Source organism: Kordiimonas aestuarii (assembly GCF_025574465.1).
GTDB lineage: Bacteria > Pseudomonadota > Alphaproteobacteria > Sphingomonadales > Kordiimonadaceae > Kordiimonas > Kordiimonas aestuarii.
Window position 1 is genome coordinate 57,672 of record NZ_JAOBPP010000016.1, and the last position, 57,671, is coordinate 115,342.

The window sequence follows — 57,671 nt, forward strand, 5'->3', positions numbered from 1 at the left end:
GCAACGCATGGGCCCAGCACAAGGCTATGTTACAGGGGTTGCGGGCAATACCCGATGGGGCGGCGGTCTGGAGAATAAGAACCGATCGCACAGCCCACTTGTTAAAGGCCTTTCGGCAATGTCTTGAAGCGGGGCCATCGCCATGCCGTCGGTTAGGCCGTGATGCTCCCGTATTTGAGCGGCGAGTCGTTGCGATGGCGGTGGTGGCTACGTCACCTTTTTATGCGGCGGATTTTGCTTTTTATGGCTTGAAGCAGGATCTCCTCAAGATGACCCATTTTGAAGGGGTATACGATAGCCTGTTCCGTGGCTTTGGTGCGGAAAACCGCTTATGGACGCAGCCCTTCCTGAAGGCTTATCCTCGTCTTGCGGAACTCTTTGAACGCGTCAATGTCATGGGATTTTCTGAGCATGTGGTGGGCGCGGCAAGTGCAGGGCGTGTGATCCCCGACTATATTCTCTATTTCCTGACCTTCTACTGGCTTCAGCTTTACAACAATATCCAATTGATTGAGGAGAGAGACAGCGCCCCGCTGGGGCTGACGGTGCTTGGTGTCCTCGGCGGGGCACCGTGCGGCGCCATCCGTGTTGGCGCCGTTGCGTCAAACTTTACGGTCCATATAGCTCTTTTCAACAGCCAGAGAGCACTGGATGATTTGCTCGAAGGTCAGTTCGAGGACGACAGTGACCTTGGCGGGCGGTACAGGCGTATCCTGGAAGAGGTCAAGGCGCGGGGTGAAGATGCATTACCTGTATGGGGTGATGATGAGGCCGCACAGCTTGCGGAGATGCAAGAGAGGACGCCAGACGTTGAACTTCTGCCACGACCAAGCGTCGTGCACTTTCCCAAAACGGATGACCAGGCATGGGATGGCAAGATCGATGTACTTTCCGGTGCGCATTTCAGGCAAATGTTGGAACGGGAGAGTCAGGCCGACGTTGTGGATGACGAGATGCTCTCCCTTATCCAGGAAAAGCTTGAACTGACAAGAAGCGGTTTCGACACCGGGAAATTATACAATATGATTGCGACTGATATTTTTCGCACGGCCTGCGACGAGCGTCCCAAAAAGATGCTAGGTGGCTTCTTCCTGCTCCGGGCCGCGGAAAGGGGCAATGTTGAAGCTGCGGCGCTATACGGCTGGCTGGTGTATTCGGGCCGTCTGGAGGCTGACACCCGGGAGCATGCGACGCGTTGGACGGGAATTGCTGCGCTCAAGGAGAACCCGCTGGCGCAATATACCTGTTCTTTGATGTGTAAAAATGGCTGGTTTGGTGAAGAACACAGGCATGAGGCTGACGAGTGGCACAGGACGGCACTCGCGAACGGTTTCATCAGTGCCATGTTGAATGCTGGTTAAGGGCCCGCCGCGCATGTCGATTTTTACCGTGATGGAATATGGGGCACTTCCAAGGAGAATGAGAAACTATGTTTGGTGGCCATGATGCACATGTGAAGCGTACATGCGATGCGATCGCCAACGTGGTTGAAACCCCTGCCTTTGAGGGGCCGTCATATGATGACTTGACCAAGCTCCTCATCTGTATGACACCGCGCTCCGGCAGCCAGTATCTGGGGTCCGTTCTGCGTGATAACGGACTGGGGCTTGCGCACGAGCATTTTCGCTACACCGGCGGTTCGATCGAAGATGTTACGCGCCAGTTCGGGTTGAAGACATTTGAGGATTTTGTCAGGAACAGAATAGAGAAGAACATTGCTGCCGGGGGCGTGTTTTCCGCGAAAGCGGACTGGATGCAGTTTCTGCCAGTTTATTATCTTGGTGCCTTCCACCATTATTTCAGGAGCGCCCATTACGTATATCTGACCCGTCGCGATAGGTTGGACCAAGCCATTTCACGCTATATCGCAACTGAATCCCGATATTTCCACACAACCTATCACGCCCATAAAGATGCGGTGGAATTAGTGCCCTTTTCCGCAGCGGGGATAAAGGCGCATCTGGACCATATCATGGCGCTGGAAAACGCGTGGGAGCAGTTCTTCCTGTCTGAAGGGATCGCGCCATTGAGGATATATTACGAAGACCTCGCGTCGGATACGGCGGGCGTGCTGTCGAGCATTTTTGTCTTCCTGGGCAGGGAGCGACCTGCGGACCTGCTGCTTGAGACTGAATTCCAGATCGTTCGTACCGGCAAAAATGAGGCTTTCAAAGAGCTTTTCCGCCGAACAAGACAGGAGGAGCGCGCAACCTTCACCGCTGAGTTCACGGCGGAGAAAACTGGTGAGGGTTCATAACGCCTCGTTGGCACGGCGAGTAGATCAATTTGAAAGTCTGGATGAATGAATTGGCATTGCAATCCTCAGGTAAGTCCTTAAGATTAAGGCCTTTTTGAATGCAATCTTGAATTTTTACTGCACTATGCGGTGTTGGTAATGCCGCAATTGACGTTGAGTTTGGGCCCTGCTGACAATACGCTTTTCGCCCTGTTACCCTGTTCTGAAACAGGGGGCGAAAGCGGCGGGGCTGGGGTGCGGGCGAGAAATTGAAACGAGAAAACAGCCTGTAATCGCGATTGATCAGGCAGGCGATGCCCGGTCATCGGGTATATGGCGAAATGGGGTAAGCGATGACAAGCGCGGTTAAACTGGAAAATGCTTTTTTTGTGACGCAGGAAAGCCTCCTGCTCGTTGGCTGGTGTGTGAATGATGAAGATGACGAACTGGTTCTGCGAATCAATGGTGAGGCTTATGTCACCCTCACACCCAACCACCACCGCCCTGATGTAGACGCCCACTTTGCCCGGGTTTTGGACGACCATGCCGGTATCAGGCGCACGGTGCTGCTACAAGCCGAACATTGTGCGGCGGATAGCCTGGAGGTTGAACTTGCACTTGTCCGCGGTGACGAAGACATTCACACCGATAAAATCCGCATTGACGTAGCGAACGCAAAAAAAGTTCATCGCATAACCGGGGACTTTGATGAAAACACCGAGCGGCTTGATAGCCGATATTGCTGGCCGGATAATCTTGAGCCGGGCCTTACCAGCGTCATTCTGGGTGTATACAACGGTGAAAAATACCTGCCGATGGCGATCGAAAGCATCCTGGATCAGACGGATAAAAACATTCAGTTGATCATTGTGGATGACGCCTCAACGGACGGCACGCGGGATATCCTGCTTGAATTCAAGGAGCGAGACCCGAGGATTGAATTGGTCCTGAAGGACCAGAACGCCGGGCAGGGCCAGGCCTTCAATACCGGTATCCTGAGGGCACGCGGCGACCTGACCTGCATTATGGATGCCGACGATTTCTGGTTCCCACGCAAGGTCGAAGTTGTTCGCAAGGTCTTTGACCAGCATAAGGCCGGGGGCGAGTATGCGCTGTTCCAGCACCGACTGAACGTCTGTTATGGCACTGTGGTCAGCCAGGAACAATTCAGGGCCTCTCTGCTGGAGGGGGATATCCTCAATCATTGCAGGAAGGAAAAAAACAGGATACCGGGCCCCTTTATCCCGACGGCCGGCTTGGCATTCCCTACCGAAATATTGCGGGTCGTTTTTCCTATTCCGCGGGCGTTCCGTATATGTGCAGACGGTTTTCTCACTCGCGCGGCGATCAGCTTCGGGCAAGGCAAGGCTATCACGGAAACGCTGGGTGCCTACCGCATCCATAGCGAAAATAACACCGTCGGCAACGAGGCGTTTGAACAGGAACGCTACATTGCCGATATTCTGATCCCGGAAGTGAACCGTTTCTACGAGAAGAACAATATTTTCCTTCATCTGCCTATCGACTACCGGGCGAAACGCAGCGTCGCGTTAAATCGTGTGGTGCCAAAGCATACAAGCAAGGGCATATATTATGCGAGTGAACGCAAGCGCTATGCACACGGACTCGAGGATTTTCGCAATATCCACAAGGGCAAACGTGCCTTCATCGTAGCCACCGGTCCAAGCCTGAAAATAAGCGATCTGGACTTCCTTAAGGATGAAATCACCTTCGCGTGCAACAAGATCACGCTGGCGTTTGATGAAACCGATTGGCGGCCAACCTATTATTCCATCATCGATTCACTCGTCTATGAAAACTTGGTTGTTGACTGGTCCTCACTGCCGTCTGTGAATTTCTTTCCGGAAGATCTGCGGCGTAAATATGCAGGCTTGTCCAACACCTTTTTTGTCAAGAATCGCACGCCGATTTATAACGGCGAAAACCGCGTGTTCGAGTTTAGTGAAAATGTCAGTGAAGGTGCGGCGGGCGGGTACACCGTGGTTTATTTCATGATGCAACTGGCCTTCCATATGGGGATTGAAGAACTTTACCTGATCGGCTTGGATTTCAGCTTCAACTTCAAGGCCCTTTCCGACGAGAAAACGGTGAAAGGCGAGGCTGTTATTATCAACAGCGATGAAGTGAACCATTTCCATAAAGGCTATCGGCCGGAGGGCGAAAAGTGGACCATGCCACGGCTTGATCTGCAGCAAGCTGCTTTCACAAAAGCAAAACATGCCTTCGAGCGGGCTGGTCGCAAGATATATAACGCGTCCCGCGCGACCAAGCTCGACGTTTTTGAGCGGGTGGATTTTGATGCGCTGATGCAAGAAAAAGCGGATAAGCGGCAAAATGAACATATGGTTGGTGACGTCTACGGTGACATCATGTTGGCCTCCTATAGTTCCACATTTGAAGAAATACGCGTCCAGGGTTGGTGCACCCCCAGGCCAGAACGTATTGATGTCTTTCACGAAGGTACAGTTGTATGCTGCGGCGAACCGGTGCTGGAGAGTTATGAAAACGCATCGCTCGCAAGTGGCGCAGGTATCTATGTCTGGAGCGCGGCGGGTGAAGCCCCGATCAAGACTGGCGACAGCGTACGTGTCGTCATGCGCTTTGCTGATGGCAGTCGCTCGGTCGTGACCTGCCCGGTTGCCACACACACCGCAGACATTGATATGAAGCACGCTTTCAAGGAGCTTCTGTTGCGTAATCGCCAGTTGCAAAAACAGCTTGATGAGGTTTCATCCAGTGAGGCGAATACCTGAGGGGCGAGGTATAAACAGTATGAAATTATTGGTCGACGAGGACGGAATAAGGCGCATGTGCTCTTGGCGCGTGGCGACAAGATTGTTGGAATGCCCTGTTCCGAATACACAGCATCGGCTATCCGGGAGACGTGCCCAGTGACAGGTCGATCAACTAAGGCACCGGCGGGTGAGGCGCAATGACCAGTTGGTATCTTGGTCTGTCGACATCGGGGCATGATCCCGCGCTCGCGCTGGTGAACGAGACCGGGCATGTGGTGTTCGCCGAAGCCAGTGAACGCTTCATGCAGGATAAACGGGCGTGGGGTATCGCGCCGGACCATGTCTCGCATCTTGCCAGCGCGCTTGAACAGGTTGGATTCAGCGCTGCGCACGACCGTTTGCACGTTTCCTCCAGTTGGGCGGGTGTAAAAGCCGATGTGCCGGTGCAGGTCTCCAATGCGCTTCTTGCCGGTGCAGACGGGCGCTGGATGCGCGGGCTTCAGCAAACGGCACAGACTTACGCCGGGTCCACGCTCCTGCGGCTGGGTATTAGCGAGGAAATGCCAGAGGTACGGCGTTTCGACCATCATCTGTGCCATGCAGCGGCGGCTTGTTATAGCGCGCCGTATCAGGATGCTACCTGCCTTGTTATTGATGGGGAAGGAGAGGTGGGTGCGGTCTCGCTTTTCTCCATGAAGGACCGTGTCCTTAAACGGGCATGGCGGTCATGGGGACCGGGTAGCCTGGGTACCCTTTACGCCTGGATTACCCGCCTGTGTGGCTTTGACTGGCGCCTTGGCGAAGAATGGAAGGTCATGGGGCTGGCTGCTTTTGGTAGCCCGGTGCCCGCGCTCGTGGAAACGTTGGTTTCGATGCTGGTAGTGGACCGCGGTCGGCTTCAGTTTGCCGGGGAGGAAACCCTCGATGTTGCCCGTCGTGCGGTAATGCCGTTTACCCGCCTCGCGGGCGAGCCGATCATGAAAGCGGCGGACCTTGCCGCTTCAGGGCAGGCAGCCTACGGCATTCTGGTTGACCGGATATTAGAAGATGTTCTGCCCGACAGTGGCGGGAATCTGGTACTGTCTGGCGGTTGTGCGCTCAACTCTTCATATAATGGCACCATTGCGCGCCGCTTTTCCGTCGATAATGTGTTTGTGCCGTCGGCGCCCGCAGACGACGGTAATGCGCTTGGCGCGGCAATTTTGGGTTGGATGGCCGATCATTCGCATCAGGCGATACCACAAGGTAGTGGGGCGCCATTCCTTGGCAGTCGTCCGAACCGGCGTACGATTGAAAAAGTCGTGACGGAGGCTGGCTTGGGGCAGGTCACATCGGCTGGGGAAGGCGCTGCCGTTCTCGTGGCGGACAGGCTGGCGAAGGGGCATATTATAGGCGTAATGCGTGGTGGTGCTGAATTTGGCCCCCGGGCGCTTGGCCAGCGCTCCATTCTGGCGGACCCCAGACCCAAGGCCATGAAGGATCGGATAAATCGTGCGGTCAAGGGGCGGGAAGCCTATCGGCCCTTTGCGCCCGTTATCCCGGCGGAGCAGGTGGCCGACTGGTTCGATGGCGCGCAGGCGTCACCTTATATGTCGTTCACCCTGCCGTGGCGTGCCGATGTACGCGAGCGCGTACCCGCCGTCGTGCATGAAGACGGCACCGGGCGACTGCAGACGGTGGAAAGTGGGTCGAACCCCTGGATGGCAAGCCTGCTGACGGAGTTTGAGCGGCAGACCGGTCTGCCGGTGGTTCTGAATACCAGCTTCAACATCATGGGCAAGCCGATTGTGCACACGGTGGAGGATGCGTTGGCGGTGTTGATGACAACGGGGCTGGATGCTGTTCTGTTGGAAGACGTCCTTGTGGAAAAAAGGCCAGACAGTGAAAGTGCCCTACATACCTGATGGGTGCGATCTCGGTGCGGCGGTCCGCCCCTCGTGCTAATTGCTTCTGGAATAGCCTGGCACCTGTTCTTCTATGACCAGCCTGCCTGCGCAAACAAACTGCCTTGAAAGCGTTCCTTTCGCGTGGTTTTCGGTATAGTGTGATCTTGTAACCGCCACATTTTGCCGTTAGTGCTGGCAGTCACGCTATGCTGACATTAAGAAATCCGGGGGTTAACTCGGTGCGCGCCAACATCGCCGCCATATTTGCTTCATTCATGCTCACTCTGCCAGCCGCTGCGCAGCCTTCGTGCGGGAAAAGCGGCTTTGCGGTGCATTTTTCGCTGGATGTCCCCGAAAAGGAAAAGTCGTTAAAGGAGCTTTTGCTGTCGGTCTCCCGCCTTGAGGAGAAGGACGGTGATTGCATGGCCTCACTTGCGCGGGTAGACGCCAGCCTTGACGGCGATATCGAAACCTTCCGCCGGGTCCTGAAATCCGAAGGATATTACAACGCTGCGCTCGACAGCCGGGTCGAAAATGTCGGCGATGATGTCACACTTGTTGTATTTGTGCGGCCGGGCCCGCGTTACAGCATCGAGGGGGTGACCACCACATTTGTCGAGGACGGGACGGAGGTCAGCATTGATGATGCAGCGCCGTCGCTGATTGTGGGGCAGACGGCACGCTCGCAGGATATTGTTGCCGCAGAGCAGCAACTGCTGTTTTTTCTCGGTGATAAAGGCTATCCCTTTGCGATGGCCGACGACCGGCAAGTGATTGTCGACCACGCCACCCTTGGCATGACCGTGCATTATCACATTGACACCGGCCCCAAGCTCAAGTTCGGTAACGTTCAGTACGAAGGACTTGACCGCACCGAGGCCTCCTATCTTGACCGTATGATCCCATGGTCGGATGAGGAACTGGTGCAGCAGTCGGAGGTCAACGAGTTTCGCAAGCGGTTGATGTCGTCGGGCTTGTTTCGCTCCACCTCTGTTTCGGTCAGCGAACCTGACAACACCAGCGGTACCGACAAGGCGGACACGGCCCCCATCAAGGTGACGCTGGAGGAAGCACCGCCCCGGCGCATCGAACTTGGGGCAGGCTATTCAACCGGTGAGGGTTTTGATGCCGAGGCGTCATGGTCTAATCGCAATGCCTGGGGGCGGGGCGAAAACCTTAAATTCTCTGCCAAGCTTGGTGAGAGCGAGCAATCCGTGAGCGGTGACCTGCGTAAACCGCATTTCCGCCGCTATGGCCAAACCCTGATCCTGAATTCCCGGCTGGGCCGCGAGAGCACGCCTGCCTACAAGGCGCATCTGTTCGAGAGCTTTGCGGGCCTTGAACGACGCCTGAATGACGAATTTGTCGTCTCGCTTGGCTTGAGCGGCAAGGCAACGCAGGTGCGTGAAGATGGCCAGCATGATGAATATGTGCTGTTTGGTGTGCCAGCGGGCATTGGCTATGACACCACCAATTCACTCCTGGACCCTAAAAACGGCATCCGCTTGCATTTGCGGGCGCAGCCCAATGTATCGCTTATCAATGACAGCTTCCTGTTCCTCACCAATGAGTTGAAGGCGTCCGCCTACTGGACGCCGGACGCCTTGGGTCGTGTCACACTGGCGGCGCGCACCCGCGCGGGCGCCACCTTTGGTGCCGGTGAAAATCAGTTGCCATTGTCTGAGCGGTTCTTCGCTGGCGGCGGCGGCTCGGTGCGTGGTTTTTCCTATCAGGAGTTGGGCCCCAAGGACACTGACGGAGACCCGATTGGCGGTCGGTCGGTGGCAGAGCTGGCATTTGAGGCCCGTGTGCGCATCAGCCAAAGCATCAGCCTCGTTCCTTTCATTGACGGTGGTGCCGTCTACAATAGCACAACACCTGACTTTGGCGGCTTCCGCTGGGGTACGGGCATGGGCATTCGCTATCATACATCGGTGGCCCCTGTGCGGCTTGATGTGGCTTTCCCGCTCAACCGGCGCGAGGGGGAGGACGCCGTCGCCATTTACCTTAGCATCGGACAAGCGTTTTGAGTGCGACGCCAGACATACCGGATAACCCCAATCGGGGCTGGGGCCGCATCATAAAGCGTGCAGCTATCGCGCTTGGCGTGTTGGTGCTGCTGGTTGTTGCCAGCGGGGGCACTTTATTCCTGTGGCTCGGGTCAGAAGCTGGCATGGCGTGGCTTGCAACGCGGCTTAGCAGCGACCTCGACGCTGAAGGCCTCGACATCGAAGTGGCCGGGATTGACGGTGAATTGTTTTCCCGTTTTTCCGTCCACGGTTTGACGGTGGCGGACAAAGAGGGCGTGTGGCTTGAGGCCCCTCAGGTAACCGTGGGCTGGCTGCCGGGCGAGTTGCTGTCGCGAGAGCTACATATCACGGCGCTTGGTGGTGACGTAGTAACAGTTAAACGCTTGCCGAAAGGCGCGGATCAGCAAGAACAGACAGATAGTGGCGGCCTGCCCGTTGCCATCCGGGTGGACAGCGCGTCCTTGCCCGCTGTTTATGACGGCGACCGCTACACGCTTGCGCTTTCAGACGCTGCATATGACGGCACCAGCCTCCACGGCGACGCAAAACTTGTGAATGCGGACCAAACCGACCGCGTCGCCGCCACCTTTGAGTGGGCGGATGGCGCCGATACTTTCCGCGCAAAGGCAGACGTGCGGGCGCGCGCTGGCGGCTTGATCACAGGTCTTCTGGGGCTTGGTGGTGGAGACAGTCTCGCGGCCCAACTTGACGCAGAAGGCACGGCAGGCGAGTGGAGCGGGAACCTGACGGCAAGCGTGCCGGGCAAGCTGGCGCTGGAAGGCGAAGGGCGTGGTAGTCTGGCACGCAGTCAGATTGTTCTCAGGCAGAGCCGGAATGCTTTTGTCCCCGCTGAGTTGCAGGCCCTTCTGGGCGGGGCGGCAAATGTTGAGCTGACCATAGAAGGCGAAGCCGTGGATGAAATGCGTGTTGACCTGACCTTGCAGGCTGATGGGGTTGACCTGCGGCTTGCTGGTGGTGCGGCCCTTGAGGACGGACTGACACTAACAGACAGCCAGGTTGATCTTGAACTGGCGCGGTTCTCGACCGACACGATACTGCTTGAAAAGGTGGTGTTGCGCGGTGTGCTGAACCTTGCTGGCGGTCAGGTAGATCTCAGCTACAATGCGCAGGCGGAGAGGCTTGTTGCCGCGGATATGCCCTTTACGAGGATTGACGCCACAGGGACTGCGGCGTTCTCCGGCGGGCAGTTATCCGGTGATGTGGCGACATTGGCGCTCACCATGACGCCACCGGGGCTGAATGAAACCCGCATTTCGGCGACAGATGGCAGGTGGGCTTATGACATTGATGCGCGGGCGTGGCGGGCGGCGGCGCGCGCGGTGCAAGGGCAGGCGCTTACCGCACGTGCTGTGGTTGCGGAAGGGGATGAGACAGGCCTGAAATCGGCGGCGGGGCAGGCCGATATTCCTGTTGCTTTCCTTGATCGCTGGCATGACGGCCAGTTGACGGGCGGCAAATTGCGGCTGGATGTCACGTCTGCAGGGCGCGCGGACGGCGGCGCGCGGCTGAAGGGGACTGTCACGGGACAGAGTGTGACGTATGAAAGCACTGCCGTTGCGGAACTTCTGGGCCCGAAACCAAAGGTGGAAGCCGGTGTGCTGCTTGCCAGTGGTGGCGTGACCATTGAACGCGCGACCCTGGCGTCTTCCAACCTGAGTTTACAAACACAGGGTACGGTCAGCGGGGCGACGCTGGATCTGGCTTTCAAGGGCAAGGTGGGGGCACTTGAAAAACTTGTGGGCGACGGCGCGGTGCTGGCGGGGGAAACCGTTTTTTCCGGCACTGTTGCCGGTGACAGCGCTGCCCCGACTGTGACGTTCGAGACAGGACTTGCCCAGATCGACGCCTATGGGGTTTTGTTTGCCGACCCTGCCATCAGGCTCGCGCTATCGAAGGCGCCCGGCGGTACAGGCGGGCTTTCGGGCGACGTTACCTTTGAAGCCCGAAGCCCGGTGGGAGCCACAACAATTTCAAGCCCGGTCTTGATCGCGGATGGCACGGTGACGCTGGATGCGATCAGCATGGACGCACCGGGCGCGCAGGCAAATGGTGCGCTTTCATGGAGCAGTGAAGGTGGCCTGAGTGCGAACCTTGACGCCCGGCTTCAGGAACTGAAGGACGACAATCTGGATCTGGGCGGGCAGGGCACCATCTCCCTCGCCATTACAATGATTGGAGATGAGCTTGATGCCGACATAACCCTTGATATGGCTGAGGTACGGTTCGCGCAGCCCGGGCGTTTTCCCTTCACGCTGGAGATGGCGAAAGGCACCGCCGGTTTCAAGAAACAGGCAAAAAACATCAGTTACGAGGCTGACCTTATTGCGAGCAATATAACCTATGGCGCGCAGAAAATTGACAGCCTGCGCCTGAAGGGAACGTCATCCGACAGTTCCCCCTTGACCGCAGAGCTGCAAGGCTATTACGGAAACCGCTTTGAGCTGGCAGCATCTGTACGGCCGAAAAAGGGCGGTGCCGATATCGGTTTCAATGCCGCCTACGGTGGGACGACCGCCGCGACGCGAGACCCCATCATTGTTCGGTGGGGCGGCGAGGAGGACCTGTTGGTCGAGGTGCCGGTGATGGATATGGCGGGCGGCACGCTTGACGCAACATTCTCGGCAACCGGCGAAAACCTGAACATGACTCTCAACGCCAATGGTTTGGCCCTGTCCGCCGTGAATGTGGTGCGTCCGGGGTCGATCGAGACCGGCCGCGTTGACATCGCGGCCCGCTTTGACCGGCAGGACGGCGGCGAAAGCGGAAACGTCACGATTGACTTCCAGAAGCTGACCTTGCCGCGCTGGCGCCTTGCGGCCGCACCGGATGAGTATGCCGGCAGCATGCAGGCGGTGATGAAAAAAGGCTCAATCAAATTTGACGGCACCATCACCGAGGCCGGTAAAGAGTTTGGCCGCCTGACAGGGGACCTGCCGTACGAACGGCTTGAGGGGCAGCAGGGCTATGCTATCCGTGAAGGCGCGCCGCTGGCGATGGAGCTTGTGTGGCAGGGTGACGTATCGCCGATCTGGTTGCTGGCGCGACGGCCGGAGCATCTCCTGACAGGCACTCTGGACGGTAAACTTACCTTGTCCGGCGATCTGGCGGACCCGCTTTTCGAGGGGCAACTGGACCTCAAGGATGGTCATTATGAATATGAGCCGCTGGGCCTTGTGGCCGAAATTGATGTGCTGCGGGTTTCCGGCACGCAGGACCGTATCGACCTGACAGAGCTACGAGCCAATGACGGCGAAGAAGGCAAACTGTCCGGCGAGGGTGAATTTGAACTGTCTTCCAAGCTGGCTTTCCCCGGTCGTCTGACCGCGGAACTGACCGATTTCCGCGTCGCCCGCCTTGACGAGTTGAATGGTACTGCTTCCGCGTCCCTTGTGTATGAGCGCACGGAGGACGCCGCTACCTTGTCGGGCCAGATAAAAACCGGCCCGATGCGGGTGAAAATGCCCAAGGAATTACCGCGCAGCGTGGTGGAGATCGATGTGATCGAGATCAACGGTGCGGAAGAGCTGGAAGCACTGAGCGTACAGACCGAACCGCAGCAGGACCGGCCGACTAATCTTTCGGTGTCCATTGAGGTGCCGGGGCGCTTTTTCTTTGAGGGACGGGGCCTCAAGAGCGAATGGCAGGGTAACCTGCTGCTTGGGGGCACCAGCGACGATCCCGAGCTTACCGGCAGCATGAGCGTGCGGGACGGGTCGTTCAGCTTTGGCAGCAAGAGCTTCGAGATCACCAATGGTCAGTTGACCTTCCGTGGCGGCAATACCATCGACCCAGACATTTCGGTCACTGCCGTGCATACGACCCCGAACCTTGAAGCGCAGTTGCAGATCAGCGGTCCGTCCTCGGCACCCGAATTCACGCTGTCGTCAACGCCTTCCTTGCCAGAAGATGAGATCATGTCACGGGTGCTGCTGGGTAAATCGGTTTCTGACCTGTCGGCCTTCCAGTTGGCGGAACTGGTGGTGGCGATGGATACCCTCAGGGGTGGCGGAAGCTTTGATGTTGTTGGTAAACTCCGGCGCGGGCTTGGCCTTGATACACTGTCATTCGGTCGCACGGAAGATGAGGATGAGTCCGCGACGACGATCACCGGCGGTAAATATCTGCGAAAAAATATCTATCTCGAGGTTGAGACGTCCACGGCGAGCAGTGAAACGGCGACGCGCCTGAAAATTGATATTTCGAAGAACCTGTTGGTGGAAACCGAACTCGGCCCCCGGCAGGGAAGTAGTTTGCGGCTTAAGTGGTTCTGGGAATACTAAAGCCAGCGTCCTTTGGTGGGGGCTCCGCCCAATCTCAATATATCGGTGACTTTATGTGTTGGCGTCATTGTCTGAATTCAGGCGAACCAGATCAACATCAGTAAGGTTAGCGAGAGTGCAGCGCCAGCAATGAAGGGCCGCGATGATACGGCCACAATTGCCAGGGAATTTGGCAAGGTCGTTCGCTCAGCCAAGGTGCTGTTGCTGTGTCCCTTCAACAGTAGGGCAATGAAAATCATATGACCGGCCATGGCGGATGAACGCAGTGCGCCCCCAAGGCGGGAGCCCTGGGGGCGAGGGCCTTACCGGGGCAGGTAAGGCATACGGGATAAAATCATGGATCAGAGAGCTTGAGAGCGATGAACGAACCCGCTGATATCTTCCATGATGTCACCCCAGTATTTGAACATAACCGTGTGGCCGATATCCTCTTTCACGCGTATGTGGGTTTCGCCGGCGGTGTTGCTGGTATAAGCCGTGATGTCCTCAACGCTGACGTGGCAGTCCTCCCGACCGTGCCAGACGATAAGCGGTGTCTTGAGCCTGCTGATGTCGATGGGCGGTTTTCCTGCGCGGAAGATCATTTCCGTGCTGACCCCATCGCTGGTCCGGACAAGGCTTTCGCGCGTGTTGTGAATAAGTTGTTCTTCTATCAGCGGAATTTCGGAAAATACCCGATCGGCTGAGCCGGGTGGATAAAACTCCGTGATCAGGCTGCGTCCCATCTTGTAGTTATAGCCATTCCTGAAAATTCTCCAGAAGCCCTTGAGTACCCATGGGTTCTGGTTGATCCGGTGATAAAAAAACTGGAAGAAGTTGGCGTTGCGCTCGCGGAAGGCTTGCGGCATTTCCGGCACGGCGGCGGCCAGCGTGGTGGAACATACTTTCCCGTTCAGCCTGAGGGCAGTACTGAGCGCAAAAGCGGTGCCGGACGCCTCGCACATGATGGACAGCTTCTCAAAACCCTTGCCTTCAACGAAGTCAGCCACGTCCTGTGTTACGCTGTCAAAACTGTAATTCTTGCACGGGTCCGACATGCCGAAACCCGGCCGCTCAATCACATAAAGGGCAAGCCCTGCCTGTGCTGTTTGTTCATTTTGCGACATCAGCGGGATGATGGATGCAAGACCGGAATGAAAAGCCAGCACGGGGTGGCCGTCCACCTTGCCGTACAGGCGGTACGCCAGTTTGCGGCCGTCAGGCAGGATATAATATTTCCGTGGCTCCATGGCGACAGCATCGCGCTGGCCGTTCGGGCCTGTCCAGGTATGGCGCTGGTCGATCAGGATACGGCTGAGAAGGCCAAGTTCGATAAGCAGTTTGATCAACTCGGATTGCCGCTTCAGGCCGGTTTTACCATATATTGCCTTCAGCTGGTTGCGTGCGGTGTGGATACTGATGTTCAGGTCTTCTGCGGCGTCCGCCATCGTGGCCCCGGTACCAAGCTGCAGTGCAAGGCGAGCTTCCGAATGTGTGAGGCCAAGCTCGGTACGCAGGATTTCACCGTTATCGGTCGCGATTGAGATGGGCGAAAATACAAGCCTCAGGCGCTTTGCGCGTTTTTTAGCCTTGGCCGGTTCAAGGCTTTCATCTTCGGGGTTGCGCATGAGGACAGCAAGCAGTGTTGTCTTTTCGCGTTTGAGGTCAAAACGCATCAGGGTTGAATGCGCCTCGCCTTTTTTCAGGCGGTCCCGGGCATTTATGAAGACCTCCTGATGTTCTTCATGTCTGAATGCCAAACTGTCTTCATTCAGTGTCGAGGTCAGATAGTCATAGAGCAGCGTACGGGCGGTACGGTTGGATGCACATATGATGTCGTAGCTGTCGATCTCCACGATGCCATAGTCGGTGTCGTGCAATTCGTTGTCCTGAAAACCGTTGAAGATTTTCTGGCTCAGTTCCGCGGCTTGATCCAGATGCCCCTTGAGAATATCAAGCGCTTCTTCGTCAGCCTTGCCGATGATGTCTAGAACCTGATCCCAGTTTTCAGGTTCGGACGCGAAGTTGTAGAAGGCCATGACAATGGCAGCCTCGTTATGGCGCGCGCTTGATTTAGTGTCACCGGTTTGCATGGTGTTACCCGACTAGCTGAATGTCTGATGCTAAACTCAATACATAGGGGCGGCGTGTCAGGGGCTCAGTCGAGCCCCTTGTTCGCCTCCAGTTCCAGAAGGCGCTGCTTTTCAGCAGTTTCCCGAACTTGTTCATTAAGCTCAAGATATTTCTGGCTACTGGCGGCAAGGGATTCCAGCCCGGCATAGCTGGTATTGTCGGTTGCAATGCCGGAGCCTGTGTCTGCTTTCGTCGAGGCAAAGCTTGCAAGGCCGGATAGCGTACTCAGATGCGACATACCAACATAGGCGACCGCCGGGCTACCGGTTTTCAGCGCTGCGTTTTGCAGCAAGCCTTGGCCCGCCATCGCGTGTACACCTTCTGCCATATAGGTTTTTTCACCCGCCAGCGCCTCGTCGTAGGATGACAAGTTGGTATTCAGCCGGTTAATCGCCAGCAGCAAAACGTCCCCCGATGCACGCACCCCGGCCTGGATTTCCTTCAAGTGTTTTTTGGCTTTGCTTTTTTTAAGCTCTCCGCTTGCCACTTCCGCTTTCAGCGTGGTCAGTTCGTTGCCATAACATTGCTGCGAAGCGGTCACGGCCACTGTTACGTCCGACAGGTCATGTGCTTCACTGCTCATCTGGTCGCCATAGGCTGCAAACCGGTCGTTCGGGTTGGGGTGGTCTGTGCGCATCTGTGCACTGAAGCCGGCCACGTCGTCGATGATGCCGCTGTATTTATTGATCTGGTTCACTGTATTGGCCGCTTTGACCATACTGCCACCGGCACCGCCCAGCCCGGCAAGGCTGCTGACAGAGCCAAAAAGCCCGCCAAGCTTGCCTGCTTTTTTCTGCAGGCTTTCTTTTGGAGTTACAAGCGGCGCTACCTCTTTCACACCAGCATAACACTCCTTGTAGTATTTCGCCTTGAAGGACTTCGCGTTGGCTGCATGTGGTGCCTGTAAAAGGCCACCCACCATAAGGGCAGCGGCAGCATAAGTGACAATTCTGGTATCCATTGTTTTTCCCCATCCATTACGAACCCCCGCAATAAGGAGAGGCTAGTAGGTGGCCGCCGGACCCGCATGACCCAAATGGGCTAAAGTGCGTTCTCGATTTAGAGGCCTTGCCAAGGCACATGCTTTAAAGTATCAGCACTGCCAGACGGTTTCTTCGGTGGTGCCGAAGACGAAGAGGGAACGCGGTGCGCAAATGGCGAGAGCCAGGAGCAAAACCGTGGCTGTACCCGCAACTGTAAGTGACGAGCGACCGCCTCATAATCCACTGGTCCCATATGGGCCGGGAAGGAGAGGGGGAAGCGATGACTCACAAGCCAGGAGACCTGCCGTCGTGTCGCCCATCTCGCGGTCGGGTTAACCGGTGAGAGCGGACCTCCGTACAGGCGACAAGTTCGTTGCTGTGTGCGGGGCTTGTCTGGGACTACTCGACAGACTCCAGCGCAGTTTTCAGGCCTTATGGCCTCTTGCCGGAGTCGAAACCGTGTTGAAAATATCTTTTAAAACCACCCTGATTGCCACCACCGCGCTTGTAAGCCTGCGCGGCCTTCCCGTATTGGCGGACGCCGTCGCCATGGACGATGTTGAAGAAGTGGTGGTTGCCGCATCCCGCCGCGCCCAACTTGCCAGCGAGACGGGCAAAAGCATCAGTGTGATTGGCGAACAGGCGCTCGAAACGCAGCAGTTCACCTTTGTGCTGGATGCCTTGCAAACCGTGCCGGGTGTCACTATCAACCAGAATGGCAGTTTTGGCGGTGTCGCGACCGTCAGTATTCGTGGTGCCAGTTCCGACCAGACAGTGGTGTTGGTCGACGGCGTGCAGGTGAACGATCCGTCCGCGACCGGTGGCGGTTATAATTTTGCCGGGCTTGACCCGAACGGCATTGAACGCGTTGAGGTGCTGCGTGGTCCGCAGGCGGTGCTCTACGGCTCTGACGCCATGGGCGGTGTGATCAACATCATCACCAAGGGCGGACAGGATGGCCTTGGCGGCAGCGCTTTCGCGGAATATGGCTCTTATTCAAGCTTGCGCACGGGCGCGAACCTCTCCGGCGGAACGGAACGGATAAGCTTTAACCTCGCCGGTACTTATGTGGACACCGACGGCATTTCGTCGGCTGAAAGCGCCGATGGCAATAACGAGCGCGACGGTTTTGAAAGCGTGTCCTTGCGCGGCAAGATGGGTGTGACGCTGACCGAGGCCGCCCGTATCGAACTGAACGCCAACTATATCGACAGCGACAAGGACATTGATGGATTTGCCCTGCAGGGCGATGGGTCCTTCGCGCTGGGGGATACGGATGAGCTATCGAAATCACAGGAATTTGCCGGTGCCGCCCGCGCCTATATCGACCTGTGGGACGGTGTGCTCAAGAACACGGTGTCTATTGAGTATTCCGAGATCGAGCGCACCAACTTTTCTGCGGGCGTCGAAAGTTATGGCGCGGAGGGTGAGCGTTTTAACCTTGATTACCTTGGTGCATTGGCCCTGTCGGACGCTATGACCTTCACGGGGGGCGTGCAGCATGAAGAGGTCAAGGCCGCAAGCCAGGACCCGGAAGCCATCAGTATCGACAGCGTTTTTGGCGCGCTTTCCTTTACCGGCTTCAAGGGCCTGAGCCTTTCGGGTGGCGTGCGGTCTGACAACCATGAAACCTTTGGCGGCAACACGAGTTTCGAAGCCGCGGCTTCTTATCTGCTGGAAGAAACAGGCACGCGTATTCACGCCACATGGGGCGAGGGCTTCAAGGCGCCAACCATCTTTCAACTGACGTATTTCTGCTGTGGTTTTGAGCCCAACCCGGACCTGCAACCCGAGCGTACGGAAGCGTGGGAAGCGGGGGCGGAGCAAAGCTTTGCTGATGACCGCTTCACCCTTGGTGCCACTTATTTTGACCGCAAGACGCAGGACCTGATCATCTTTACGTTTACGGGTGGGTATCAGAATGTTTCCCGCGCGCGGGCAAAAGGGGTTGAACTGTCGTTCGCGGCTACTGTCAGTGACACGCTGTCATTCAACGCCAACTATACCTACACCGACGCCAAGGACCGTGACACGGACACACTTCTCGCGCGCCGTCCCAAACACCAAGCGTATGCCGCTGTGAACTGGGCGCCAACCGAAAAGCTTTCCGGGTCTGTCTCGGTTACCCACAACGGGCAGGAGCTCGACAGCGGCACCACCTTTGTGGATGACTGGACCCGCGTTGATCTGCGCGCAGCCTATCGGCTGAACGAGGGGGTTGAGCTTTATGGCCGGATCGACAACCTTTTGGACGCTGACTACCAACAGGTCAACGGCTATGGCACGCCGGGTCTTTCAGCCTTTGCCGGTGTGCGAACACGCTTCTAGGCAGGTTATCAGGAAACCCTACCGGTCGGCGGCTCATACCGTCGCCCGGTGGTGGCGCCCGGTGGTGGCGTGCGGTGGCGGCTGGCGGGCTATTCCCAGTCAAACGGCTGATACTGTGGGAACTCAAGCTCTATATCCTTGTCCGAATAAGCCGCCTGACGCGTCGCAACGGCGCGCAAGGTGGTCAGGTCATCGGTCAGCTTATAGCGCAGCACGCGCACCTGCTCCCACATGTCGTAAAAGTTGTCGGGGCGTTCGTCACGTTCCATCGCCACAAGAGGGCCGAGGATTTCATAGGCATGCGCGATGCGCCTAGCCTGCTTTTCCTCGAAACTTTTGATTTTTTCCAGCGCCGCCTCAAGGTTGGCTGGCACGGGTGTATCTGCCGGTGATGGCTCGGTCCACTTCAGGCCATCAAAATAGGCAATGGTGTCGGCGAGGCTGATGCTTGCCGCGGCGCGCCATTGGTGCAGTCTTTTGCGGTTGATGACCTGTTCGGTGGCGGGGTCAACGACAAAGACTGTCGGCGTGCCATAGATGACCGGTTGGCCAAAACGATTGACGACATCCGTACCATGCTGAAGATATCCGACATCAAGAAGCAGCAGTTCGTATCTGTCGGTCAGTATCTTCTGCATTTCAGCTGTCTGGAAATGGTGGATCAGCCCCTGGCTGTCATGGCACCAGTTGGCACCAAGAACAATAATCGCCAGCTTTCCGTTCGCGCGAGCCCTGGCAAGGGCTGCGTCCACGTCGGCCATGGAATCAGCGCTGGGTTTAAAAGGCGCCGGGTTACTTTCTTCTGCCTGCAATGGGGTGGATATCTGTGCCGCAAAACTGGTCAGCGTCTCATGCAGGCTCGTGACACAGGGCGCAGGAGCTGTAACGAGCAGCGCCACCGCGCCGCCGAATACAGTCCATAATACCACCGCCAGTGATGTCTGTTGACGCTCGTGCATAGCCTTCCCCGTTGCGAGCGCGTTTTAACAACAGAAATCTACCACATGCCAGTTAAAATGTACTTATGCAGTTCTATCAATGATTTCAACGCCATGCGGATATGTATAATACGCTGATAACGTGTATGTGCGTGATGATTCGCTAGACGCTATGACGATAAAATCATAAGCTTTTCCCGGAGTCGGGGAGGGAAAATCATGCGGATACGCTCAAAAATCATGCTCGGTACGGGACTTGTTGTCGTCATTGTGGCCGGTTTTGTGCTTGATACACTCTATGACGGCGGTGCTTTCAGGACCATTGAACCGCATTTTGACGGAAAATGTGAAAAAATTGCCGGTGCTGTTGGCGCAGAAGATATCACGGTCGACCCCGATACAGGGCTTGCTTATATCTCAAGCCATGACAGGCGTTTATGGATGCGCACCGGTGAGACTGAAGGCGCCATATACCGATACCGTGCGGGCAGCCTGGCCAGCCCGCTGGAATTCCCGCATGACTTTGACGGCCAGTTTCACCCCCACGGCATCGGGCTTTGGAAAAACCCGGCCGGTCATGACCGGCTGTTTGTGGTGAACCACCCGAACAGCGGACAGTCTGGTTCGAAAATGGACAGCAGCCTCTCGCAGGTTGAGGTGTTTGAGGTGCTGGAAGAAGGTTTGCGTCATGTTCGCACCGTGAAGCCGGACGGCGGTTACAGCCTGAATGATGTCACGCCTGACGGACCAGACACTTTTTACGCCTCTATCGACAGAGGCAGCGAAACCACCCTTGGTCGCACGATTGAAACTTTCGCCCGCCTGGCACGCGGCGGGATCGCCCGTGGCGACGAAAGTGGTATCCGGCGCATTAAGGGTGGCTTGGTATATCCCAATGGCATTTCCGTCAGCCCGGATGGCAACCATCTGATAGTGGCGGAAACGACCGGGGGCCGCTTGCTGGCCTATGAAATTGGTGATGACGGCGACAGGCTCGAACTGGTTGCCGAGGCGGATGCGGGCACAGCGTCCGACAATGTCGAATGGGCCGAGGACGGTAGCTTCTGGATCGGGGCGCACCCCAATGCACTGGCGTTTCCGGGCCACGCAAAGGACGAAAGGAGCCGGTCGCCATCACAGGTGCTGCGCGTGACCTTTGACGGCAATAGTTTCGGGATTGAGGAAGTTTACCTCAATGACGGTAATCCAATCTCGGGCTCCAGCGTTGCAGCGCCCATGGGGAACAGGTTCCTGTTGGGATCGGTTTTTGAGCCTTTCTTCCTCGATTGCAGTCGTGGGCGTGAATGATGAACATTCGGGGTCCGCGCAGCCGGCTTGAACCAGTTCCTGTTTCATGTTGCATTTCGGGGCGGGGCAGCAATGTTTGCCATTCCGCCGATATTGCGGCATGAAGACCAGATGACACAAACCTCCGCCCTTCTTCAGGCCCTCCGCCACGCAACGACAGACAGGCACGAAAGCCTGCACCAGCACGCGCTGTTGCGGCCGCTTCAGGGAGGGGACATAACGCTTGGCCACTACCACCGTGTCCTGCAGGCCTTTCATCTTGCTTACCGGGTGATGGAGCGCGCGCGCGTGCGCAATGTTGGTTTCGCTGGGGAACTGCCAGTACGGACCCTTCTTGAGCACGATATCAACACCCATGGTATAGAGGTCCTGCCGCAGGTTGACCTGCCTTATCCGGCCATCAATGACCTAAGCCGGCTGGTTGGGTTTCTTTATGTCAAGGAGGGCTCCAACCTGGGCGGGCAAGTGATATCAAAACATTTGCGGCGCACGCTGGCGCTGGAGCCCGGGCGCGACAATCTTTTTTTTGCTGGTCATGGGGCGCAAACCGGCATGCGGTGGCGGGCATTTCTTGCTTTCCTGCACCAAAAGGAGCCTTCGGTTGATGCCGAGGTTGTCGTTGCGCAGGCACAGGCGTCGTTTGAGGTGGTGCGCCTGTGTTGTGATATGGTGGCAGAACGCGCCCCCCGGTAACACGGGCTTCGGCGCTATGTGTCGGCGGGATATATGCCGCGCAGTACGGTGTCAAAATGGTCATGAACCAGCGCGTTGCATCCGCAGGACATCTCCCTGAGCCGGTCAGGGTTATTCACAATCATGTGGCCGCGGTGCGTTGAAATGCTGCCATTGGTTTTGAAGCCAGCCATAACGCGGGCCACATAGCTGCGTCCAACCCCCAACATACTGGCCAGTTGTTCCTGGGTAATGGGAATGTCGTGATCATCGGTTCGGGTGATCGCCGCGAGGAACCACTTGGCCAGCCGTTGCTCGATAGTATGTGTGGCGTTGCAGGCAACCGCCTGGAACACCTGGGAAATAAGACAGTCCGCATAGCGGGTGAAAAGGTTTGATATGGAGGGGAAAGCGTTTTTCGCTTGTTCGAGATCCCTGCTCGCAATGCGTACGGCGAGGCCGGGGAAGCGCACTTCCGCCCGGCAAAAAGCGGGAAGGTGGCCATGGCTGACAATGCCGCCCACTGCCCCTTCCCGTCCGATGAGGGCGGTTTCCACCGCGCGGGCATCTGCAAGCATCACCATGAATGAAATCAGGGCGGTGTTGCAGGGGAAATAGGCATACTGTACATCGTCGCCGGGTTCATAGAGTGCCTCCCCCTTCCTGAGGGGATAGGGCGCCATGTAAGGCAGTAGCAGGTCCTTTTCGGCGGGCTTTAGTGCGCGCAACAGGTTATTGTGATTCAGTAACCGTTCAGGGTTTTTGTCGTGCTTCATTATAAGATCCGGCAACTTGTATGATTTCCTGCAAAAATTGTTGCAGTTATGTGCACATCTGTACATACCTCGCGCCTCAGTAGTGTATAAAATTGCGCAAGCGGACAATCCGCCTTGACACGGCAAACCATAAGCGGAGCGTAAATTCCGCCAAAAAGATGTGGCCGTGACGGGTGTCGGTCGTTAGAATAAGAATGCTTCGCAGAAAAATTGGGGGCGAGCCACGTGAGTGCACGAAGGGAACAGTTGTCGGAAGAACAACTTAAGCAGGCGCTTGACCATTGCGCCAGCGAGCCCATTCATATTCCCGGCTCCATACAACCGCATGGCTTGTTGATCGTTTTGTCGCCCGAGCTGCGGGTGACCCGCGTCAGCAGCAATACCAATCACTTTCTGGGCCTTGCAGCTGAAGAGTGTATCGGCCGCCATGTTTCAGATTTTATTGCGGCCGCACAGGTTGACAAATTGCGCCAAATTGCGGCGGATGCCCCGCTGCAGCCCATCCAGACGTTAAACGTAACGCTTGGCGGTCGGAACTGCGATGCGGTAGCCCATGAAAGCGGCGACTCCCTGATTGTCGAGTTTGAATTTATTCAGGAAGAAGCGCCTGCATCTGGCCAGTTGATGGGCCATCTGCGGAATTTTGCAATTGGATTGCACCGGGCGACCGAACTGCCGTCCATGTTTGACCACGTGACGGCCAGCATCAGAGAAATTACCGGCTTCGACCGGGTGAAACTGTATCGCTTCAATGTGGATTGGCACGGCGAAGTGGTGGCGGAGAGCCGCGCGGATTTCATGCCCAGCTACAAGGGGCTGCATTTCCCGGCGTCCGACATTCCAGAGCAGGCAAGGCGGCTATACACGCAGCAGTATCTGCGGCTGATTGCGGATACAAATTACAAGCCGGTTCCTATTCATCCTATATTTGACGCAACTGGCCATGAACCGCTTGATATGAGCCAGTGCATGCTGCGAAGCGTTTCTCCGGTTCATGTCCAGTATCTGGAAAACATCAATGTCAAGGCGTCCATGTCGATTTCCATTATCCAGAATGGAAAGCTGTGGGGATTGATCGCGTGCCATCATGGCAGCCCTCGTCACATCCCTTATCCGGTCCGACACATCTGTGAAATTATGGGCCACATTTTTTCGGCCCAATTGTCGACGCTTGAAGACGTGGTTTCGCGCGAAGCCAAGGAAAAACGCGAGGCGCTTGTTCACCAGCTTGCCTCCAACCTTGAGAAGACATCTTCCGTCGATAAACTGTTGGACCAGACCCACCAGTTGGCGAGCGAAGCCTTGGGTGCTCATGGCTTGGTGGTCAAGGTTTACACAGATATCCTGCGGTACGGGAACATACCCTCGAAAAAAATAGTCGGACAGCTTATAGACTGGCTCAATGAGCAGGGCGACTGGACGTATCTGCAGACCGATGACGCACAGAATTTTTTCAAAGGGATCGCAGGATTTGAGACCTTGACAGGCGGCTTCCTTGCCGTCCCGATCAGCGTCAAGAGCCATGACTATATCATCTGGTTTCGCGCCGCCCAGATTCAGGAAGTCTCCTGGGCGGGCAACCCGGAAAAGCCAGCGGAGGAAACGGGCGCGGGCTACCGATTGACCCCACGCAGTTCCTTTGAGCTTTGGAAGGAAACCGTCAGCCAGAGATCGGCACCTTGGACCCAGGAGGATATCGACACAGCCAAGGGCGTGGTGGGCGTACTGCTGGAGACCGAAAAGCTTAGTGCTGAAGAAGCCAACAAGGCGAAGTCCGAGTTTCTTGCCAATATGAGCCATGAGATTCGCACGCCGATGAATGCGATTATCGGCTTGTCACGGATGCTGATGCAGAAGGGAGAGCTGACCGATACCCAGCGGGATATCGTGAAGACGCTACAACTGAGTGCAGACAGCTTGCTGTCGCTTATTAACGACCTGCTGGATATTTCCAAAATAGAAAGTCGCAAACTCGAATTTGAAAAAGTCAGTTTCAACCTGCCCAAGCTGTTGGAGGACGTGATCAGCATCATGTCGGTGTGGGCGGACGAAAAAGGCCTCGCGGTGCAACTGGATGAAAGGCTTGAGGGGGAGACCCATTTTCTGGGCGATCCGGGGCGGATCAGACAGATTGCGCTCAATCTGTGCAGCAATGCGGTGAAATTTACCGCAAAGGGCAGGATCGTGATTTCTGCGGCCCTTCGCTACGATACCGGTGACGATATACCGGTGGTGGAACTCAGTGTCACCGATACAGGCATTGGTATTCCTGCTGAAAAACAAGCCGCTATTTTTCATAAATTTGTGCAGGCGGACACGTCCACGTCACGTGAATATGGGGGTACCGGGCTTGGGCTGGCGATCAGTAAAACGCTGGCTGAAGCGATGGGCGGTGATATTTCGGTTACCAGTGCCGAGGGCACCGGCTCCACCTTTACCGCCGCCCTGCCGTTGCAGCCTGATGCCAGCATGACAGCGCCTGAACCAGAAACACAGCAGGCGGGTACGAAACAAGGCGCTGTACCGAAAGTACTGTTGGTAGAAGACTACCCGGCCAATGTTTTGGTGGCGAGTTTTTATCTCGAGAACTGCGGTGTGGTGTTCGACGTGGCCGAAAATGGCGAAAAAGCCTGTGAATGTGTACAGGAGCACAGCTATGCCGCCATTCTGATGGACGTCCAGATGCCAAAGATGAACGGCTTTGAAGCCACAGTTGCCATTCGGGAATTCGAGGAAAAAGAGCGCGGATACCGGACACCCATTATCGGGATGACGGCGTACGCCCTTGCCGGAGACCGGCAGCGTTGCCTCGACGCTGGCATGGATGATTATATCGCCAAGCCGATAGATGAGGACGAATTGCGGGCAAAGTTGATGGCGGTAATCGGCTAAACAATGCCAAGGAGCAATGCCAAGGAGCAATGCCGGGGAGTACCCCCTGAGAAGCACCTCAGTGTTGGCTCTCGGATAGCACGGCATGCGGTAACGACGACCTGACAGGGGCCGGTACAGGCGTGGACTGAGACAAGCTGCCGCAGGTGCTGCCGCACTTGACCAATGTCAATCATTTCATTTTTGCGCTCGGGTAGTTTGACCACAGGTTAAACAAACGAGGCATCCTGTGGAATATCTGCTTTCTCATTGGCAGGCGGCACTGGCCGACCATGGCGGTCTGCTGCTCACGCTTTTTCTGGGTGGCCTGATGGGCAGCGCGACACATTGCGTTGGCATGTGTGGACCCTTTGTGGTGGCGCAGGCAACCAGCCTTCAGCAAACACCATCGCTTCTCAGGCGGGTGCGCGGCTTCGCGTTGATGCCCTATCACCTGGGCCGTATGACCACCTATGTGATCCTCGGGGTGGTCGCTGCCAGCCTCTCTGGCATGGTGTTCAATGTGCCGCTTCAGCGCGGCATCGCTGTTGTGCTGTTGACGGTGGCCGGGCTTTTGTTTCTCACCAGCGCCATCCCCAGCCTCAAGCGTGTGGTGGCACCACAATTTCCCCCCAGTTCACTTGCGCGGTTTGGCGCGGTGCTAGGCCGTGTGGCCAAAGCGTTTTTCACCAACCCTACGGCGTGGCACCGCTATGCCCTTGGCGTGACGCTTGGTTTTTTACCCTGCGGGCTGTTGGCGGCCGCGCTTATGGCGGTGGCGGCAACCGCGGAGCCTATCTCGGCCGCCTTCGGTATGGCGGCCTTCTGCGTGGGCACCATGCCTGCGCTTTTCCTCACCGGGGCAGGCGGGCGATATGCACTCGACCGCTTGCCTATTCGTTTCTCGACCCTCGCGCGTGGCGTGATGGTCTTCAACAGTCTCAGTCTTTTTATCATCGCCGGGGGCATGCTGTTACCAGCACATCACTAAGGGCAGGTCTATGACTAATCTTGCTGAAAAAATGAACTATAACGACGACATCGTGAAGCTTTTCACGATCGCCACCATTTTCTGGGGTGTGGTCGGCTTTACTGTGGGCGTGTTCATCGCTCTGCAGATGGCTTTCCCGCAGCTTAATTTTGGTGAATATCTCACCTTTGGTCGCTTGCGGCCTGTGCACACGTCGGCGGTGATCTTCGCCTTTGGCGGCAATGCACTGTTTGCCACCAGCTATTTTGTCGTGCAGCGCACCTGCCGGACAAGGCTGTGGGGGGATGGCCTCGCCAAATTCACCTTCTGGGGCTATCAGGCCTTTATCGTGATGGCGGCGCTTGGCTATGTGCTGGGTGTCACCCAGGCCAAGGAATATGCCGAACCTGAATGGTACGCCGACCTGTGGCTGACCTTCGTGTGGGTGTCTTATTTTGTCGTCTTTATGATGACGCTGAAGAACCGGCGCGAACCACACATCTATGTCGCCAACTGGTTCTATCTCGCGTTCATCGTGACAGTCGCCGTGCTGCACCTTGGCAATAATATCTCTATCCCCGTGTCGCTGACAGAAGCCAAGAGCTATTCCCTGTGGGGCGGCGTGCAATCCGCGCTCATTCAGTGGTGGTATGGCCACAATGCTGTGGGCTTTTTCCTGACCGCCGGTTTCCTTGGCATCATGTATTATTTTGTGCCCAAGCGCGCCGGTCGCCCGGTATACAGCTACCGGCTGTCGATCCTGCACTTCTGGTCGCTGATCTTCATCTATATCTGGGCCGGGCCGCACCACCTGCATTATACCGCGCTGCCTGACTGGGCACAGACCTTGGGCATGACCTTCTCGATCATGCTGTGGATGCCGTCCTGGGGCGGCATGATCAACGGGATGATGACGCTGTCGGGCGCATGGCACAAACTCAGGGAAGACCCTGTGCTGCAGTTCATGATTGTCTCGCTGGCGTTTTACGGCATGAGCACGTTTGAAGGTCCGCTGATGTCTATCAAGACCGTAAACGCGCTTAGCCACTATACCGACTGGACCATTGGTCACGTGCACTCTGGCGCGCTTGGCTGGGTGGCTTTCATCTCCTTCGGCGCGCTTTATTACCTCGTGCCGGTTTTGTGGAAGAAGCAGTCGCTTTATTCGCTCAAGCTCGTGAGCCTGCACCTCTGGATCGCGACCATCGGCATCGTGCTTTATATCACGGCCATGTGGGTATCCGGCATCATGCAGGGCCTGATGTGGCGGTCGTATGACAGCATGGGCTTCCTTGAATACAGCTTCGTGGAAACCGTGATGGCCATGCACCCCTTCTACCTGATCCGGGCGCTGGGTGGTCTGCTGTTCCTCAGCGGCAGCCTGATCATGGTCTACAATCTGGTCAAAACGGTCCGGGGCAACAATGTGCCCGACAGGGTCGAGGGTGAAGACGTGCAAGCTGTGGAGACGGCCCATGCTTAAAAAACATGAAAGAGTGGAGAAAAACTCCATGCTGATGCTGATCCTGGTGGTGATCGTGGTCTCCATCGGTGGCATCATTGAAATCCTGCCCTTGTTCCGTATGGAAACGACGATCGAGCCGGTTAAGGGCGTGCGCCCTTATACCCCGCTTGAGGTCGCCGGACGGAATGTCTACATCCGCGAAGGTTGTTATAACTGCCACAGCCAGCAGATCCGCGCGCTTAGGGACGAAGTTGAGCGTTACGGCCACTATTCGCTGGCGGCGGAAAGCATGTATGACCATCCGTTCCAGTGGGGCTCCAAGCGCACGGGGCCTGACCTCGCGCGGGTCGGCGGCAAATATTCCGACGAGTGGCACGTACAGCATATGCACAACCCCAAGGATGTGGTCCCGGAAAGCATTATGCCGCCCTATGCCCATCTGGCGCACAAGGGTGCCAAGCTTGATAATATCGAGGCCGACATCAGGGCGCTCAGGGCGGCAGGTGTACCCTACACCGACGAAATGGTGGCCAACGCCTACAATGACGCGATGGCACAAGCGCAGGATGAGAGCGACCATCATGATGGTCTGCTTGAGCGCTACGGCGACAAGGTCAACTACCGCAACTTCGATGGCCAGGCTGTCACGACCGAGCTTGATGCGTTGATCGCCTATCTGCAGGTGCTGGGCACCATGGCCGAACTCAAGGACTATGTGCATGACGGCGCGGCCCGTTCCGGCCAAGAGGAGGACGGCAAATGATCAGTTGGCTTTCTGAAAATGCCGGCATGACCGGCCTCTTGTTCTTCTTCGGTGTCTTTTGCGGCATTGCCATCTGGGCTTACCGTCCCGGCATGAAGGACAAACTGGAATCACACAAAAATATTCCTCTCAGAGGGGATGAAGCATGAGCAAGAAAAAAGATATCGATAGCTTTACCGGCATTGAAACAACCGGCCATGAATGGGACGGCATCAAGGAACTGAACAACCCGTCCCCGCGGTGGTGGCTGATCGTTTTCTTCCTGTGCTGCGTTTGGTCTGTGGGCTACTGGGTTTTGTATCCGGCCTGGCCAACCTTCTCCGGTGACGGGGAACGCGGCGGCACTGAAGGCTCCATGGGCTGGACACAATATGACCAGCTCAAGGACAGCCAAGCGGAAATTCGGGCACGCAAATCTGCTTATCTGGCAAGCTTTGAAGCTGCTTCCTTTGAGGAAGTGCAGGCCGACGAAGCGCTGTATGCCTTTGCGGTGGCTGGCGGCGCGGCTGCGTTCAAGGATAACTGCGCAACCTGTCACAGCACTGGCGGGGCCGGGTCCGCGGGCTACCCCAACCTCAATGATGATGACTGGCTGTGGGGGGGAGATATCGACACCATCCATGAGACCATCCGCGTCGGTGTTCGCGCCGTCCATGATGAGACACGGTTTTCCGAGATGCCAGCCTTTGGCGACATGCTGTCCGAGACAGAGATCGCCGACGTTGCCCAGCATGTGATCAGCTTGTCGCAGGATGGTGACGACAGCGCCGGTGGCGCACAGGTTTTCGCCGACAACTGCGCGGCCTGCCACAGTGAAAACGGCAGGGGTGACCACGCGCTTGGTGCGCCGGACCTCGCGGATGCCATCTGGTTCTATGGCGACACAAAGGCCGACATCATGTCGCAGGTTCGCAAGCCCAAGCACGGCGTCATGCCGACATGGGAAGCCCGGCTTGATGCCAATACCATCCGCCAGCTTGCCATCTATGTGCATTCGCTGGGTGGTGGCACCAACTAGCATCCCTGCAGGACGGAGTAACGAGTATGAGTGACGGTGCGGCCCCAGTTAAGCTTTTCGAGAAAAAAGAGCGCATCTTCCCGAAGCGTGTCTGGGGCAGGTTCCGTAAACTTAAGTGGGCGGCCATGGTCGCCCTCCTGGGCATTTACTACCTGGCCCCGTTCCTGCGGTGGGACCGGGGGCCGCACGCACCTGACCAGGCTATCCTGATCGACATGCCTGCACGGCGTGCTTATTTCTTCTTTATCGAGATATGGCCACAGGAGGTTTATTACCTCACCGGCATTCTGATTTTGGCGGCGGTTGCGCTCTTTTTCGCCACCAGCCTGTTTGGCCGGGTCTGGTGCGGGTACGCCTGTCCGCAAACCGTGTGGACCGACCTGTTCGTCTGGGTTGAACGCATCGTGCAGGGGGACCGGGTCAAACGCATGCGCCTTGCCAAGGCGCCGTGGGGCTTTGAGAAAACCTGGAAACTGGCACTGACCCACAGCCTATGGCTGGTCATCGGCATGCTGACCGGCGGGACCTGGGTTTTCTATTTCAACGACGCCCCTACGCTTCTGGAGAATATAATCCACCTTGATGTGCCCATGGGGGTGTTGGGCTGGATACTGGCACTGACTTTCTCGACCTACCTGATGGCCGGGTTCGCGCGCGAGCAGGTGTGCATGTATATGTGCCCCTATTCGCGTTTCCAGAGCGCGATGTTTGACCGCGATACCCTGATTATCGGCTATGATGAAAAGCGCGGCGAGCCACGCGGCAAGTATAAAAAAGGCGATAGCTGGGACGACCGTGGCCACTGTATCGACTGCACCGCCTGTGTGCAGGTTTGCCCCATGGGGATCGACATTCGTGACGGGCTGCAAATGGAATGTATCGCGTGTGGCCTTTGCATCGACGCCTGTGACGGCATCATGGACAAGCTAGAGCTGCCCCGCGGCCTTATCCGCTATGACACCAACCATAATCAGGAAGCACGCGACAGCGGCATGAAGGAACGTTCGCACCTTTTGCGACTACGCACATCCTATTATGCCGCGATCATCGCCCTTGTGGGGGCAGTCATGCTTTATGGATTGATACACCGGTCGCCGGTGGAACTGCATGTGCTGCATGACCGCAACCCGCTGTTTGTCAAGCTGTCGGACGGGCGTATCCGCAATGGCTATGATGTAAAAATCCTCAATAAAACGCACGAAGATAAAACCTACCAGTTGGTCATTGAGGGCCTCAATGGTGCTGAGATCCGCATACAGGGGGCAGGTAGTCTCGACGCTGCGGCGCTGCCGGTGTTTGCCGACCGTGTTGGCCACTTCCGTGTATTTGTGACGGCGGACAAACCAAAAGATATCCGTGCGGATGCCCACTTCCGGCTTGAAGAAGTGGGCGGACCAAACGCAGACCGCTATGACGGTGTCTTCATGAGTGGGAAGGAGTAGGCAGTATGAGCAAGGTTATGACCGAAGAAACAGGTATGCGCGAAAGCGACCGGCTGATCCCTTGGTATATCGTAGCGTTTTTTGTGGTGGTAGCCATTCTGGACGGCATCTTCGTTTATATTGCCACGTCCACCCACACCGGCGTGATTACCGAACAGGCCTATGACAAGGGCCTTGCCTACAATGACACAGTTGCCGCAGCCGAAGCCCAGCATGCACTCGGATGGCGGGGGGAGATTATCCTGCGTGACCGGCGCGAGCTATGCTTTATCCTGCGTGACAAGGATGGCACCCTTCTCAAAGGAGCTGCTGTGAAGGCCGTCTTTACCCGCCCGACACAGGACGGCATGGATTTTGGCGTGGAATTGCTTGAAGGCGCAGACGGCGCCTATCGTGCCGCGATTGACCTGCCAGCGCTCGGCCTCTGGGACGTACGCGTCTTTGCCCTTGAAGGGGAACGCGATTTTCAGGCGCACAAGCGTCTGGTGGTGAGGCCACAGTGAGGTGCCTGCACTGCGGCGAGGCAACAGGGCCCGGGCAGGATTTTTGTTGCCCTGGCTGCGAGGCAGCCCATGCCACCACTGCAACCGCGCAAGCGGGCACAGGGTTTTCCCGACTGGCAAGTGAAAGCGAAGACGGGGGGTATACCCTGACCCTGGGCGTTGAAGGCATTCACTGTGCCGCCTGCATCCGGCTTATCGAAAATGCCCTGTTGGCCGAAGACGGCGTGAGCCACGCCCGCGTGAATATGACCACAAACCGGGTCAGCATGGCATGGCAGGGCATGCGCGACTATGGCGACCATCTGGCGAATACCGTTACCAAACTGGGCTATCGATTGCATTCGCTGGATAAGGCCTCTGATGCTGTGGACAATGAAACCCGCTCCCTGTTGCGGGCCATCGCTGTTGCCGGGTTCGCCGCAGGCAATATGATGCTGATATCGGTCGGCTTGTGGTCCACGGACGCCAACACCATGGGCATGGCGACGCGGGACCTGTTCCATTGGCTTTCCGCATTGATTGCGTTGCCGACGGTGCTTTATGCAGGCCAGCCCTTTTTCCGGTCCGCGATTGCGGTGCTGCGGCAAGGACACACCAATATGGATGTGCCCATTTCAATCGCCGTTACCCTTGCCTGCGGCATGAGCCTTTTTGAAGCCTTCCGGCATGGCCAGCATGTGTATTTCGACAGTGCGGTCATGCTGCTGTTTTTCCTGCTGATTGGCCGCTATCTGGACGCGCGTGCCAAAGGAAAGGCGCGGCAAACAGCATCTGACCTGCTGTCCAGGCTGTCGGGCATGGCCATGGTTTACGATGATGGGCAGGCGGTGCAGGTGCCGATCACGGAACTCAGGGAAGGCATGCTGGTGATGGTCGCCGCTGGTGAGAATATTGCCGCAGACGGTATGGTGGAAAAAGGGGTGTCAGAGGCTGACATGTCCCTGATTACCGGCGAGACGATGCCGGAAAAAATTGGCCCCGGGAAAGCCGTTTTCGCGGGCACACTTAACCTTTCAACCCCCATTCAGGTGCGGGTCTCCAAGGCAACGGAGCAAAGCCTCCTGAGCGAGATCGTGCGCCTGATGGAAGTGAACGAGCAGGGCGGCGCGCGCTATGTGCGGCTGGCTGACAAAGCTGCCAGCCTTTATACACCGGTGGTCCACGCCATGGGTGCACTGACGTTTGTCGGCTGGTGGCTTTTCATGCAGGCGCCGTGGCAAACCTCGCTTCTTCATGCGGTTACTGTGCTGATCATTACATGCCCGTGCGCATTGGGGCTTGCGGTGCCGGTGGTGCAGGTGCTGGCCAGCAGCAAGCTGATGAAAACCGGCATTTTGCTCAAGTCCGGCGATGCGCTTGAAAAACTGGCTGAGGTGACCACGGTCGTATTTGACAAAACGGGCACCCTGACCGTTGGCTGCCCTGAACTGACAGGAAACGGTTTTCTCAAGTCCGACCTGAGGCTCGCCGCGTCGCTGGCGGCGCACAGTCGGCACCCGCTTTCCCGTGCGCTGACGGCCGCATATGACGGTGACCTGATAGAGATGAATGTCAGTGAACTGCCGGGCTGTGGCCTTCAGGCCGAATTTGAAGGCTGGGACATCCGCCTTGGCAGCCGGGCCTGGTGTGGTGACCAAAGCGCCGCCACGAGTGATCACGCGCTTGAGCTTTGGCTGGCGATTGGCGACGAGGTGCGGGCGCGGTTTGCCTTTTCTGACCGGTTGCGGCCAGACGCAGCGCAGGTGGTCACCGCGCTGAAGGCGCGTTATCTTGATGTGCGCCTCCTCAGCGGTGACCGGCTTGCTGTGGTGGCCGCAATTGCGGAAGAGGCTGGGATAACCGCTTACCGCGCGGAGATCAGTCCGGTGGAAAAATGCGACTATCTCAGGACGCTGGCGGATGGCGGTGCAAAAGTGCTGATGGTGGGAGACGGCCTGAACGACGCGCCTGCGCTTGCAGCGGCCCATGTGTCCATGTCTCCATCGACAGCGATGGATATTACGCAAAACACTGCCGATGTCGTATTCCAGGGGGGGCGGCTTTCCCCGGTTCTTGAGGCCTTTGAGGTGGCGGATGTATCAATGCGGCTGGTGCGCCAGAATTTTGGCCTGGCCATCCTCTATAACCTTGTTGCCATACCGGTGGCGGTGCTTGGCTATGTCACGCCGCTTCTGGCGGCAGTGGCCATGTCGGGCTCTTCGCTGGTGGTTATTTTAAACGCGTTCCGCCTGAATCTGGGAAAGGGGCGCTGATGGATATCCTGATTTACCTGATTCCCATAGCCCTTACCCTCGGCCTTCTGGGGCTTGTCGGCTTTCTCTGGACGATGAAAAACAACCAGTATGATGATCTGGACGGTGCCGCGCACCGCATCCTGTTCGACGAAGAAGACGACCTGCCGCCGGGCCCCGGAAACAAAACCGGCAAAGTGTGACATTCCGCCGCATAGTTTCTTGAAAATACTATAGAATTGACAATCATCAAGCCAGATTTCCTCCCTGTTCTGTATCACAGGTCCAGAACAAATTTTGAGGAAAAACCATGCGTATCTCAACCCTGATGAAAGCGTCCCTTTGTGCCTTTACGGTGCTGACAGCCGCAGCCCCGGCAATGGCAGAAGGCGGCGACAGCCCATGGCTCGTTCGGCTGCGTGCAATCGATGTGGTGCCGGAAGAAAGCTCCAAAGTTTCTATCGGCGGCGAAGCCAAGGTGAACAGCAGGATCGTACCGGAACTGGATATCACCTATTTCTGGTCCAGAAATGTAGCGACCGAGCTGATTTTGGCAACCACCAAACATGATGTGCAGGCCATCGGCACGGCAATCGGCGACGTTGACCTTGGCGACAGCTGGGTGCTGCCACCGGCCCTGTTGCTGCAATATCACTTCAACCCGGAAGGCGGCGTGAAGCCCTACCTTGGTGCGGGCGTGAACTATACCTTTTTCTATAACACCGATCCTGGCGCGGTGACGGATATCGAGTATGAGAACGGTTTTGGCCTTGCGCTGCAGGCCGGTGTGGATTTCCACATCAAAGATAACTGGTATTTCAACGTCGACGCCAAGAAGCTCTGGCTCAACACCGATGTGTCCATCAATGGCGGCACCGTGACAGCCGACGTAGACCTTGACCCATGGATTTTGGGTGTCGGCTTCGGCTATCGCTTCTGACCTTTCCCTGGCGATGCCGATAAAGACAGCCCGCGACACAGTGTATGTCGCGGGTCGTCGCCCGGCCCTTGACCACGGGTGGCTGGCCGGCGGCAAGCGCACGCTCATAGTCGCTGGCGACAAGGGTGTTTTGCGCATAGCCTTGCGGCAGCGCGCTGATCGCCGAGATGCCAAATCCGATAAGCGCGTCGGTGGTGTCGGTCGTATAGCCCTGGAAGTTACGCCTGAGCGTCCGGTCGGACAGCGCCAGCGCCATCTCGTCGGTCGGGCGCACGAAATGGTCCAGCCCGATGGATCGGTAGCCGCGGCTGGCAAGCCTGCCGGCGCCAGCGTCAAACAGCTTCAGCCGCGCGGCGCCATCCGGCAGCGCATCCTCGTTGATCAGCCGCATGTGTTTTTTCATCCATGGCACGTGGGCGTAGCCAAAAAGCGCAATCCTGCCGGGGCCAAGCGCGGCGGCAAGATCGACATTTTCTTCCACGTCCGTTGTTGTCTGGTGCGGCAGGCCATAGAGCAGGTCCATGGTGATCTCATCAATGCCATAGCTTTTGAGCAGTTGCACAGCGTCATAAATCACATGGAAGGGCTGGCGGCGGCCAATGGCGCGTTGCACATGCTCGTGGAAATCCTGCACCCCAAGACTGACCCGGTTGACCCCCATTCTGGCATAGGCGGCCACCTTGGCTTCGGTTACCTCACGCGGGTCAAGCTCAATGGCGACCTCGGCGTCCCTGTCTACCACATAATGCTGGCGGATGGCGGCCATGATACGGGTGAAATCTCGCGGGGACAGCATGCTGGGCGAGCCGCCGCCAAAATGAATATGTCCGACCGTCTGTCTGCCCGACAGGCGTGCGCGTATCAGCGCTATTTCATCAAGCAGTGTGTCGACATAGGTTGTCACCGGCTCATATTTGCGTGTCGCTTTGGTGAAACAGCCGCAATACCAGCAAATCTGGCGGCAGTAGGGAATATGGAGATAAAGCGAGAGCGATGCATCGTCCCGCAGCTCGTTCAGCCAGCTCGTGTAGCTGTCGCCCGTGACCGCGGCCGAAAAATGTGGTGCGGTTGGATAACTGGTATAGCGTGGCACCTTGCCGTTGCGTTTGAGAAGGGCGTCCTGAAGCGCGCTCATCGTTTTCTCCTGTTTATTCTGACCACCTCCAAGGGTAGCGCGTCGCAGGCGCGATTGAATTGACAGAAATCAACTACGGCGCGGTAATTGTATGGTGAAGTGCATGAAAGTTTGCGGAGGAACTTTCTTGTCAAAAACCGATGATATATCGCCGGATCAGAGGCGGCTTGAGCAATATCTGGATATCTGCAACCGGGTTTTGGCCGCGAACCGGGACCGTTTCCCCTATAACCGTATATGGGAAGCAGGAGAGGCCGCGCTCAAGGGCCGCACAGTCGCCATCGCGCTTGTTGATGACGAACCCAGGGCCAGTTGTGTAGTGAAGCTGAAAGATCATCATATCGAAGCGGCGGAAACAGGGGGGGCGGCGGGGGACCAGCCACCGGTTTCGCGGCTGAGTACAAGATATATTGATGATGTGCTGGCAAACCCTGAAAAATATATCAAGGACCCGTCGCTTATCGACTGGTGCTGGCTGAAGAGGTAGCGCCGGTGCGCCCCGTCCTGCCGTCTGGCGGATTAGTGCATGTCGTCGCAGGGAAACTCGTTTGAGCACGCGCTGCAGGCAAAATGCGACATGGTTTCAAGGGTCGGGATGATCACCGTCGCGCCCTTCACCGTGATGCCTGTCTCATCTCGAAGCTTGTTCAGGGCTCGCGAAAAGGTTTCGGACTTCATGCCAAGCCGGGCGGCGATCAGCGATTTGTCATAGGGCAGTTTCAGCTCGATGGGGCCGATATCATCCTGGTGGCACAGCCTGAGCAGAAAACAACCGATCCGCTGTGACGCGTTCTGGAGTGTCAGGCTTTCAATCTCGCGGGTCTGGCGTTTGCGGTGGCGCGACAGCGAGGTCAGCATCGACAGCGCCATGCCGTTGTCGTCCGTGATGGCTTTTTTCAGGATTGCATTTGGCAGCCGCAGCACGCGGACATCATCAATGGCCGACGCGCCAAAGGAATGCGCGCCGTCTTCCAAAATGGCGGTTTCCGCGAAAATATGGCCGCTCGTCACCATGTCAATCACGGCTTCATGGCCATCCAGAGTTTCGCGGAACAGTTTCACCCAGCCCGACAGCACAATGTAAAAGGCGTCCGCGTCGTCATCCTGAAGGAAGAGTGTCTCACCCTTTTTGAGTGTCTTAACCTGCGCGGCTTGAGAAAAGCTTTCCAGCAGGGTTTCACTTGCTTTTGAGAACAGGTTTTGGCGTAAGAGTATGGCCTTGGTATCAAGGCGCATCGGGATATGGACGGTATCATGGGCCATTGCATTGGCTCTCGGCATCAGGGTTGAGGGTGGCTTGGGACGGCCAAATGTATCTGCCACAAAATACCGTAAAAATGGTTAATAAAGCAATGGCCGCCGCTATTTTTCGTACATAAGTTCAACGCTCCCGCCGCCGATGCGGCCTGCGATATCGTTGGCCATGGTACCGTACCGCAAGAGGACACGCTCGCGCCTGACTTTCATGGTGTGGGTCAACACCGCATTCTCGATTGTCCATGGTTCCGACGCGACGATGATACCGCCGATCTGCGCATGGCGTTCCAGCCCTGCATTGATTTCGGCGGTGAGGCGGTAAAGCCTGTCTTCCCGCGTATCGCTGTCGTGCGACAGCGCCAGTTCACTTGGCACCAGTATGACCACCGGCTGCGGCAGGCCGTGGCCTACAATACAGGCTTGCTCTACGAGTTCAGACTGCTGAAACAAGGTCTCAATGGGGCCGGGGGCGACATATTTGCCCTTGGCGGTCTTGAAGGTCTCCTTCACCCGCCCGCGCAGGTAAACATAGCCTTCCTCGTCAATATGGGCGCGGTCGCCGGTATAGACCCAGCCGTCCCGGAAGGTCTCAGTATTTTTGTCCGGCGCGTTATAATAGCCAAGGCTTATGCCGTGCGCGCGCACCACCAGTTCACCTTCGTCTGTGATCTTCAGTTCCACACCCTTGACCGGTTTGCCGACGGAGCCGTGCCGTGGCTCGTGGCCGCTTGTGGTGGTGATGGGCAAAATCTCGGTCTGGCCGTAGCCGTCCAGCAGGCTGAGGCCAAAAAGGTCGAACCACTCTTTGGTGGCGGGCGGCACGGGCGCAGTGGTCGACAGCATGGATTTCACGCTGGCAAGGCCCAGTTTTTCGCGAATGCTGGCGGATACCGCTGCCGCGTTCGGTCCCATGAGCGCGGCCTTGAGCGCCCCCGCGTCCCCGCCCATGGCCCCGAGCACACCCTGTACCAGCTTTTCCCAGATGCGCGGCACACCGAAGAAATAATCCGGCTTTGCATAGCCAAGGTCTGACGTGAAAGTCTCCAGCCCCTCGTTGAAGTGGATCACGCCGCCAACCCTGATGGCGTGCAGTTCAATCACCAGCCGTTCGGCCAGATGCGCCAGCGGCAGGTAGGAGAAGAAGCGCCAGCCGGGCGTGGAGCCTGTCTCTTCCACAAGGCCATCGGTCGCGCGCTTCAGGCTATTCAGCGAATGCATCACGCCTTTAGGTTTGCCGGTGGTGCCTGAGGTGAAGATGATGGTCGCCACCTCATCGCCGTCCGGCATCGCGGGCAGGGGCAGGCTGTCACCTTTCGCGAGAAACGCTTCCCAACTGATGTCACCAAGGCTCGGCTCGACACCGGGCAGGGTGACAACGGTGATGCCCTCGGGCAGATGCTCCCGCACCTCGGCCCAGTTGGCGCTTTCGCCAAGGAACAAAAGCTCAACTTCGGCAAAATCCAGCACATAGTGGAAGGTCTCGGGCCGCATCGTGGTGAAGACGGGCACGGTGACGGCGCCCGCGCGCAGGATGGCCATGTCGGCCATGATCCAGTGCGCGCGGTTTTTCGACAGCACGGCAGCCTTTTTGCGCGCACCGCCAAAATAGGCGCTGATTGCAGTGGCCGCGCGCTCAATCGTCGCTTTGCCAACCGCCCATGTGTAGACCGTCGGCTCGCCGCCGTGGAGGTCCACAAGCCAAGGCGCGTCACCCTGCACCGTCGCCCAGTGGGCTATATTTTCAAGCGCATGTCCCGGTGCTGTATGATCTGTCATGTCCCGTCCCCCCGCTGATCCGTGTTAGCCTTTAAGCAGTTCCTTCGCGATGATCGACTGCCGCACCTGATTGGTGCCCGCGCCGATCTCGATCACCTTGCCACTGCGGTACAGCCGGTTCACTTCCGTCTCCCGCATGAAGCCCATGCCGCCGTGGATTTGCACAGCACTATCGAGCACGCGCATCAGCGCGCGGCCAGTGTGCAGCGCCGTCATGGCCGTGCGCATATGCACCACGCCACGCCCGCCGCCGCCTTGCTCCAGCTCGTTCACTTCCTTCAGAATCTGGTAGGCGGTGGCGCGCATGGTCTCCACATCCGTATACATGTCCGCCAGCATGCCCTGTACCAGTTGGAAATGCCCGATGGGTTTGCCGAACTGCATGCGCTCCTTGGCGTAAGCGAGGGTGAGGTCGAGCGCGCGCTGCGCCACGCCGATGGTGGAAACACAGAGCAGCACCCGTTCGATATTCAGCCCGCTCATCACCACGGCAACGCCGCCATTCTCAGCGCCCACAAGGTTCTCCGCTGGCACACGGCAATTATCGAATACCAGTTCGCCCGTCGGGCTGCCGCGCCAGCCCATTTTATCCAGCTTTTGCGCGACTGAAAAACCGGGAAAATCCTTTTCCACAATGAAGGCGGAAATGCCGTGGGCACCTGCTGAAGGGTTGGTTTTGGCGTAAACCAGCAGCACATCCGCGACCGGCCCGTTGGTGATGAACATCTTGCGGCCGTTCAGCACATAATGGTCACCGTCCCGCGTGGCGGTGGTCGCCATGGAGCCAAGCGCATCGGACCCCGCGCCGGGCTCGGTCAGCCCCAGCGCGCCGATGGATTCGCCTTTCACAAAACGTGGCAGGTATTTGGCTTTTTGCGCTTCGTTCGCATTGCGCACGATATTGTTCACACACAGGTTCTCGCTTGAGCCCCAACTGGCCGACAGGCAGTGGTTCCAGTAGGAAAACGCCTCCGCCACCAGCGCTTGCGAGATGAAATCAAGCCCCGCGCCGCCCAACTCCTCCGGCACGGTGGTGCCCAGCATGCCAGCGTCCGCCATGGCGCGGTACTCTTTGTCAGGGAACCAGTCCTCGTCATCCATACGCGCGAGCAGGGGGTGCATTTCCCGCTCGGCATATTTCCACGCGCTGTCATAAAGCGCCTGATGGTCTTCACTGAATCCAAATTCGGCGAGATTAGGCTGCATCATGGCTCTCCCCCTAGTGCCAGGCTTGGGATTTGATGATGGCACGGGTCTCCTCAGGCGTCGTGATCTCACGCCCTGCATTGCGCGCACAGTTCGCCAGCGCCTCGATCATCTCCCCGTTGGAGCGCGCCTTGTCGCCGCTTGGCAGGTAGAAACAGTCCTCAAGCCCGGTGCGCAGGTTGCCACCCAGTTCCGCCACTCTCTGGTGCACCGGCCACACGTCAGCGCGGCCAATCAAGGTGGCCTGCCATGGGCTGTCAGGGTGTTTGTATTTCACCAGAAGCGGCAGCAGGTCAGCGTCACACGGCATGCCGGACGCCACCCCCATCACGAAGTTATAGTCGGCGTGGGCTACCATGCCGTTCTCAAGGTAGAGCCCCACACTGCGCACAATGCCAACATCAAAACACTCGAACTCCGGCACGATGGTATGGTCCTTCATCACCGCAAGAATTTCGGTGATCTTGTCCACCGGATTCAGGAACACCATGGGCGGCCACGCCCATGAGCCGTCCTTGCGGGTCTTGAGGTAATTCAGGCTCCCGGCGTTCATCGCCGCCATCTCGGGTTTGTTATGCGCAAGGTATTTGAGCACGTCGCCCTGTTCGCGGCCCACAACGCCGGTGGTCATGTTGATCACCACGCCGGGGCAAGCCTCACGTATCGCGTCGTTGATTTCTTTTGCCAGCGCGCCGTCCCAGCTCGGCAGGTGGCCCTTGCCTTCGCCTTGCTGGCGGTAGTGGCAGTGCATGATCGTGGCGCCTTGGTCGTAAGCCGCCCTGGCTTCCGCCGCCATCTGCTCGGGCGTTACCGGCACATTATGCTGGTTCGGGTCGGTCAGCACACCGGTCAGCGCGCAGGTGAGGGTTACTTTATCAGCCATTCTCTGTTTCCTTTTCCGGTGTGGTGTCTGTATCAACTGCTGTGATGGTTGCCACGCTCGCGCGGGCCTTGACCTGATCACCGATTTTCACATTCACATCTGTCACCTTGCCCGCCACGTCAGCGCGGATGTGGTGTTCCATTTTCATGGCCTCGACCACACAAATCAGCTCACCAGCCTCCACCGTGTCGCCCACGGCTGCGGCCACGGCGACAACCTGCCCGTCCATCGGCGCGGTCAACATGCCACTGCCGGTCCTCTCGGCGCCTGCGGTGGCGCGGTGGGTGATGTTGGTGGCGGTGATATGGATGGGCCCAAGGTCGATGAAGGTGGTGTCGCTGTCCGATGCGGTGACAAACTGGTGCCGTTTTCCCTGCGTGCGGCAAATATCACCCTCAATACTGAACGATTGTTCGGTATTGTCGTGTTTTACCGCCACCTGCCATGTGCCACCAGCGCGATTTGCACGCACTTCAAGCGGGAAGCTCTCACCTTCCACCTCCAAAGTGACACGCTGGTAGGTGTCATGATTGGTGCGCCAGTTGGCGAGGGTCGGGATGGTGAATTTGGCACAGGCTTCGGCCACCAGAATGGCACCCGCACACATGCTCATCTCTTCCGCACACATGATTGGCGCTGTTTTGACGGTATCAAGTGTGTGTGTGCGCGTCAGTCCGCGCTTGAAATGTTCGCTTGTGAGGATGCCTGACAGGTAGGCTTTGTTGGTCACCAACCCCGCGATACGCATGGCTTTCAGCGCCTCGGCAAGTGTCTGGATAGCCTCGTTGCGGGTTTTGCCATGGGCAATGATCTTGGCCAGCATGGGGTCATAAAAGGGGCTGACGGTGTCGCCCTCTACCACGCCAAAATCGCCGCGCACATCCCGCACACTTTCCGCACACATTTTGCGCAGTGTACCGGTCTGCGGCAGGAAGCCACGGTCGGCATCCTCGGCATAGAGGCGCACTTCAACCGCATGGCCGTTCGCCTTGATATCATCCTGATTATACGTGAGTTTTTCGCCGCGCGCGATCCTTATCTGCTGCACCACAAGGTCAGTGCCGGTGATCATTTCAGTCACCGGGTGTTCCACTTGCAGCCTTGTGTTCATTTCAAGGAAATAGACCGCACCTTCTTCGTCCACGAGGAATTCGACTGTGCCTGCGCCAGTGTAGCCAACGGCCGTCGCCAGCTTGACAGCTGCATCCGTTAAAGCCTTGCGTGTGCTCGCATTTATCGTGCTGCACGGCGCTTCCTCCACCACTTTCTGGTGCCGCCGTTGTGCCGAACAGTCCCGCTCCAGCAGATGCAAAACCTTACCATGACTGTCCGCCAGAACCTGCACTTCCACATGCCGCGCGCTTTCAATCATGCGCTCCAGCATCACCGCACAGTTGCCAAAAGCGGCCTGTGCTTCGCGCTGTGCGCTCATAAGTGCTTGGTGAAACTCGCTTATTTCGTCAATCCGCCTCAGCCCGCGCCCGCCGCCGCCCGCAGTCGCCTTGATCATCAGCGGCGTGCCAATACGGTTAGCCTCCACGAGAAGCTGCTCCTCGTTGGCGTCCTCGCCGTCATAGCCCGGCACCACCGGAACCCCGGCTTCATCTGCGATCCAGCGCGCCTGCCGCTTGTCACCCATCTTCCTTATCACCTCGGCTGAGGGACCGATGAAGATGAGGCCAGCGGCCTCCACAGCCGCTGCGAACCCGGCGTTTTCGGACAGGAAACCATAGCCGGGATGGATCGCATCCGCGCCGCTAAGTCGCGCTGCTTCAACGATTTTCTCTACCGAAAGGTAGCTCTCGCTGGCGGGCGAGGGGCCGATGTGCACACTGTCGTCCGCCAGCTTCACATGCTGGGCGTGCCGGTCAGCGTCCGAATAAACGGCGACTGCCTCCAGCCCCAGTTTGTGCGCCGCGCGGATGACCCGCACGGCAATCTCGCCCCGGTTCGCGATCAGGATACGCTTGATGTCCCGCACGCTCATGCCTCCATCCATGATGGTTTGCGTTTCTCTATAAACGCTTTGGTGCCTTCGCGCCCCTCTGTGCCCAGTAGCGCTTCAGCGAAACTTTCCGCTGCTGTATCAAGGGTTTGCGCGGGAACGGCGCTCATGCCGGTCAGCAATTTTTTGGTCGCCGCCACCGCGTCCGGCGCTGCTTTGAGGGCTTGCTTGAGCACGATATCAAGCCGCGCCTCAAGGGCTTCCGTGCCACTTTCATGGTGGTGCACAATGCCCAACCGCTGCGCATCAAACCCGTCAATAATCAGACCCGTCAGCGCCAGCCGCCGCGTTTCAGTCAGCCCAATTCGGGCCAGCACAAAAGGCGCGATCTGGGCGGGCAGGATGCCAAGCGTGACCTCCGGCATGCCGAAGCGGCAACCGTCCTCGGCGATGGCGATATCGGACACACAAACAAGGCCGAAACCACCACCCATAGCCGCGTTTTCCGCTACCGTAACGATCAGCTTGGGGAAGGCTTGCGCCACTTCCAGCAGCTCACCAAAGCGGCGGTTACCCTTGGCGACAGCCTCGGGCGACTGGCCTGATGAGCCCATATCCTTGAGGTCGCCACCCGCACAGAACACACCACCCGCGCCGCGCAGCACCATCACGCGCACCGCGTCGTCCCCCGCCGCCTGTTCGAACGCTGCAATCAGCGCATCGACCATGGCGAAGTTCATCGCGTTTTTCACCTTCGGGCGGTTGAGGGTGACTGTCATCACCCCGCCTGAAGTGCTGGTGAGAACCGTATCAGCCATTGCCCATGCCCATCATGCGGGTGAGGATACGCAGCATCGTTTCGTCCGAGCCGCCGCCAATGCTGGTGAGCCGCCCATCGCGGTAGGAGCGCGAGACCGGGTTGTCCCACATGAAGCCCATACCGCCCCAGTATTGCAGGCAGGCGTCCGGCACTTCACGCGCCAGCTTGCCGGCTTTCAGCTTGGCCATAGTGGCAAGTTTGGTCACATCCTCGCCGTTCACATAGGCTTCCGTCGCCTGCCAGATCAGCGCGCGCAGGGCCTCAACCTCGGTTTGCAGTTCGGCAAGGCGGTATTGCACCACCTGGTTATCCAGGACACTGCCGCCAAAAATCTTGCGGTCGCGGGCATAATCAATCGTCGCCTGAATGGTATTTGTCATGCCCTTCGGCCCCAGCATGGCAGCGCACAGGCGCTCCTCCTGGAACTGGATCATCTGCATGCGGAAACCGTCACCTTCGCGGCCAATGAGGTGCCGCTGCGGTACGCGCACGTCATCGAGGAAGATCTGCGCGGTGTCACTTGAGCGCATGCCAAGTTTGTTCAGGCGGTCCGAGAAGCTCACGCCCTTGGTCTTGGTCGGCACCACAATCAGCGACTTGTTCTTGTGCGCCGGACCGTCTCCGGTGTTGGCGAGGAGGCAGAGGAAATCCGCCTGTGTGGAGTTGGTGATCCACATCTTGGTGCCGTTGATGACATAGTCGTCGCCGTCCTTGACCGAGGTTGTCTTGATCGCCGCCACGTCCGACCCCGCGTGCGGTTCGGACACCGCGATCGAACACACCATGTCACCCGAAATTGCCGGGGCGAGGAACTCACGCCGGAGCTCGTCAGAGCCGAAGCGGGCAAGTGCCGGGGTGGCCATATTGGTCTGCACGCTGATACCCATGGGCACGCCGCCACAGTTGATGCCGCCAAGCTCCTCGGCGAGGATCATCTCATAGGAATAATCAAGGCCAAGCCCGCCGTATTCCTCGGGTTTCGAGATGCCGAGAAGGCCAAGGTCGCCCATTTTCTTGAACAGTTCGTGCGCGGGGAAAATGCCCGCTTCTTCCCACGCGTCCACATGGGGGTTGATCTCTTCATCCACAAAACGTGCGACGGTGCGCCGTAGTTCCTTGTGTTCATCTGTGAATAGCATGTGTCTTCCCCGTTAGTGTTAAAAGCGTGCGACGCCGAAGGTGTTGGGCCGAAGGCTGCGGCTGTCCGCGTCCCGGCAGATATCCAGCAGGTAAATTAAGAGCTTGCGTGTATCGCGTGGGTCGATGATGCCGTCGTCCCATAGCCGCGCGCTGCCGTATAGCGCGGTGGAGCAGGCGTCCATCTGTTCGGCAGTGGCGGCTTCCATGGCCTCAAGCTGGTTCATGTCTGCCTCAAGCCCCATGCGTTTGGCTTTCTCAAGTCCCACGATCTTGAGCACCATGCCCGCCTGCGCACCACCCATGACCGCCGTTTTCACATTGGGCCATGAGAAGACGAACCGCGGGTCCACGCCCCGCCCACACATGGCATAGTTGCCGGCACCATAGCTGCCACCAATGTGGATGGAGATGCGCGGCACCCGCGCGTTGGTGACGGCCTGAATAAGCTTCGACCCGTGTTTGACAATGCCGCCTGCCTCTGCATCCTTGCCTACCATAAAGCCAGTGGTGTTATGCAGGAACAGGATCGGCACCCCTGCTTGATCACAAAGCTGAACAAAATGCGCGGCTTTGGTGGCACCCTTCGGCGTGATCGGGCCATTGTTGCCGATGATGCCCACGGTTTCACCCGCGATGGTCACATGCCCGCACACGGTCTGGCTGTCATAGTCATTCTTGAAATCAAGGAAGTCCGAGCCGTCCGCCAGTCGTGCGATCACTTCCCGCACGTCATAGGGGGTCTTGGAATCCGCGGGTACGATGCCGATCAGGTCATCCGTCGGGTACTTCGGTTCTATAACCGAACAATCGTTCTGGTAATTCTTCCAGGGCAGGCGCGCCATGATATCTCGCGCGATGCGGATACCGTCCGCATCGTCTTCCGCCAGATATTCTGCTGTGCCGGTGACTTCGGCGTGCAGTTCCGCGCCGCCCAGTTCCTCGTCATTGGCAATCTCGCCCGTTGCGGCCTTGAGGAGCGGCGGCCCGGCGAGAAACACTTTCGATCTCCCGCGCACCATGACCACATAGTCAGAGAGGCCTGGCTGGTAGGCCCCGCCAGCCGTGGAGCTGCCGTGCACCACCGAGATTTGCGGGATACCGGCCGCCGACAGCCGCGCCTGGTTGGCGAAGCTGCGTGCGCCCTCGACAAACATGTCTGAGACATGCTGAAGGTTGGCGCCGCCGCCTTCCATCAGGCCAACGATGGGCAGTTTGTTCTCAAGCGCAATATCCTGAAGGCGCAGGGATTTATTGAGCCCCGCGGGCGTGACCGTGCCGCCCTTCACCGCGCTATTGGAGACAATCACCATGCAGCGTTTGCCTGAGACATAACCGATGCCTGCGATAGAACCACCTGCGCCGGAGCCGTCCCGGTCGTCATACATCAGGTAGCCAGCGAGAGCTGAAAGCTCAAGGAACGGGGTGCCGGGGTCGAGAAGCAGCGCAAGCCGCTCCTTGGGCAGCAGCTTGCCGCGTTTGTCAAACAGCGGACGTGCTTTTTCCTGCGCTGCGGATTTGAGGTCTTCAATGCGCGCAATCTCATCGAGCAGCGCCTGCATGGCGGCTGCATTCTCAATGAATGTATCTGATGCCGTATCGATGCGGCTTTCAATGACCGGCATGGTCAGTCCTTTTTCCTGAGCGCTTTGGGCGGCACATAACGGTGGAAACCCTGATAGCTTTCGCTGTTTTTTGCGCCTTGTGGCGGGAAGAGCGGGCTAAACAGGCTGCCGCCGCCATCGACCCTGATGCTGGCGCCAGAGATGAAGTTGGCCCCGTCTGACAACAGGAACACGATCACCGAGGCGATTTCGGCCTCTGTGGCGATGCGCCCGAGCGGCACCATGTTCTTGAGCTGCGGCAGCATGGCTTGCACGCCGGGGTCCTCATAGGTATCGAACCCGGACGACGCGACCCAGCCGGGCGCAACAGCATTGGTGCGGATGCCAAAACGGCCCCATTCGACAGCAGCGGTTTTGGCGAGATTGTCACACGCCGCGCGCGCAGCACCCGAATGGCCCATGGTGGGCATGCCGGCCCAGAAATCGGCGGTGATATTCACAATCGCGCCGCCGGTATCCTTCATGCTTTGGGTCACCAGTTCACGGGAGACATTGAAGGCCCCCACCACATTGGTGCGCAGCACGGTCTCAAACCCTTTGGTGGAGATGGCTTCTAGCGGGGAGGGGTACTGCCCGCCCGCGTTGTTGACAAGGCCGGTGACCGGCTCGCCTTCCGCCACGATCTCGCCAATGGCTTTGCGCACGGCGTCCTCATCGCGGATGTCGAAGGCCTTGAAAGTGCACTTGCCGCCGTCGTCGGTGATCTCCTCAACCACCTTTTTCAGCTTGTCTTCCCCGCGCCCGGTGATGATGACATCAGCGCCGAGGTGTGCGAGTTCATGCGCCGTGCAACGGCCAATGCCGCTGCCGCCCCCGGTGACGATGATGCGTTTCCCGGTGAAAAGCCCCGACCTGAACACCGAGAGATATCCCGCTGCCGCGTCCTTCATACCCAGTCCACTCCCTTCTCAAAGCGTGGTCGCTTCACTCAAATTCAAGTAATCAATGCGATTACCATAAAAACAAGCAAGCGCTTGGTTGTCAAATAAATCAGAAAGGATTATCGTCAAGTCATGGACGATGTGATGAACAAACAGGCGCTTCGGGATGCGGGCATAAGCCCCGCAAAAGCGCGCATTGTGGCGAAAGCCGTTGATCTCTTTCACGAAAAAGGGTTCGAGCGTACAACCGTGCGTGATATCGCGGCTGCCACCGGCATCTTGTCCGGCAGCCTGTTTCATCACTTCAAGAACAAGCAGGAGATCCTCTATACCGCGATGGCGATGACGACTCGCGGCATGGGGGAGCGCGCGGAAGCGGCGGTTGCAGGCATCAGTAACCCGGTCGAACAGCTCAAGGCCCTGATCATCTGCGAGCTAAGCTCCATCCACCGGGAAGATGGCCACGCGGCTTACGTGCTGGTGGATGAATGGCGCAGCCTCGACGAAGCCTCGCGCGACAAGGTGCTGGCGCTCAGGGATGGGTCTTACGAGAAATGCTGGATGGCTGCGCTGGATGGCTGCGATGAGCAGGGCCTCCTGAAGTCCCCGCCCAAGATTGCGCGTCAGCTTATCCGCGGTGCACTGGCCTGGACGCGCAACTGGTACCGCACGGACGGTGACCTCACCCTCGCGGGGCTTGCGGATGAAGTTACGAACAGTTTCCTGAAACCTTAGGGCAGGAGTGCCGCTGCAGCCACGCTGAGGCCAATGGCAAACAGCGCAGCGATGGCGACCTTGCGGTAGGCGGCGGTGCCGTGTTTTTCAAACAGCCACGTCCCCGTTTTGTCACCCACCAGCATGGCGGGGAAGGCGATGGCGGTCAGGATAAGCTCCCGCGAGGTGATGATGCCTTCAGCCGAATAGGTGACGGTCGCGAAGGTGGCTGACAGCAGGAAAAATCCCATCAGGAAGGCGCGGGCGATGCGCGGGTTCTCATACACCGCAACGGAATAGATGATCACCGGCGGGCCGGGGATGGCGAGCGCGCCATTCATCAGGCCGGACGCAAGGCCGGCCACCGCGCCAGTCGGACCGCCTTCCCGGTGTGGGGCCGGTTTGAATTTGGCGAGCAGCAGACAGGCGGCCATCACCGTGAGCCCGATCAACAGCCGGAAGGTGTCAGGGCTGAAGAGCAGCAGCAGATATGTGCCCATGAGGGTGCCGACGGCGGAAAGCACAATCATCGGCCCCATGCTGCGGTAGGGAATGTCGTGGCGGTATGAATTCAGCGTCTGGAGCGATATCACTAACGTCAGCATCACAATCATGCTGGCCGCCGTCGTGGGCGCGAGGAAAAGGCTCAGCACTGGCAAGGCTGCAAGCGCAAAGCCGAAACCTGTGAAGGAGCGCAAGGCTGCCGCAGCCATGATGGCGGCTGCCATGCCAAAGATGGCCCAGCCGCCAATGCCGGAAAGGATCGTTTCCATAAAAGCTTACGCTGCCTTTTGCGCCGCGTTGCTGCCCAGCCGGACAAGGCGGCCGGGTTTTGCGCCCGTCAGTTCATCATTTTCGACCACAAGCTCACCGTCCACTATGGTGGCGATATAGCCGCTGGCTTCCTGCAACAGACGCTGGCCGCCTGCGGGCAGGTCCTTCACCATATGCGGGGCGTGCAGGCGCAAGTCTTTGTGGTTGATGACATTGATGTTGGCTTTCATGCCAACCTTGAGCCGCCCGCGGTCCCTGAAGCCGACATAATCCGCAAGGTCAGCGGTCAGCATTCTCACAGCCCGCGTGAGCTCAATGCGCTCTCCCTTCACCCGGTCCCGCGTCCAGTAGGACAAGAGGTAGGTGGGGAAGCTGGCGTCACACACGGTGCCGACATGCGCGCCGCCGTCCGACAGGCCCATCAGCGACTGCGGGTGGTTCATCATGGTGTAGACGGCTTCATAATTGAGGTTGGTATAGTTATAGATAGGGAAATACAGGAACTCGTGTCCGTCTTTCTCCAGCAGGATGTCATAGATTTTATCCAGCGGTTTGACGCTGTCCGCTTCCGCCATCTTATAGACCGATTGATCCACACCCTGTTCATAATCCGGGTTCTCGCCCAGTTTGAACATCTTGCACGAAATAAAGTCGATCTGCTGCAACAGGATATCGGCAAGCGGCGGGATGGCTGTGCCGTCACCGGCCACTTTCTCGGAGCTTTCGGAAAGTAGTTGTTCCTTGAACGCCGGGTCTTTCATTTTCGCCATACGCTCTTCCAAAGGCAGGTGGCTGATTTTCTTGTAGCTTGGGAAGCCAATGAAGGGATGGAAGGTACACTGAAGCCCGAGGATCACGCCGATGCCGCGCGGCGCGACTTGCAGGCGCATGTTGATGCCCTTCGCAGATGCTTGTTCCGCGCGGGCCATGATGTCTTTCCACTGTTTTGGGGCAAAGTCGCGTTGCATCAGTGACAGCGAGAAGGGGCGCCCGCCGGATGCGTTGGCGAAGTCTTCCAGCAGGCCAAATTCGCGGTCGAAGGCGGTTGGGTCCCCGCGCTCAAGGTCAAAATCATTCACCGCTTGCAGTACACCGTGCCCGAGGCCCTTGAAAGCTTCGGCAATGCCCATCAGTTCTTCGCGCGTGGCCTCACTGGCCGGGGTCCATTCACCGTCTGCCGTGCGGTGCACGTCGGAGCGTCCGGTCGAGAAACCAACAGCCCCGGCTTCCAGTGCGGCGCGGGTCAACTCCCGCATTCTGGCGATGTCGTCGTCTGTGGCGGGTTCGCCTGATACCGCCCGTTCGCCCATCACGTAGACGCGCAGGGGGTCATGCACCACTTGGGCGGCGAAATCGATGGTGTGGGGGAAGTCGATGGCGTCCATATAATCGCCGAAGCTTTCCCAGTTCCATGTCAGCCCTTCGGCAAGCGCGGTGCCGGGGATGTCCTCCACCCCTTCCATCAGGCGCACGAGGCGGGTGTGGTCGCTTTCGTGTACTGGCGCGAAGCCGACACCGCAACTGCCCATCACGGCAGTGGTGACGCCGTGGTTGACGCTGGGTTGCAGGTCCGCGTCCCACGAGACCTGGCCGTCATAGTGGGTATGCAGGTCGATAAACCCCGGCGTCACGATCGCGCCTGTGGCGTCGATGATGCGCTCGGCGTCGCTGCCAAGCGCGCCAATGGCGGCGATTACACCGTCCTTGACCGCCACGTCAGCGCTGATACCGTCCGCGCCCGTGCCGTCATAAACGGTGCCGCCTTTGATGATGAGGTCATAAGCCATTGGTATCCTCCTGAAAGCTAAGGGGTTGCGGGGCTGGGCGGGCGCCAAACAGTCGGTACAGGCCGGTGACAGCAAAACCGCCGACAAAGTGCCACACACCCCATGTTGCGATGATAAGAAGGCCGGAGCCGAGCCCGCCAAACTGGCTGAGCATGATAAGAAGACCGAGGCCGGAATTCTGGATGCCAATCTCAAACACCAGCGCGCGCCGGGTGGCAGGCTTCTTCAGCGCAAGCCGCCCGACCAAAGCGCCCAGCATGAAGGCCAGTGCGTTATGCAGCACCACATAAGGCAGGATCACGCTGCCAAAGTCGCGGAGCAGATCGGCGTTGGTGTATAGCCCAACCGCCACGAGGACCACGATGATCAGCACTGCAATGGGCAGGCAGATTTTCTGCGCGCGGGCCGCAAGTGCGGGCCTGGCATGTGCGAGCCAGATGCCAAGCGAAAGCGGGATCAGAAGCGTGATGCTGGTGTTGATGATAAAGGCCACCCGGTCCAGCTCGATTGCGTCTACCAGTTCCCGCGTCGGGCCGTAAAGCCCGGTCCAGAACAGGATGGTAAACGGCAGGAACGCGGTGGAGAAAATGCTGGAACAGGTCGTGAGCGTAACGGAATAGGCTGTGTCGCCGTGGCTGAGCCGCGTAAACAGGTTGGAGACGTTACCACCGGGGCAGCAGGCCACGATCAGCATACCGAGCGCAATGCCCGGCATCGGCTTGAAAACCAGCAGGATGGCAAGGGTCAGCAGCGGCAGGCCAAGCACCTGCGCGGCAAAGCCGGTTGCCACGCTGCGTTTGTGGCTGCGCAGAAAGGCAAAGTCATCTGTCTTCAGCCCCAGCGCCACACTGAACATGGTGAAAGCCAGCGAAATGGCAAGGCCAAGCTGTGTGCTTGGCTCCATTGTCACGACGGCCTCATTGATCTCAGCGAGACTGGCGATCACGCCCTCCTTCCCTAAACTTCCCTCCCACAGGAAAGCTTAATCTACTTGACGAATGCCGCCGATGGAATGACAGTCGGCGTCTAAAAATTGATATTTTACGCCAAGAGATGGCACCTGATGACCGAAACCGTTTTAGCCCGATACCTCGCGAGCCTCGCCCAGACCATGGAGCGAGACTATGCTGTGCCGCGCGAAAAACTTTTTGCTGAAGCCGATGTCAGTCTCGTGGACGGCGTCGAGCGCATCCCCGAGCAGGACGCCGAAGCGCTATGGGCGGCGGCTGACCGGCTGGCTGGTGACGGCCTTCTAGGTGTCCGTGTGGGTAAAAGTGTGCGCTACGGCACCTATGCCACCCTTGGCCATATGCTTGTCACCAGCGAAACGGTGGGTGAGGCGCTCAGGGAAGCATGCGATTATGCGCTTTATGTCGGTGCTGCCGGGCGTTTTGACCTGGCGGAAGACGGTGGGGAATGCCGCCTGACCTACACACCAGTGCGGCCTGACTGGCAGGCGGCCGAGGTGCGCTCTGAGGCTGTGTTGCTGCCCTTTGCCCGCTTTGCCCGCTGGGCGTCGCCCGGCGTGGCGCCTGTGCGGGTGGAACTGATGCGCGGGCAGCCTGATAATGCGAACGCGTTCGAGACGGCCTTCGAAGCGCCGGTGATCTTCGGCGCGCCTGAGCATGCGATGGTGTGGCCAAGGGATGCCATGCACCAGCCGATGAATGATGCAAACCCCGCGCTGCATGCCATGCTAAAGCAGCACGTGCAGGCCGAGATGCCGGGTGAAGGCAGTGTGTCGGCGCGCGTTAAGGCCTATGTTGGCAAGCAGTTGGACGCGCAATCAGGCGGTCTCACGGCCCGTGACGCCGCAGCCGCGCTTTCCCTGTCGCTGCGCAGCCTGCAACGGGAACTGGCCTGCGAAGGCGCAAGTTTTCGTGATATATTGGCCGATGTGCGCCGGGAAAAGGCGCGGCTATTGTTGCTGGCCGACGGCTTGAGCGTGCAGGAAACTTCGGCCCGGCTTGGTTATTCGGAACCCGCAGCATTCGTGCGCGCCTTTCGCCGCTGGTATGGCCGCGCCCCGGCTGAATATGCCCGCAATCAATAAAGCCTCTAGCATCCACCCCTCGAACGGTTTTATGGTCGGCTAAATGTACCGAATGAAAACGGAAGGGACGTCACAGTGACGCTGAAACAAATCTGGCAAGCTGCCATGCTATGTGTGGCTATGGTGTCATTTGAAGGATATGCGATGGCTGAAGACAAAACCGCGGTCGACCTTGTGGTCCATGGCCGCTATGTGGTGACGATGGACGGCGCGCAGGACGTGATTGAAAACGGCGCTGTGGCGGTGAAGGACGGCGCGATTGTCGCCGTCGGCACCGACGCGGATATCGCAAGCGCCTATGACGCAGCGGAGAGCATCAGCGGCGAGAACCGCGTGTTGATGCCGGGTTTTGTGAACGGCCACACCCACACCGCCATGGTGTTGTTTCGTGGTATGGCCGATGACTTGGCATTGATGACATGGCTGCAGGAATATATCTTCCCGATGGAAGGCCGCTATGTGGACCCGGCTTTTATCGAGGTCGGCTCAGAGCTTGCCTGCTGGGAGATGATTCAGGGCGGCACGACGAGTTTCGTGGACATGTATTTCTATCCCGAGGTGATTGCGGGCGTGGTGGACCGGTGCGGTCTGCGCGCTGTCATCGCGGCACCGATGATCGATTTCCCGAGCCCCGGTTTCAAGGGCTGGGATGACAGCTTTGCGGCTGGTGTGAAATTCGTTGAGGACTGGCAGGGCAAACATGCCCGCATCACGCCTGCGCTCGCGCCCCACGCACCCTATACGGTCTCGAAGGAGCATCTGGCGCTGGTGACGGCCAAGGCGAAAGAGCTTGGCGCGCCAATCTCGATCCATATCGCCGAGGACAAGGCGGAACTGAAAACCGTGGGCGATAAATACGGCATCACGTCGGTGGAGCTAATGCAGGAAGTCGGCATGACGGATGTCACCACCGTTGCCGCCCACGTGGTGTGGCCCACTGAAAGCGACATGAAAACGCTGGCGGCATCGAAGGTCGGTGCGATCCATAACCCCACCTCGAACCTCAAGACCGCGGCGGGCATTGCGCCCATCCCGGCCATGCTGGCCGCTGGTGTGAAAGTTGGCCTTGGTACCGACGGCGCGGCTTCGAACAATGACCTTGATATGTGGGAAGAACTGCGGCTCGCGGCGCTGTTGCACAAGGGTGCGGGTGGTGACCCGACCGTGGTGCCCGCGCGTGCCGCACTGAATATGGCGACAAAAGGCGGCGCCGAAGCCGTGGGTCTTGGTGAGATGACCGGCAGCCTTGAGGCAGGCAAACGCGCCGATATGATACAGGTCTCGCTCGACAGCCTGCGCCTGAGCCCGCTTTATGATGTCATGTCCCAGCTTGTATATGCCGCTGGCGCGCGTGACGTAGTGACCACCGTTGTGGACGGCAAGGTGCTGATGGCGGACGGCAAGGTGCTGACGGTGGATGAGGACGCCCTGCGCGCCAAGGTGAAGACGGTCGCAGACAAGATCCGCGCTGACCTCGACGCCAAAAAACAATAATACAGGTGGCGGGTACCGTTGCCCGCCGCACCACACAATAACAAGCATAAGTGACACCCGGATCACGGGTGCGGGAGGGGCTTGAAGTGACTGACGCCAAGGCGCAGAATGTAGGCGCTATGGATGCGCTTATCGCAAAATATGTGGGTGTACAGGGCGGCCTGATGCGTGCGCTTCTCGCGCTGCAGGAGGCTGATGGCTATATCGATGCCAGCGCGCTGCCGAAGCTCGCCGCCGCCTTTAACCTGACGAAGGCCGAGGTCAAGGGTGTCATCAGCTTTTATGATGATTTTGCCCGCGCGCCGAAGGGCGAGCATGTGTTGCGCCTTTGCCAGGCGGAAGCCTGCCAGGCTGTTGGCGCACGCGAGTTGACACAGCATGCGTGTGAAAGAGCCGATGTTGCCATGGGGGATACCCGCATGGATGGCCGCATCACCATTGAGCCGGTCTATTGCCTTGGCCTATGTGCAAACGGCCCCGCCGCGATGGTGGACGGCAAGCTGAAGGCAGCGGTGGGTGAAGCCGATATCGACGCTCTTCTGGATGCATGGGAGCATGAGGCATGACCCGTATCTTTATCCCGCTCGACAGTGTCGCGGTCGCCCTTGGTGCCGATGAAGTTGCTGAAAAGCTCAAAGCTCAAGATGGTGTGGAGGTTGTCCGCAATGGCAGCCGTGGCATGCTGTGGTTGGAGCCGCTTGTGGAAGTGGAAACCGCCAAGGGCCGTATCGCCTATGGTCCGGTGACGGGAGCCGATGTGGGCAGTTTGCTGGCTGCCGGTTTCCTCGAGGGTGCGGACCATGCGCTTTGCCTTGGCCTGACGGAAGAGATCGACTTCCTTAAAAAACAGGAACGCCTGACCTTCGCGCGCTGCGGTGTGACGGACCCGCTTTGCCTCAAAGATTACAAGGCCCATGGCGACCTCTCCGGCCTCCGTAAGGCGCTTGCCTTGGAACCGCAGGATATTGCGGAAGAGGTCATGACCTCAGGCCTGCGGGGTCGCGGTGGTGCTGCCTTCCCGGCCGGTATCAAATGGAAAACCGTTCTGGGGGCAACCGCCACGCAAAAATACATCGTCTGCAACGCGGATGAGGGCGACAGCGGCACCTTCGCTGATCGCATGATCATGGAGGGTGACCCCTACCTGCTGATTGAAGGCATGATTATCGCCGGGCTGGGCACGGGCGCGAGCAAGGGTTTTGTCTACCTGCGCAGCGAATATCCGGTGGCGAAAGCGGTGTTCTCAGAAGCGCTTGAGAATGCGTATGCCGACGGGCTTCTGGGCGACAATATCCTTGGCTCCGGCAAAGCATTTGATCTTGAGCTGTTCATGGGGGCAGGGGCTTATATTTGTGGCGAGGAAACCTCGCTGCTGGATAGCCTTGAAGGCAAACGAGGGCAGGTGCGCGCCAAGCCACCGCTACCGGCGCTTGAAGGCCTCAATGGCAAGCCGACGCTTGTGCATAACGTTATTTCGCTCTGTGCCGTGCCGACGATCCTCGCGGAAGGTGGTGCGTTCTATAAGGACTACGGCATGGGGCGGTCTACCGGCACGATGCCGTTCCAGCTTGCGGGGAACATCAAACATGGCGGGCTTGTTGAAAAGGCCTTCGGTGTCAGTTTGCGGGAACTGGTGGAAGGTTTTGGTGGTGGCACGCGTTCAGGGCGCGCGATCAAGACGGCGCAGGTGGGCGGGCCGCTGGGGGCCTATATCCCGCCCGCCCTTATGGACACGCCGATGGACTATGAAAGCTTCGCTAAAATTGGCGCAGGTGTGGGTCATGGTGGTATAGTGCTTTATGACGACACGGCTGACATGGCGGCGCAGGCCAAATATGCCTTCGATTTTTGCGCCCATGAAAGCTGCGGCAAATGCACGCCGTGCCGAATTGGTGCGGTGCGCGGCTCGGAAGTGATGGCAAAGGTCATTGCGGGCACCGACGTGCACGGGAACCTTGAACTGATTGATGACCTCTGTGAGGTCATGACGGACGGGTCGCTTTGTGCCATGGGCGGCATGACCCCGATCCCGGTGATGAGTGCGATAAAGCACTTCCCGGATGATTTCCTGAAGGGAGACAAGGAATGACCCTTCTCAAAGAAACAGATTATGGCACGCCTGAGGTGATGTCGGGTGAGGCTGTCACGCTTGAGATTGACGGCCAAACCGTCACGGTGCCCAAGGGCACCAGCATCATGCGCGCGGCGAAAGAAGCCGGTATCGGCATCCCCAAACTGTGCGCGACCGATATGGTTGATGCGTTTGGTTCCTGCCGCATGTGCCTTGTGGAAATTGAAGGCCGCAAAGGCACACCGTCGTCATGCACCGCGCTCGCGGAAGAGGGACTGGTGGTCAAAACCCAGACCAGCCGCCTCGCACGCCTCAGGCGCGGGGTGATGGAGCTTTATATCTCCGACCACCCGCTGGATTGCCTGACCTGCCCCACGAACGGAGACTGCGAGTTGCAGGACATGGCGGGTGCTGTGGGCCTTCGTGATGTGCGCTACGGCTACGCGGGCGAGAACCACCTCGATCTGGCGAAGGACGAAAGCACACCCTATTTCACCTATGATCCTTCAAAATGCATCGTCTGCTCGCGCTGCGTGCGGGCGTGTGATGAGGTGCAGGGCACCTTGGCGCTTACGATTGAGGGCAGGGGTTTTGGCTCCCGCGTGGCGACGGGTGCGGATGACTTTTTCTCCAGCGAATGTGTCTCCTGCGGGGCCTGCGTACAGGCTTGCCCCACGGCGACCTTGTCGGAAACCGCGCTCATTGAGCACGGCGTGCCGGACCGCACGGTGCTGACCACCTGCGCCTATTGCGGTGTGGGTTGTGAGTTCAAGGCCGAGCTGAAGGGTGATCAGGTTGTGCGCATGGTGCCCCACAAGGGCGGCAAGGCCAACCACGGGCATAGCTGCGTGAAAGGCCGCTTCGCCTGGGGCTATGCGACCCATAAGGACCGCATGACCAAACCGATGATCCGCGAGCATATCGATGAGCCGTGGCGCGAGGTCAGTTGGGATGAGGCGATTGGCTTCGCCGCCGATAAGCTTAAGAAAACGCAAGCGAAATACGGCCGCAAGTCCATTGGCGGCATCACCTCTTCCCGCTGTACGATCGAGGAAGTGTGGGTGATGCAGAAGCTGATCCGCACCGCCTTCGGCAACAACAATGTGGATACCTGCGCGCGGGTTTGCCATTCGCCCACGGGTTATGGCCTCAAGCAGACCTTTGGCACCAGCGCAGGCACGCAAGACTTTGATTCTGTGGAAGATGCCGATGTTATCATGGTCATCGGCGCCAACCCGACGGATGCGCACCCGGTGTTCGCCTCCCAGATGAAACGGCGGCTTCGGCAGGGGGCGAAGCTTATTATCCTCGACCCACGCCAGATCGACCTTGTGAAAACCCCGCATGTGAAAGCGGATTATCACCTGCCGCTTTTGCCCGGCACCAATGTGGCGATGATTAATGCGCTCGCGCATGTGGTTGTCAGTGAAGGGCTGGTCGACGAAAAGTTCGTGCGTGAGCGCTGCGAAGTGGACGCGTTTGATGAGTGGAAAAACTTCATCCTCGATCCTGTCAACTCGCCAGAGAATGTCGCCAAGATCGCGGGCGTGAGTGCGGAAGATATCCGTGGGGCGGCAAGACTTT

Annotated in this window: 44 protein-coding genes and 1 riboswitch (2 of these 45 cut by a window edge); of the genes, 27 read left to right on the plus strand and 17 right to left on the minus strand. The window is 58.1% G+C overall.

Going from position 1 to position 57,671, the window contains the following annotated elements; genetic code table 11:
* The 6 genes from OEU85_RS04980 to OEU85_RS05010 all read left to right on the plus strand — a co-directional run.
* Positions 1-1,361, plus strand: partial view of an SEL1-like repeat protein gene (locus tag OEU85_RS04980; protein ID WP_262690349.1) — the 3' portion only. Its footprint begins 235 nt before the window's first position; 1,361 of the gene's 1,596 nt are visible here — the last part of the coding sequence; its start codon lies off the left edge, out of view; it ends in the stop codon at positions 1,359-1,361.
* Between the two features lie 68 nt (positions 1,362-1,429).
* Complete coding sequence (locus OEU85_RS04985; protein ID WP_262690350.1) at positions 1,430-2,257, plus strand: Stf0 sulfotransferase family protein; 828 nt, start codon at positions 1,430-1,432, stop codon at positions 2,255-2,257.
* Between the two features lie 332 nt (positions 2,258-2,589).
* Positions 2,590-5,010, plus strand: a complete 2,421-nt coding sequence (locus OEU85_RS18570) for a glycosyltransferase (RefSeq protein WP_317277412.1) — start codon at positions 2,590-2,592, stop codon at positions 5,008-5,010.
* A 179-nt stretch (positions 5,011-5,189) separates the two neighbouring features.
* On the plus strand, positions 5,190-6,896 hold the full coding sequence (locus OEU85_RS05000; RefSeq protein WP_262690351.1) for a carbamoyltransferase family protein: 1,707 nt from the start codon (positions 5,190-5,192) through the stop codon (positions 6,894-6,896).
* Between the two features lie 188 nt (positions 6,897-7,084).
* On the plus strand, positions 7,085-8,908 hold the full coding sequence (locus OEU85_RS05005) for an autotransporter assembly complex protein TamA (RefSeq protein WP_262690352.1): 1,824 nt from the start codon (positions 7,085-7,087) through the stop codon (positions 8,906-8,908).
* Positions 8,905-13,209: a translocation/assembly module TamB domain-containing protein gene (locus OEU85_RS05010; protein WP_262690353.1), complete on the plus strand. Its 4,305-nt coding sequence runs from the start codon at positions 8,905-8,907 to the stop codon at positions 13,207-13,209. The genes OEU85_RS05005 and OEU85_RS05010 overlap by 4 nt, the downstream gene beginning before the upstream one ends.
* A gap of 341 nt (positions 13,210-13,550) precedes the next feature.
* Here OEU85_RS05010 and OEU85_RS05015 read toward each other — a convergent pair whose 3' ends face one another.
* Together OEU85_RS05015 and OEU85_RS05020 are read right to left on the minus strand one after the other, a co-directional pair.
* The gene (locus tag OEU85_RS05015; protein WP_262690354.1) at positions 13,551-15,281 is read right to left on the minus strand and encodes a hypothetical protein; all 1,731 of its coding nucleotides are present in this window, start codon (positions 15,279-15,281) and stop codon (positions 13,551-13,553) included.
* Positions 15,282-15,346: 65 nt separating this feature from the next.
* Positions 15,347-16,282 carry a hypothetical protein gene (locus OEU85_RS05020; protein WP_262690355.1) on the minus strand — a complete coding sequence of 312 codons (936 nt, stop codon included), beginning with the start codon at positions 16,280-16,282 and terminating at the stop codon, positions 15,347-15,349.
* Between the two features lie 129 nt (positions 16,283-16,411).
* A riboswitch (cobalamin riboswitch) is annotated at positions 16,412-16,627 on the plus strand.
* Between the two features lie 136 nt (positions 16,628-16,763).
* Between OEU85_RS05020 and OEU85_RS05025 the strand changes: the two genes are divergently transcribed.
* Positions 16,764-18,632 (plus strand): TonB-dependent receptor plug domain-containing protein, encoded by a 1,869-nt coding sequence (locus OEU85_RS05025; protein WP_262690356.1) that lies wholly within the window; start codon positions 16,764-16,766, stop codon positions 18,630-18,632.
* A gap of 89 nt (positions 18,633-18,721) precedes the next feature.
* Here OEU85_RS05025 and OEU85_RS05030 read toward each other — a convergent pair whose 3' ends face one another.
* The gene (locus OEU85_RS05030) at positions 18,722-19,591 is read right to left on the minus strand and encodes a thioredoxin family protein (RefSeq protein WP_262690357.1); all 870 of its coding nucleotides are present in this window, start codon (positions 19,589-19,591) and stop codon (positions 18,722-18,724) included.
* 198 nt (positions 19,592-19,789) lie between these two features.
* On the opposite strand from OEU85_RS05030, the gene OEU85_RS05035 reads away from it, so the two are divergent.
* A complete protein-coding gene (locus OEU85_RS05035; RefSeq protein WP_262690358.1) occupies positions 19,790-20,878 on the plus strand; it encodes an SMP-30/gluconolactonase/LRE family protein in 1,089 nt (362 codons plus the stop codon).
* A 72-nt stretch (positions 20,879-20,950) separates the two neighbouring features.
* Positions 20,951-21,571, plus strand: coding sequence for a biliverdin-producing heme oxygenase (locus OEU85_RS05040; protein ID WP_262690359.1), 621 nt, complete (start codon positions 20,951-20,953; stop codon positions 21,569-21,571).
* Positions 21,572-21,585: 14 nt separating this feature from the next.
* Here OEU85_RS05040 and OEU85_RS05045 read toward each other — a convergent pair whose 3' ends face one another.
* A complete protein-coding gene (locus OEU85_RS05045) occupies positions 21,586-22,326 on the minus strand; it encodes a Crp/Fnr family transcriptional regulator (RefSeq protein ID WP_262690360.1) in 741 nt (246 codons plus the stop codon).
* 225 nt (positions 22,327-22,551) lie between these two features.
* Here OEU85_RS05045 and OEU85_RS05050 point away from each other — a divergent pair, with 225 nt between their 5' ends.
* From OEU85_RS05050 to OEU85_RS05100, 11 genes are all read left to right on the plus strand, one after another.
* Entirely contained in the window at positions 22,552-25,218 is a 2,667-nt protein-coding gene (locus OEU85_RS05050) for an ATP-binding protein (protein ID WP_262690361.1), read from the plus strand.
* 229 nt (positions 25,219-25,447) lie between these two features.
* Positions 25,448-26,188 (plus strand): sulfite exporter TauE/SafE family protein, encoded by a 741-nt coding sequence (locus OEU85_RS05055; protein WP_262690362.1) that lies wholly within the window; start codon positions 25,448-25,450, stop codon positions 26,186-26,188.
* Positions 26,189-26,198: 10 nt separating this feature from the next.
* On the plus strand, positions 26,199-27,650 hold the full coding sequence (ccoN, locus tag OEU85_RS05060; RefSeq protein ID WP_262690363.1) for a cytochrome-c oxidase, cbb3-type subunit I: 1,452 nt from the start codon (positions 26,199-26,201) through the stop codon (positions 27,648-27,650).
* Entirely contained in the window at positions 27,643-28,395 is a 753-nt protein-coding gene (gene ccoO, locus OEU85_RS05065; RefSeq protein WP_262690364.1) for a cytochrome-c oxidase, cbb3-type subunit II, read from the plus strand. The genes ccoN and ccoO overlap by 8 nt, the downstream gene beginning before the upstream one ends.
* Entirely contained in the window at positions 28,392-28,544 is a 153-nt protein-coding gene (locus OEU85_RS05070) for a cbb3-type cytochrome c oxidase subunit 3 (protein WP_262690365.1), read from the plus strand. Before ccoO ends, OEU85_RS05070 begins: the two co-directional genes overlap by 4 nt.
* Positions 28,541-29,413: a cytochrome-c oxidase, cbb3-type subunit III gene (gene ccoP / locus OEU85_RS05075; RefSeq protein ID WP_262690366.1), complete on the plus strand. Its 873-nt coding sequence runs from the start codon at positions 28,541-28,543 to the stop codon at positions 29,411-29,413. The genes OEU85_RS05070 and ccoP overlap by 4 nt, the downstream gene beginning before the upstream one ends.
* A gap of 26 nt (positions 29,414-29,439) precedes the next feature.
* Positions 29,440-30,855: a cytochrome c oxidase accessory protein CcoG gene (gene ccoG, locus OEU85_RS05080; protein ID WP_262690367.1), complete on the plus strand. Its 1,416-nt coding sequence runs from the start codon at positions 29,440-29,442 to the stop codon at positions 30,853-30,855.
* Positions 30,856-30,860: 5 nt separating this feature from the next.
* Positions 30,861-31,358, plus strand: coding sequence for a FixH family protein (locus OEU85_RS05085; protein WP_262690368.1), 498 nt, complete (start codon positions 30,861-30,863; stop codon positions 31,356-31,358).
* Positions 31,355-33,610, plus strand: coding sequence for a heavy metal translocating P-type ATPase (locus tag OEU85_RS05090; RefSeq protein WP_262690369.1), 2,256 nt, complete (start codon positions 31,355-31,357; stop codon positions 33,608-33,610). Before OEU85_RS05085 ends, OEU85_RS05090 begins: the two co-directional genes overlap by 4 nt.
* Positions 33,610-33,792: a cbb3-type cytochrome oxidase assembly protein CcoS gene (ccoS, locus tag OEU85_RS05095; RefSeq protein ID WP_262690370.1), complete on the plus strand. Its 183-nt coding sequence runs from the start codon at positions 33,610-33,612 to the stop codon at positions 33,790-33,792. The genes OEU85_RS05090 and ccoS overlap by 1 nt, the downstream gene beginning before the upstream one ends.
* Before the next feature lie 107 nt (positions 33,793-33,899).
* Positions 33,900-34,529 carry an OmpW/AlkL family protein gene (locus tag OEU85_RS05100; RefSeq protein ID WP_262690371.1) on the plus strand — a complete coding sequence of 210 codons (630 nt, stop codon included), beginning with the start codon at positions 33,900-33,902 and terminating at the stop codon, positions 34,527-34,529.
* Here OEU85_RS05100 and hemN read toward each other — a convergent pair.
* A complete protein-coding gene (gene hemN, locus OEU85_RS05105) occupies positions 34,453-35,664 on the minus strand; it encodes an oxygen-independent coproporphyrinogen III oxidase (protein ID WP_262690372.1) in 1,212 nt (403 codons plus the stop codon). The genes OEU85_RS05100 and hemN overlap by 77 nt on opposite strands.
* 127 nt (positions 35,665-35,791) lie before the next feature.
* Between hemN and OEU85_RS05110 the strand changes: the two genes are divergently transcribed.
* Positions 35,792-36,151 (plus strand): hypothetical protein, encoded by a 360-nt coding sequence (locus OEU85_RS05110; RefSeq protein WP_262690373.1) that lies wholly within the window; start codon positions 35,792-35,794, stop codon positions 36,149-36,151.
* A gap of 32 nt (positions 36,152-36,183) precedes the next feature.
* Here the strand turns inward: OEU85_RS05110 and OEU85_RS05115 are convergent, their stop codons facing one another.
* From OEU85_RS05115 to OEU85_RS05155, 9 genes are all read right to left on the minus strand, one after another.
* Positions 36,184-36,927 (minus strand): Crp/Fnr family transcriptional regulator, encoded by a 744-nt coding sequence (locus OEU85_RS05115; protein WP_262690374.1) that lies wholly within the window; start codon positions 36,925-36,927, stop codon positions 36,184-36,186.
* A 99-nt stretch (positions 36,928-37,026) separates the two neighbouring features.
* A complete protein-coding gene (locus OEU85_RS05120; RefSeq protein ID WP_262690375.1) occupies positions 37,027-38,697 on the minus strand; it encodes an AMP-binding protein in 1,671 nt (556 codons plus the stop codon).
* 24 nt (positions 38,698-38,721) lie between these two features.
* A complete protein-coding gene (locus OEU85_RS05125) occupies positions 38,722-39,906 on the minus strand; it encodes an acyl-CoA dehydrogenase family protein (protein ID WP_262690376.1) in 1,185 nt (394 codons plus the stop codon).
* 10 nt (positions 39,907-39,916) lie between these two features.
* A complete protein-coding gene (locus OEU85_RS05130) occupies positions 39,917-40,786 on the minus strand; it encodes a BKACE family enzyme (protein WP_262690377.1) in 870 nt (289 codons plus the stop codon).
* Positions 40,779-42,773, minus strand: coding sequence for an acetyl/propionyl/methylcrotonyl-CoA carboxylase subunit alpha (locus tag OEU85_RS05135; RefSeq protein WP_262690378.1), 1,995 nt, complete (start codon positions 42,771-42,773; stop codon positions 40,779-40,781). The genes OEU85_RS05130 and OEU85_RS05135 overlap by 8 nt, the downstream gene beginning before the upstream one ends.
* A complete protein-coding gene (locus OEU85_RS05140; RefSeq protein ID WP_262690379.1) occupies positions 42,770-43,549 on the minus strand; it encodes an enoyl-CoA hydratase-related protein in 780 nt (259 codons plus the stop codon). Before OEU85_RS05140 ends, OEU85_RS05135 begins: the two co-directional genes overlap by 4 nt.
* Positions 43,542-44,690: an acyl-CoA dehydrogenase family protein gene (locus OEU85_RS05145; RefSeq protein ID WP_262690380.1), complete on the minus strand. Its 1,149-nt coding sequence runs from the start codon at positions 44,688-44,690 to the stop codon at positions 43,542-43,544. Before OEU85_RS05145 ends, OEU85_RS05140 begins: the two co-directional genes overlap by 8 nt.
* 18 nt (positions 44,691-44,708) lie before the next feature.
* Complete coding sequence (locus OEU85_RS05150) at positions 44,709-46,313, minus strand: acyl-CoA carboxylase subunit beta (RefSeq protein ID WP_317277413.1); 1,605 nt, start codon at positions 46,311-46,313, stop codon at positions 44,709-44,711.
* Between the two features lie 2 nt (positions 46,314-46,315).
* Complete coding sequence (locus OEU85_RS05155; protein WP_262690381.1) at positions 46,316-47,203, minus strand: SDR family oxidoreductase; 888 nt, start codon at positions 47,201-47,203, stop codon at positions 46,316-46,318.
* Between the two features lie 123 nt (positions 47,204-47,326).
* Here OEU85_RS05155 and OEU85_RS05160 point away from each other — a divergent pair, with 123 nt between their 5' ends.
* Complete coding sequence (locus tag OEU85_RS05160; RefSeq protein WP_262690382.1) at positions 47,327-47,929, plus strand: TetR/AcrR family transcriptional regulator; 603 nt, start codon at positions 47,327-47,329, stop codon at positions 47,927-47,929.
* On the opposite strand, the gene OEU85_RS05165 is transcribed toward OEU85_RS05160, so the two are convergent.
* Genes OEU85_RS05165 through OEU85_RS05175 form a run of 3 tightly spaced genes read right to left on the minus strand, consistent with a single transcriptional unit; the run spans position 47,926 to position 51,415 of the window.
* Positions 47,926-48,681: a sulfite exporter TauE/SafE family protein gene (locus OEU85_RS05165; protein WP_262690383.1), complete on the minus strand. Its 756-nt coding sequence runs from the start codon at positions 48,679-48,681 to the stop codon at positions 47,926-47,928. The genes OEU85_RS05160 and OEU85_RS05165 overlap by 4 nt on opposite strands.
* 6 nt (positions 48,682-48,687) lie before the next feature.
* Positions 48,688-50,469, minus strand: coding sequence for an N-acyl-D-amino-acid deacylase family protein (locus OEU85_RS05170; protein ID WP_262690384.1), 1,782 nt, complete (start codon positions 50,467-50,469; stop codon positions 48,688-48,690).
* Positions 50,459-51,415 (minus strand): bile acid:sodium symporter family protein, encoded by a 957-nt coding sequence (locus OEU85_RS05175; RefSeq protein ID WP_262690385.1) that lies wholly within the window; start codon positions 51,413-51,415, stop codon positions 50,459-50,461. The genes OEU85_RS05170 and OEU85_RS05175 overlap by 11 nt, the downstream gene beginning before the upstream one ends.
* Before the next feature lie 117 nt (positions 51,416-51,532).
* Between OEU85_RS05175 and OEU85_RS05180 the strand changes: the two genes are divergently transcribed.
* From OEU85_RS05180 to fdhF, 5 genes are all read left to right on the plus strand, one after another.
* Entirely contained in the window at positions 51,533-52,522 is a 990-nt protein-coding gene (locus tag OEU85_RS05180; protein ID WP_262690386.1) for an AraC family transcriptional regulator, read from the plus strand.
* 75 nt (positions 52,523-52,597) lie between these two features.
* Positions 52,598-54,016, plus strand: coding sequence for an amidohydrolase family protein (locus tag OEU85_RS05185; protein ID WP_262690387.1), 1,419 nt, complete (start codon positions 52,598-52,600; stop codon positions 54,014-54,016).
* Between the two features lie 50 nt (positions 54,017-54,066).
* Positions 54,067-54,582, plus strand: a complete 516-nt coding sequence (locus OEU85_RS05190; protein ID WP_262690388.1) for an NADH-quinone oxidoreductase subunit NuoE family protein — start codon at positions 54,067-54,069, stop codon at positions 54,580-54,582.
* A complete protein-coding gene (locus OEU85_RS05195; protein WP_262690389.1) occupies positions 54,579-56,105 on the plus strand; it encodes a formate dehydrogenase beta subunit in 1,527 nt (508 codons plus the stop codon). The genes OEU85_RS05190 and OEU85_RS05195 overlap by 4 nt, the downstream gene beginning before the upstream one ends.
* Positions 56,102-57,671 carry the 5' portion of a formate dehydrogenase subunit alpha gene (gene fdhF / locus OEU85_RS05200; RefSeq protein ID WP_262690390.1) on the plus strand. It continues 1,271 nt past the right edge of the window, so only the first 1,570 of its 2,841 coding nucleotides appear in the window; the start codon lies at positions 56,102-56,104; its stop codon lies beyond the right edge, outside the window. The genes OEU85_RS05195 and fdhF overlap by 4 nt, the downstream gene beginning before the upstream one ends.

Coding starts and splice junctions, on each gene's coding strand:
- OEU85_RS05195 (WP_262690389.1), top strand. CDS start 54,579: ATGACCCGTATCTTTATCCCGCTCGACAGTGTCGCGGTCGCCCTTGGT.
- OEU85_RS05100 (WP_262690371.1), top strand. CDS start 33,900: ATGCGTATCTCAACCCTGATGAAAGCGTCCCTTTGTGCCTTTACGGTG.
- OEU85_RS05160 (WP_262690382.1), top strand. CDS start 47,327: ATGGACGATGTGATGAACAAACAGGCGCTTCGGGATGCGGGCATAAGC.
- OEU85_RS05035 (WP_262690358.1), top strand. CDS start 19,790: ATGCGGATACGCTCAAAAATCATGCTCGGTACGGGACTTGTTGTCGTC.
- ccoN (WP_262690363.1), top strand. CDS start 26,199: ATGACTAATCTTGCTGAAAAAATGAACTATAACGACGACATCGTGAAG.
- ccoO (WP_262690364.1), top strand. CDS start 27,643: ATGCTTAAAAAACATGAAAGAGTGGAGAAAAACTCCATGCTGATGCTG.
- OEU85_RS05085 (WP_262690368.1), top strand. CDS start 30,861: ATGAGCAAGGTTATGACCGAAGAAACAGGTATGCGCGAAAGCGACCGG.
- OEU85_RS05140 (WP_262690379.1), bottom strand. CDS start 43,549: ATGGCTGATACGGTTCTCACCAGCACTTCAGGCGGGGTGATGACAGTC.
- OEU85_RS05020 (WP_262690355.1), bottom strand. CDS start 16,282: ATGGATACCAGAATTGTCACTTATGCTGCCGCTGCCCTTATGGTGGGT.
- OEU85_RS05165 (WP_262690383.1), bottom strand. CDS start 48,681: ATGGAAACGATCCTTTCCGGCATTGGCGGCTGGGCCATCTTTGGCATG.
- ccoP (WP_262690366.1), top strand. CDS start 28,541: ATGAGCAAGAAAAAAGATATCGATAGCTTTACCGGCATTGAAACAACC.
- OEU85_RS05040 (WP_262690359.1), top strand. CDS start 20,951: ATGTTTGCCATTCCGCCGATATTGCGGCATGAAGACCAGATGACACAA.
- ccoG (WP_262690367.1), top strand. CDS start 29,440: ATGAGTGACGGTGCGGCCCCAGTTAAGCTTTTCGAGAAAAAAGAGCGC.
- OEU85_RS05015 (WP_262690354.1), bottom strand. CDS start 15,281: ATGCAAACCGGTGACACTAAATCAAGCGCGCGCCATAACGAGGCTGCC.
- OEU85_RS04985 (WP_262690350.1), top strand. CDS start 1,430: ATGTTTGGTGGCCATGATGCACATGTGAAGCGTACATGCGATGCGATC.
- OEU85_RS05150 (WP_317277413.1), bottom strand. CDS start 46,313: ATGCCGGTCATTGAAAGCCGCATCGATACGGCATCAGATACATTCATT.
- OEU85_RS05115 (WP_262690374.1), bottom strand. CDS start 36,927: ATGGCCCATGATACCGTCCATATCCCGATGCGCCTTGATACCAAGGCC.
- OEU85_RS05135 (WP_262690378.1), bottom strand. CDS start 42,773: ATGAGCGTGCGGGACATCAAGCGTATCCTGATCGCGAACCGGGGCGAG.
- OEU85_RS05130 (WP_262690377.1), bottom strand. CDS start 40,786: ATGGCTGATAAAGTAACCCTCACCTGCGCGCTGACCGGTGTGCTGACC.
- OEU85_RS05000 (WP_262690351.1), top strand. CDS start 5,190: ATGACCAGTTGGTATCTTGGTCTGTCGACATCGGGGCATGATCCCGCG.
- OEU85_RS05180 (WP_262690386.1), top strand. CDS start 51,533: ATGACCGAAACCGTTTTAGCCCGATACCTCGCGAGCCTCGCCCAGACC.
- OEU85_RS18570 (WP_317277412.1), top strand. CDS start 2,590: ATGACAAGCGCGGTTAAACTGGAAAATGCTTTTTTTGTGACGCAGGAA.
- OEU85_RS05045 (WP_262690360.1), bottom strand. CDS start 22,326: ATGAAGCACGACAAAAACCCTGAACGGTTACTGAATCACAATAACCTG.
- OEU85_RS05170 (WP_262690384.1), bottom strand. CDS start 50,469: ATGGCTTATGACCTCATCATCAAAGGCGGCACCGTTTATGACGGCACG.
- OEU85_RS05030 (WP_262690357.1), bottom strand. CDS start 19,591: ATGCACGAGCGTCAACAGACATCACTGGCGGTGGTATTATGGACTGTA.
- ccoS (WP_262690370.1), top strand. CDS start 33,610: ATGGATATCCTGATTTACCTGATTCCCATAGCCCTTACCCTCGGCCTT.
- hemN (WP_262690372.1), bottom strand. CDS start 35,664: ATGAGCGCGCTTCAGGACGCCCTTCTCAAACGCAACGGCAAGGTGCCA.
- OEU85_RS05125 (WP_262690376.1), bottom strand. CDS start 39,906: ATGATGCAGCCTAATCTCGCCGAATTTGGATTCAGTGAAGACCATCAG.
- OEU85_RS05005 (WP_262690352.1), top strand. CDS start 7,085: ATGCTGACATTAAGAAATCCGGGGGTTAACTCGGTGCGCGCCAACATC.
- OEU85_RS05070 (WP_262690365.1), top strand. CDS start 28,392: ATGATCAGTTGGCTTTCTGAAAATGCCGGCATGACCGGCCTCTTGTTC.
- OEU85_RS05120 (WP_262690375.1), bottom strand. CDS start 38,697: ATGACAGATCATACAGCACCGGGACATGCGCTTGAAAATATAGCCCAC.
- OEU85_RS05155 (WP_262690381.1), bottom strand. CDS start 47,203: ATGAAGGACGCGGCAGCGGGATATCTCTCGGTGTTCAGGTCGGGGCTT.
- OEU85_RS05145 (WP_262690380.1), bottom strand. CDS start 44,690: ATGCTATTCACAGATGAACACAAGGAACTACGGCGCACCGTCGCACGT.